The sequence below is a fragment of the Ruminococcus sp. Marseille-P6503 genome, from assembly GCF_900604945.1.
GTDB lineage: Bacteria > Bacillota > Clostridia > Oscillospirales > Ruminococcaceae > FB2012.
Map to the genome: position 1 here is coordinate 403,701 of NZ_UWPB01000001.1, position 57,671 is coordinate 461,371.

Here is a 57,671-nt window from a genome sequence, read left to right on the forward strand (position 1 = left end):
CTCTATTGTTTTTGGCTTCTGTTGCTGCAATAATAATGTCAAATTTATTGATTATTATCATTATCCCCATCCGCCCAATCTCGTAATTCGCAAATCATGTTTGGTAACTTTAATGACGGTGAGTATAACGAGATTAGTGTTGTGATATTGAATGTAATAATATGTGAAACTATTAACCCATAATAAAGTCCAAGATGGTAAACAGCAATAATAAAGATACCTACTTGGCATAAAGCATAAATTAAGTATTTTTTTAGCTTATGTTTATTCTTACTGTTGATTATTACATACATCCTAATGCACCATAAAAGTGTGTATATGGCGTATATCACTATTGCAAAAATCATAATAAATTCTACTAAATATTTTGCAATTGATGTTACAATAGAATTATTTTCATAACCCATAAGAGTAAAATCTTTTATATGAAAAGTTGACAAGATAATACTACATATGAAAATCAGAAGTATTATTACTATAATTAAAGTAATTATTTTTTTCATTTTTATTCTTTTCCTCCTTATAGTTGGAGATGTCAGTTTTAATCTTGATAAACGAATTACTATTTCAAAACTCAGAGCCTGTCACAAACGTGCCAGGCTCCGAATTTTATCTTAATATTTACTTTTCATTTTTTCTTTTGAGCGAAAGAATAAATCCACCGAGAAGCAGTATTGCCGGAATACCTACAGCCGCGGATCCGGTTGCCGGAGGTGTGTCAGGAACAGAAGGCGTCTCAGGAATCTTCTCATTATTTACTACAACATTTGTAGTTTCAGCATAGAACACCTGAACAGTCTGATCGTCTGCAACCATATAGCCGACCGGAACAGTATCGCCGTTTTCGGTGATAGTGTAGGTTCCGATTGGAATACTTGTAAATGTGGCTTTTCCGTCCTTGTCGGTCACAGCTGTGAGCATGATCTCTCTGCCAGAATCAGATGTGCCGGAAAGAATAAACTCTATACCCTCAAGATCGGTCATACCCTCAGTAGTCTTCTGAATCTGGATCGAACCTGTCTTTTCCTCGTTGTTTATCTCAACCGTCGTGGTTTCCGCATAAAAAACGCTTACCTCCTGCGGCTCGGCAGTTAAGTAAGCATACGGTACAGTTTTTTCATTTTCGGTAATTGAGTAAGTTCCGATTGGAACGCTTGTAAATGTGGCTATTCCGTTCTTATCTGTCACAGCCGTTATTTTAATATCTCTACCGGAATCAGATGTGCCGGAAAGAATAAACTCTATGCCTTGAAGATTCGTCATACCCTCGGTTGTCTTGTTGATCTCAATCGTTCCGCTTTTCTCAACGTTGTAGATCTCAGCGTTTACAGTTTCAGCTTCATAAACCGTAATCTCCAGCTGATCGGCAACCATGTATGCGATCGGAACAGTATCAGCGTCTTCAGTTACAGTGTATGTTCCTACCGGAACAGCTGTAAAAGCAGCAAATCCGTCTTTGTCGGTAACAGCGGTAAGCTTTACCTCATGTCCCGAATCAGAAGCGCCGGAAAGAACCAATGTGATACCCTCCACATTCATCATGCCTTCGGTGCGCTTCTGAATCTGCACTGTTCCCACTGCGTCTGAATTGTACATGACAACATAAGTAACGCTGCCGTCTGCATTTACAGTAAACTCTATGTCGCTTGTCAGCGCATAGCCGTTAGGCGCGATAGTTTCCTTGAGCGTATAAGTTTCTCCGGCAATCAGAACGCCCTCGATATAGTGCGCTTCCTCGGTAGATACCCATTCTTCTATTACATTGCCGTCTTTATCAATTACCTGAAGTGTTGCTCCTGGCAGCTCATCATCGCCTGTAATGTCTTTCTTTGAAATCTCAACCTTTGTTGCTTCATCGATCATAACGACAAGCGGCAGACCGTCGTTTGATACCGCCGTTACTTCGGTGTTATCGGCGAATATTTTACCGTATTCGTCGATAGTAACGGAAATATCGGTAGCTATGCAGTAGCCGTCAGGAGCATAGTATTCATGCAAAGTATAGCTTCCGGCGGCAAGTCCTGAAACGATATGCTCTGTTTCGGCAGACGTCCATTCTTCAACAACAACGCCTGTTTCGTCAATAAGCTGCATTTGAGCGCCTGAAATTTCTGCTCCGTATGCGTCCTGCTTTGAAACCGCAAACCTTATTTCCTCGTTTTCAATATTCAACACAACGTCTGAAAGTCTTGAGCTTGTAAGCTGTACAGGCATATTTGCCTTTACCTCATACATGGTATCGTCTTTAATATAACCTGCAGGAGCTTCTATCTCCTGAATGTAATAGCTGCCCCATGCGGGAAGATATGTATTAAAATATGTTGTAGAACCGTTTGAATCAACACGTTCAATTTCCTGTCCTGCCGCATATATCAGTGTGTCGTTAAAGTACACATTCTCGGAAGCGTAAAGTCCGAACACTCCGTCAGAAAGAAAAGTTTCTGTACCTGAAATATATTTATTGAATCCGGCACGGAAGTGATACGCCTGATTAACAAAGTTTACGTCATTTTTATTCTGCGATAACTTTATATTTCCGTTGTAGAAGCCAAAGCTGTCATAGCTTTGTATTTCCTCAAAATATATTCTTGATAATTCCTCAGGTACATTTCTAAGCCTTGCCGTTCCGAAAAAGCTGTAGTTGTTTGTATTGTAATAGCCGTCATAATCGGAATACAGGCTAAGAACGGCAGCATTGTCCACATTATCGGTAAGACCTGTGTAATTTGCGATAAAATATCTCTCACTTGAATGTTCTGTTCCTGTCTGTGTGTCTGGTTCGGCGGTAATGTACTTCTTTACTCCGTTGTCTATTACATACGCTCTGAACTTCGTTGCTGAATAGATCTTTTCAAGCAGCGCGGTGTCTTCAATCTCCGAGCCGTTCCAGTCCTGAGCTGATTTATATACGTCTATATGCGAGCCTGTTCCGCTGTTTTTAACGGTTAGGCTTGTTGTTTTATCCGCATTGACTGTAACATGAACGTCTCCGGCAAGCTTAAAGCCGTCTGCTGTTTTGTACTCGGAAAGATTGAAGGTTCCGGCAGGAAGTCCTTTTATCTGAAGCGTTCCGTCTGCTCCTACACGGTACAGACTTGCCGAGCTGCTGCTGTCTGTTGTAGTGTTAGCGTATGTATATACTCCGTCTGAATCTTTTGTTGAAATCAGGTAATGACGGACGTTATCAGAATCCAGGAAAGATAACTGGAATAGGATACTGTTATACTGTTCAGCAGTTCCGTTTACCTTCTGACCGCTTGAAGTAAGAAGCTGTTTGTTTATCTTCAGATTTCCCGTTGCGGAAGTAAGCTTGAAATATGCCTGAACAGGGTCTTCACCCTGCGTATATGAAATTTTTGCCTGAGATGAACTATTGGGATTCTTGACCGCAAGGAAAACAGACGTGCATTCCTCAATCTTATTTGCGTATTTTGCTTTTGTCTTAGTCAGAGAAAGGATCTGATTTTCAACGTTCTTTCTTCCGGCTTCAGTTGCGGAGATCTTCAGCTTTGAACCGCTTCTTGTAAAGGTCACTCCGCTGACAGACGGCAGCTTGAATTGTGAAAGAGCGCTGTCCATGCTGATCGTAGTTTCCCAGCGGCAGGTTGATTTGTTATATTTGAGCTGATACGTTGCGTTATCTAATGGCTTGCCGTAATCTACTGTTGACATACCAGACGGAATGCTGCCATGATCCAATACGTCGGCTTTCATTTTCTTATAACACTCTTTCATATCATTCCAAAGCGCGGTGCTTGGAGCTTTAATGCACTTAAGCAGCGTATTTTCATTAGTTGAAAGAGTTGTTGTTGAGCTGCCAAAATACTTTCCGCTGATTGACCACACTAGAGCCTGTGAAGCGGTAAGCTCGACTTCCCAGTTGTAGCCGTATTTGCAGGTGCCTTTGTATGAGTAGATGGTGGCGTGGCGTAAAAGTCTTGCTTGATTTGTATCTGGGTAATAATCTTTGGCATTGTTTTCTAAATCAAGTTCCTCCATTGTTGTACCATCGACATTTACAGTACCCAACTGAACGCAGTAGCAAAACTTACCTTCGGCGTTCTTGAAATAGTAAAACTCATTTGCCCACTGATAACGAAACTGGTTATTTGTATTTGACTGTGTGAGAGGGTCGTATGCGTTAGGCAAACCTGAATTACGAAAATCGTATCCCCAGCCGGATAAGGCGTAGGTTTTATCCGTAGTCGTTGCCGCAAGCGCTGTTATGCCCTCCGATAACATGAAAACGGTCATAACGATTGACATAAGCATGACCCATAACTTATTCGCCAATGGCGAATAAGTCGATTTTGCATTTTTTAATTTCTGCATTTTCTTTCACTTTTCCTTTCATATTTGATTTTATCTATGTCAACTCCTAGTGGAGATTATTTAAAATAAAAAAAGAACGTCTGAAAATTTCAAAACGTTCTTAATATTGACAATATTCACTTTTTATGATATATTAATTACGGAGCATACCAAAAACGGTAGGCGGTTGTCCTCTCATTAGCAGAAACCGGAGTATCACTTAGTGTGAAATGGACTGTGAAGGGAGGTTGATAGTATGGAAGTTATATACATAACTTTAACTATTGCCTTAGTAGCTGCTTTAACAGAGCTTGTAAAAGCACTTGCAAAGCTAGTAAAAAGGATAAAAAAATAACCGCCAGAGCCTGAGAAACTTAGCGGTTATTCAATCGTAAAAGTCAGGGCAACCGTCTATCGGTATGTTCCTTTTTCTACTTTAAATATATCATATTTAATTTGATTTGTCAAGTGTTATCTTAACATATACATTGTCCAATAATTGCCTAATTCGTTTGTTCCTTTCTCAGCATAAATTACTATATGAGTATTAGGATACGCTGAATATTGAGTGTCTATAATGTCTTTTAACCATTCCTTAGCCTCTTTATAGTCCAAGTACGCTGAGTGAAATCTTTCAGGCACATCCCACGAGCTGTTGGAAGGGGTTCTTCTAGATATATTGTCCCACATTTCCTGTTCTGTGTAAAAGAGATTGTCAAAGTCACATTTACCGTTAGAGTACTCCTGCATTTCCTTCACAAGCTTATCAATATCCGACTGAGTAAGCTTAGCCGCCGCAGCTGTAGTCGTGGTCTTCTTTTTAGTCGTAGTCTGTTTTGCTGTTGTAGTTTTCTTTGCAGTCGTAGTTTTCTTTGCAGTCGTAGTTTTCTTTGCAGTCGTAGTTTTCTGCGCTGTCGTGGTATTTCCATTACCGCCGTTATCGCTGTTCGGCTGAGTTTGAACTGTAGCCGGCGCCTGAGTGTAAGTATTGCCGGAATTACCTCCACCTAAATTGCTGTTACCTCCGCCATTATTCTGGGCCGTGGTAACGGCTTTTTTCGTTGTAGTGGTTTTCTCCGATTTGTCTTTATCCTTAGAGGTCGTGGTTTTCTTTTTTGTAGTTTCGGCTTTCTTTGTAGTAGTCGTAGTTGCCGCCGATGAAGCGGTAGTAGTCTGAGCCGAAGTGATTAATTCAGGCTGCCATGCGTCTTTTGAGGAAGCGGCAGCTGTGGTCGTTGTCGCAGTTGTTGTTATCTTAACGTCAGCTGTATCGTCTACAGAACCGCAAGACGTTAATGATGAAGTAATCATTACAAGCGATAGAACCGCTGCTGTAAGCTTCAATGTTGTTTTCATTGTATTTTCCTCCTATAATTTGTTTTCTTTTTCAATTTTATTATACTATCGTTTCCGAGGATTGTCAACATAAATTTTCCAGAATCAGTACGTTTTGACGGATGGAAAGGCTATTTATCATATAGTTCTTTATATGATGTTATATATTTCTGCCAAGCTTTTTTAAAACCTAGAGTTTTTGCAAGATGCTTGTTTTTGGAAGCTATTTTGTTTAGATTATCGTTAATATCTATACTGGAGTATAGGTTTAACTCAGCTTGATTCTTCAGTTTACAGCATTCGTTCTTTACATTATCATAGTTTTCTTTTTGCTTTTTTAATGACACATCTATAGAGTCCAGTTTGTCTATATATTTTTCAAGAAGCCTTTCTGTTTCTTTGTTTTCTTCAGATGTAATCTTTATATCAGATTGGCATGAGAGAAGCCTGTTTATTTTTTCATTCGCCTGAGTAGTAATTAGAATTACAAATGGTATAAATATACATATTGTTGTAACCAAAAATACAATTAAAGTAGTCTTAGTATGGGAAAATAGGAGCCAATTGCGAAATGTTTTCAGAAATTCAAGCGGCAGATTTTCTATAAATATTAGCATTGTGAAAAGCAAGTACACAATAAACCCTATCCATAAGATAGCTTTGAGCATCTGTATAAATACAGAGGTTTTTATGGCAGATTTTCTATAACCCATATCCAAGTCCTCCGTTAAGCTGCTCACGAAGCTGTTTTTGTTTTTTACAAATATCTATATCTTTAGCCATATACATAATATATTCTGCTATGTTTTTATTCTTTTCACTATCGGTAAGACTTTTGTCGCTTGAAAGATCTGCAAGAATTTCTATTTTGGCTATTATAGAATCGTAAGTATCAAAAATAACTTTTCCCTGTTCTATAATAAAATTGGATGCACGAGTTAAGTCTATGTAGTTTTCCGAAGCCTCTTTCAACTTTCGTTCTGATAGATTGCAAACTTGAATGGCTTTTTCACTAATATCTTTTACTTGTTTTTTTAAATTTTTTACTTCATGCTCAAGCGATTCAATCTCTTGATTGTATTTTTTATTGCGAAAGAAAAGATCAAGTAAAGTTCCCATAAATACAACAACTCCTAGTATAACAAAAAATTTCATTAAATTCACCTCTATTCTATCATATTGTTACTTATATTGTCAAATTATTTTAAATAACAAGGCCTGTCACGCGTGACAGAGCAGCATCCGAAATATAAAAGTCACTTTGCAGTAATTACAAAGCGCCGTAGTTTATAGCTCTAATTCATCTTCATCATCTTCTTCTCTATCGCCACTTTTCATTAGTATCTACCAAATATTAGACATAGATAAAACAAGGTCAATAAGCTTTTTTTGACGTTCATCCATTCTGATAAGCATTTCTGTTTGTGGGCTGAGCAACTGCCGAATAATATCTTCTTGTTCTTTTAAATGATTAGGAATAGCTTGATTTTTTTCATTTGCTAGATTTATTTCTTCAGAAAGCTTATGTATTTTGCCCTGAAGTGTTTTTCCGTCTTTAACGCTCAGCTGACGTGAAAGCTTGTGTATTTCGTCTGCAAGCTCGTTTATCTTTTTCTCAGTGCTGATAAAACATATGACAATGCTAAGCACAATAGCTACCGCTCCGGCAATAATGACTGCTGTAATTGTTTCCATCGTAAAATCTCCTCCAACTCAACATACAATATATGCAGCTAAAGCTGATAATATAACTTGAAGTACTTGCATAAAATTCTCCTTTATTATATTATATACAATCAAAAAGCACTTTGCAGTAATTACAAAGTGCCGTAGCTTTATAGCTCTAATTCATCTTCGTCAGTTTCTTCTCTATCGCCCCCTTCTATTTCTTCCAGAAAATTTAAATATGGATCGGGACTATGTGCAACCGAATTCATTTCTCGTAGTAATTCATTTTCTTTACAAAGAGAAGCGTTTTCTTGTTTAATATTTCCTAGACATTTTACCAGGTCAGCATTTTTCTCTTTTTCATTATTTAAGCGTTGGGTTAATTTGTTCACTTTATTTAAGAGCATTGTATGTTCACTATTTATATTTACCCAATCTTCTAAAATGAAATTAACAGCTTCAGCAGTTTTATATATCTCTTTGGAATTAGCATTTAATGTTTTTATCTTTTTGCTGAGCATTTTTTCTCGTCTAGTAAGCTCATCAATTATTTTTTCGTGTTGCTCTGAAAGAGATTTACTTGTTTCCCCTCCATAAAATCCGATAGCGCCTTTGATTAAGTCATCGTCTATAACTGATTTTAAAGATTTATCATCAAAACTACCCAATTTTTGAGATAAACTTATTTTTGATATAATTATAGTCACAATTGGACCAAGGATGGCAGCAGCTGCAAGAATTATGCTTATTATAGTATCTGACATGAAACTTTCTCCAAATCTAAAGAAATAGTAAATAATTATGCATACTTCTGAAAGTATGATAGGTATATATTTCAATTTTTTCCTCCATTGTATTATATCATATTATGACTTAATGTATCAACCTTTTTATGGTTTATTATACATTATATTATATACAATCAAAAAGCACCTTGCAGTAATGCAAAGCGCTTATTCTGACTTATCGCTCCTCTTCCTCCAGCATAGCCGCCCTCATGATTCTTTTGCGGTCAAAGGTCACAAGCTTTCTGTCGTACAGCTTGTAGTGATTTATCCGGTCGGAATTTTTCTTTATGTACGCGAGAGCCTGCATAAGATTATCTGTCCTGAGTACCGCTTCGGCAGCCGGATCAAATTTACAGCGGTAACTGCTCCGCCGTTTGCAGGAGTAGACTATGTATCTGCTGGTATTCCATGAATCGGATTCGTTAAAGGATCTGATATTTGATTTGTATTTGCTGCTGTTCAATGTAAAGCCTCCGTAATTAAAGTCCAATAAATATTTTAAAATACGGGAGCTAAATTGTCAAAAATAAGATAAGTTTTACCCGAAACAAATTATTAAAATTGAATTATAAATTTGTAGGTAATAAATAAAAGAGAAGCGAGATAATTGTATAAACTGACAATAAAATGATATTTTATCTAAAAACTGAAAGCTGCTGTTAATCTATTTACCTAAAATTTACACTTTGTGACGCGCGCGGCAGACTTTAATTATCATAGCTTTTCAATTCGTTTTCTATCAGTGCGGCAGCTCTGATTAGTGCCGACTCGGGAGCCCCGGCTATAATTAGATCCACAAGAGCATTGTAAAAGGTCGGATCCTCGTCATCAATTTCCTCCTCGGGCGTAGGAGTTCCGAAAACAGCCACACGGTCACCGGAAAGATATATAAGCGTTTTTGACAGATTTATACCGGATTTATCAATTGTTTTGAAAATGCGGTCAACAGCTTTTAAACACTGTACATCAGCCGGAACGGCTCCTGCTTCATATTCTTCTGTTATTCCTGTGATTTTATTATTCTCTGGCATAGTAATACCTCCAATTATTCGATTAACTGTTATCTGCTTCTGCCTTTTGAAATACTGCGGTAAGACTTTTTTGTCCTTGATTCCAATTCCTTTTCCGCCGCTCTTAAACTAGTGAATTGTGCAGCATAGTTCCAGGATATATGCGTGTTCTCAAGATTTATACCTTCGGCAAGAAGTATTTGCTTCATCCCGCAGGAATAACCCTCAAGAATAGCATAAGCGTCCTTTTTCTTTAATACTTTGTATATCCCATTAGGATGAGAGTAATAGGATTCGTTCTGCGCTTTAAATTGTATAGTCATTCGTATCAGCTCCTTCCCCGCTTTGCCGGAAGTATTATTCCTGAGAACTCTTTGTCATTTGAAGAAGGCTGAAAAACAATACTGCATTCATGTGCAGCTGTTCTTTCGGCTTCGCTGAAGCGGTCCGGAATTCTGAATTTTTTCAGGTATTTATTTATCTGCTCTTCAGTAAGAGAGCAGCAGTCGCCGTTTTTATCGCCGCAGATAAAAAATGTTCCGCAGACAGGCTGCTCTCCCGGAACTCTTCGGTTAGGCTCCATTTCCATGATTCTTGCTTCTTCATTACCGTATACTATAATACCGGGTTCGGATAAAGAATAAATCGGCTCGATCAGACCATCGACTATGTTCTGCATAGCACGAAGCTTGTTTTGGCTAACATCTAAAACAATGTGCTCAGCCGGAAGTCCGGGCTGAACAACAACAATATCCATGGCATAGTTAAATTCCTTTTGCAATGCTTTGAATTCCGATTTCAGAGAATCAGACAAATCGTTCATGTTCCAGGATGAATAATTACGATTCCATTGTTCAGCTTTTGTTTGTGCAAGCTTTGCCGCTTCGGAAAGAGGAAGTATTATATCTTCCGAAGAGTGCTTGGAGGAAGTCTTATATTTGTATAAATCCTTATCTAAATCAATTGTGATCCTTGATTCAATTAATCCGCATTCTGCAAAGCTTCTGATAATTGTATCGTTCAGTTCATAATTATCGATTTTATTAAACACCTTGTTTCCGTTGTTTTCTGTAGGAAGAAAACTTCCATCATAGGTTATATCCATAATAATTCCGGTAACGGGAAGATTAGTTTTTTCTGCGATTCTGCAAGCTTCCATATATCTTATCATACCTGTTGCATGGTTTGCTCCATAATGCGAATAAGCGTACTGGGTTATTCCGTTTTCGGTAAATTTATAGACAGCGTTCATCATATTACCTCCATTGTTACCTGTAAGCAGTAAAAATTAATTGTTTTAGGATTTGTCTTTCAAAAGGTTTGTGTATACTTCTGTTATAAAAGCTTCAACAAATTGTTTCTTGTGAGCCGAAGACATAGGAGCATACAGATTTTTAAGAATACTGATTGTTATTCCTGCAAGCTCTGTGGTTAATTGTTCGCAGTTGCCCTGCATGACAATTTCACCCACCGCTGCATTTCCTGAATGATCAATATTTATTTTTAACATATATACCTCCACAGGTGTGTCACGCGTGACACACTCTAATTAAAAACTTCAGCAAGTACATTAAGTACAAGCTCGCAGATCTCTGAGTCTGATAATTTCATTGCTTTTGGATATGCTGATCTGATCTTTTCAATAAGTGAACTTACGGTATGATCGTTATCAGTATCGGCTGCATGAATATCTTCTGACGTATTATCTGACTCATTGTTGTTTTGTATTTTTGTCTGACTTGCCGACAGTGGTGTCGGTGTCTTGTCATCACCTGAGTCATTTTTCTGATTCATTGCAACTTCATCAGGAAAGTTCAGCACTTTCCACACAAAGTCTGTGTCCCAGTCGTCTCTTTCCGAAACAAGAAGCAGCCTGCACAGCTCACTGGCTCTTATATGTTTTATTTCATAATAATCAATATAATCGCCTATCGCCTCCTGCTGCGCGGTGGTAAACTTAAATAGCTCTTCAAGCTTGCCGATCGGAATTATTTTATAATCTATCGCTTCCTGAAGCTTTTTAGGCAGTTCTAGGATCCTAATATACCGATAAATTGTTTTTTCACTAACACCGAATTTGGCTGCAATTTCTTTTACAGTTTTTTCTTCTCCGCCTGATGTACGCATTTCAAGATAGGCATTGTAAATCATTCCTTGCTCGGATGGAAACTGTTCATCGCCGCGAGTATTTGTTTCCGCCATTATCTTATACGCTGTAATGTCGTCTATGTTATATAACAGCTCACAAGGCAGTTTAACATTAAGGCGGATTGCGGCTTCACGTCTGTGTCTGCCGGCAAGCATCTGTTTTTTTCCGTCCGGCATTATTCTTACAACTGCCGGCTGCAGTATTCCGACGTCTTCAGCTGATGCCATAATCTTGAGTATTTTGTTTTCCTGAAGTCTATCGGGCTGAGCATTTCCTTTTGAATCTCGGAACAATTCAATTTCTTTTGGCTCTAGCAGTTCGATTCTTTTGCCTGAGTTTGCCCATAAGCTGTTATATTCGCTGGTTATCAAAGGATTGGTATTCTGTTCTTCAGCCTGAATGCTTTCCTGTCTTGCAGTTCTTCGTTCAAGTAAACTAGACATTTTTCCACCTTCTTTATTATCAGATTTTTTTGTTTCAACAGTAAGTTCTGCATTCTCTTTTGCAATTTCAATACGCTGCAAAACTATCTGCTTTTCAATTTCTTCAGTAACATTCTTTCTGGTGCCGTCAGGACAAAAAAATCTTTTCATGACTGCACGTCTAGCTTCCGTACCTTTCTTGTTGTTTTGAAAACTGAGAGGTATAATAGCAAGACCGAAGCAATTTTTGAAACAGTAGCATTTTCCAAAATCAGCAGCTCTCCATTCCTTGGGCAGCGAATTTGGTTCAACAGAAAATTCCCACTGAGGACTGCCTGTAAAAGATCCATCAAGAGATTTGATGAAATTAAGCACTCTTTTTGCAAAAACCAAATCAAGCGTATAAAGATGGCAGGAGGTATAGTCTTTATCAGATGTGCCTATTTGGCAGCGTGTAGTATATGTAATTTTAGGTGTGGCTCTGCATTCACGTTTTATAATTTCTTTTGTCCGCCAGTCACGCTCTATAACGATATACGGACATCCGAAACATTCATGTTCAGGAGAGTATTCAGAAAGCACATATCCGGTGCTATCTGCTTTGCTTGATTTCTGAAAGGTTTTTCCGCATTTGCATATATACGTTTGCATAATCAAACTCCGCTTCTTTTTATCACTTCAACGGCTAACGCTCTGTAAGTGTCTGCAAGGGTATTGCCTTTAAGATTTACACAGCCGGTACAGAACTTAACCGTTCTATTTATCTGCTCTGGTCGGCTCGGTATCCTTGTATCAAAAACAAGACTGCCATATATTTCTCTGCATGCCGAGTCAATCTCTTTGCTTGTGCTTGTCAGATCGACCTTGTTCTCAAGTATCCCAAGGATCTTAAGTCTGGGGTTTGTAGTGTTTGCCAGTGATTTGATCTTTGCCATCATGTTGTCAACAGCGTCAAAGCTGTGTATACCGGCGTCAAGCGGTATTATAACATAGTGTGTAGCGTTTAGTGCGTTCTGTGCCAACAGATCAAGGTCGGTTTTGTTATCAATTATAATATAGTCGTAGCGATTAAAAAATTCGTCCTCAAGTATGCTTCTGAGGACGAAATTACAATTTGATGAAGAAGCAATAATACTGTTGCTTGCATTGAGCATATATCCAGCAGGGATATAATCGACATTAGGATTATTTTCGGAATGACGGATCACGCTTTCATAATCATTTTGATAGCCGGTTGCGGCATTATAAATAACATCGCTTATTGTTCTTTTTCCGTCCGATAAAATATATCCGGAGCTGGAGGAGAGATTGCCTTGCTTATCCAAATCGATCAGCAGCACTTTACTGCCTGCATTTCCTAAAGCGCAGCCAAGGTTATAACTTGTAGTCGTTTTTCCGACGCCGCCTTTTTCTGTGATGACGGATATTACTTTTGTGTTCTTCATAAGATCAAGTCCTTTCAAATTCTTTGTGTTCTTCATCAGTTTTTGCATAGAAAAAGCAGCAGGGAAGAACACTTAACCTGCTGCTCAAGGAGCGACCTTGTCTATGCTGATGATAATATATCATCAAGTATGCCGGCGATCAGGATCACCGGCACAGTTCATGATATTTCAAATTTCATATTCAACTTTAAGCTTTATCAAATCAACGCATTCTTCAGCTCAGTTGATGATTTAAAGCCTATTTCGTCGCACATCAGTTCATAGCTGCCACTTTGCTTATTAGGCTCAAAATTTTCAGAGTAAAAAGCGCTGCCTCGGAAGATTACCTTTTCAACTTTTTCAAAATCAATTTCTCTGACACGTTTTTCTTGCAGCTCAACCCGACGATTGCCCTGTTTTAAATTCACATCGCTAAAAATTTGGAACTCATATGTAGTATCGTTAAAGCAAATTGTTACTTCAAGCCATTCGCTACCTTTATGGCGTTTGTAATAAAGAAAGTCAAATCCATGCTCTTTTTTGCTATTCTTAATTTCATACTGAAGTTTGTGCAGCTTGTCTTCATCCGTGAGTTTGAGATAATTCATCAATATTTTTTTCAATCTGTTCTTGCCCATGTAATTTGTCATATAATCAACTCTCCTCCGTAGTTTATGGTTTTACCTTTATATTAAGAGAATATTTATACATAAAATCTAGATATTTTAAATAACACTTGATTTTGGCTGTATCTACCTTGGGGTGGTAGAGGCCGTGGGTTCAAGTCCCGTCACTCCGACCATTGAGGGGCTGATACAAGTCAAGATTCTCCTGTGTTCACAAGGAATACAGGAGACGGTATTGGCTTTCAAAAAGCATAAAATAAAATGCCCCTATAGTTAAATGGATATAACAAGCCCCTCCTAAGGGCTAGTTGTAGGTTCGATTCCTACTAGGGGTGCCATTTGTATACTGAGGAAAGACTGAAAAGTATTGCGGCTTTTCCTCAATACGCAAAGCGCTTATTGATATTTGTAATTTAAAAAGCTTTTCAGATGTATCGTCACAATGATCTGAAAAGCTTTTAATTTTACCGGCTCTAGCTACACTTATTCATAAAATATACGTTATGTATATTAATACACTATAAACAATAAAACACCTGCAAATAAAAGCAGATAAGTTTTAATACAATTAACGTTAAGGACTGGTTATTGTAAAATCAGTCCTTGCTTTAACCTGTTTATTTACATTATAATGCATTAATGTTAAAATAATATTACAAGTTTATATGTCCAGCTAATTATATTGCTTTGAGCAGGATCGGATTATTTGTGCTGTTTAGAATATTTTTTATATAATGTATTAAACAAGAATCTTTTCTAATATTCAAAATTCAAGCTATATTAATGGCAAAATAACATTTTTCAAATAATATTGACAAACAAATGCAATTGTGTTATTATAATATGGTAAAACGTTTTACAACATAAAAAATTATACAAGGAGAATCAAGAATGAAAAAAATAATCAAGAGAACATTTTGCGCGGCTTTGGCGGCAATAATGATGACGGGAACTTTTATGACAGCGGACGCGGTGAGAAAATGCACTAAGAATAATACCGGCAATTCCTGCAAGTACAAAGGGTCTATCGACATTAGTCTGGGATGGTACAAATCCCCGGATAAAGGACTGGGTGACGTATACAGCGACCATTATGTTGGATATTCAAAGCCAAGCGCAACTTTCAGCCCTTACAATAACAAAACCTCGCAAAATACAGTTGTATGGTATGCGGAATGGAAAGAAAACGGAACAATTAAAGATAAAAAAACTCATGTTTATACTATGGCAAATAACAAATGGGAAGAAAGAGATTTAAGCAAGGGTATGAAATTGTCTACATGGGACAGCGATGTTACATATTTCAGAACGGATATATATCCGCAAAACGGGATTTCAAGCGAAAACAAGATATATTCGGATAGCTATAAAAGACGTGCAAGCACGGATATTACACACTAACGGGAGATATTCATGAATACATTATCAATTGTTGCAAAGAATCTTAAAAATTTTATTTCCAAGCATACTCTTGTTTTTATTATAATGCTTGCAGCGCTTACCGTATCAACTATAACTATTCTTTACGTTACCGTCAAGCTTGACACCTTATCGGACGGATTAAGCGCAGGCGATCTGGAGCTTGATCAGATACGTCTGAAAAACACGGAAAGTCTGCTGGCAATTGATGATATTTCAGACAGACTGCAGAGCTATTATGAAAATAATAGCTCTGTGCTCTGTGTGCAGGGGTGTATAGATACTTCAGACGCCTATGTGACCTGCTTTATTACGGACGAAAAAAAGAATCTGGCTGACTTTTCCGAAAAATACAAGCCTATAAGCGGAAGCTTTTTTTCGGATGAAGATATTGAAAACGGCAATAACGTTATGGTGTCGGTGGGAATAGGCACGGAGTTAAAATCGGTAAGCTTGGGCGATGAGGAAATAAAGATAACAGGCAGCTATGCCCCCGACGGTATTTCAAACGGATACATTCCGAAAAACACTGTTGTAAATAACGGTATTATTCCTGATGAATATAAAATAATTTACAGCGACGAGCTGAGCGTACGGCAGGCGAAGGAATATAAAGGTCAGTTGGAGGAGCTGTTCCCTGAATTTGAAATAGAAACCAGAATGGATTATGTTTTAAAGGAAGCGCCTTTAATGCTTGACTTTGAAAATGTCTGCTTGATTCTGATGGCGGTTGTGGCGGTGATTTCATGCGCGTATTTATATGCATATGTAATTCAGATGAGAATAAATGAAATTTATATTTTTAAGCTATGCGGCGCGTCGGCAGCAAGGCTTGCGCGCATTTTTCTCTGCGAATTGCTGCTGCTTTTAATGCTTCAGTTTTTCACCGCGTTTATTATATTCAGGCTGTGTCTTATAAATATTCTGAAAAAATATGATTTTGCATTTACTTACGGCTATTCGTGGATCCATACAGTAATAACCTTTGGGATAATTATTGCATTGTCGCTGATGGTTTTTGCGCCGGTGCTTATATATTACTGCAGAAAAAACGCGGTTGAGATCAGACAGCAGCAGAAAGGATGAGTAGAATGACATTAAAATACGCGGCAAAGCAGCTTAAAAGACGTCCTTTAGCAACTATTCTGGTAATATTCCAGTTTGCGGTGACAACTCTTTTAATAGGAATGATCCTTGAGAAAGCAAGCGGTTATTTTGTGACCAGCAGTCTTATAAAAGATGTTTGCCTTGGCGACAGCTATTATCTGCAGTATGATATTTCCTATCAAGTAGAACTTGACGACCGGTTATTTGAGCTTAGCTGCGAATTTGACGAAGAATTACAGCCATATGCCGATAAGCTGGACAACGGCGAGATAACGCGGGAGGAGTATGACAGCGTACTTGCGGAGTTAAATGAGAAATATGATAAAATAAGAGAAGAAGAAAATCTTAATGAATGTTTTGATCCTATAGATGTATCGGATTTACCGTATGTGGAGAAAAACTATGCATTTTATTATACTAATTTGATTTGCGGCAATGATTATATTAAATGCTTAAGCAGCGATTATTGCAGCGGCCTTAATTTCAAGATGAAAGAGGGACGCTGGCTTTCTGAAGCAAAGAAGTCGGACGATTATATTAATCTGGTTATGTTTTCGGGAAATGAGTATGGCTATAAGGTAGGGGACGTTGTAGATATTAAACTGGAAACATATATATCAAAAGGGAATATGGGCATTGCTAACTTAGACTTAAAAGGTAAGATCGTAGGATTGATAGATTATTCACATTATAAGGAGGTAGTGGAGCATGGTTCCTTTGAAAGCAGTGATTATTTATCATTGGATGATCTGCTTCCAATAAAATCTTATGATGTTTTTGCTGAATATTCTCCGGATTTATTTAAATCAATAAGTGAAAAGTATGTTTTTGAGCCTGATCGCTTTGCCCAGTCTGTCAAGCTTAAAGAAAATATAACGGAAGAAGAAAAAAATGAATTTTTTTCGGCGGCGACCTCGAAGAAATATCAGTATACCGATTTGAATCAGGCGTATCAGAATACATATATACGGGATAAAAAGAATATGAGAAACGATATGGTGTTCCTTACCATAGCGTCGCTGATAGCAATAGTTTCCCTTATAGGTATCTCGGCTCTGAGCGTTTCAAAGGAGATAAAAACATACAGTATCTACTGCCTTAACGGTATGACAAGAAAACAGTGTATAGGAATAAATGCAGCATACATAAGTCTGCTGGCTTTGATTTCCGTATGTATAGCCTTTGCAGTAAAATTTATATACGGATATCTGAACTATTTTAAAATGTACACTGATATCAGCGCTTTTCGATCGGAGGCTGTCGCAAAGGAAACCGTCCGGCTAAGCTATTATTTTTCGGTAGGTTCGACGGAAGCTGCGGCTGTTATAATTTTATTGTGCGTCGCGTTTGCGTCGGCAATGATAATTCCGTATATCACATTAAAGAAGCTTGATATTATTCAGAACATAAAGGAGAATGGGTGATAATTATGATTAAGCTTGAGAATATAGTAAAGATATATAACCCTAAGAAAGCCAACGAATTTGAAGCGCTTCACGGCGTTTCCGCAGAAATACAGGACGGCGAGCTTGTTGCGGTTGTCGGCAAGTCAGGAGCCGGAAAGTCAACGCTTCTGCATATACTTGCCTGTATCGACAACTATCAGGAGGGGGAATATTCCATAGACGGAACGCTGGTGAAAAATCTGTCCGAGAGGCAGTATGCAAATATCCGCAACGAAAAAATCGGCATGATAATGCAGGATTTCGCTTTGGTGGAGGATTTCACCGCGCTGGAAAACGTGCTTATCCCTCTGAATTTTTCAAAGAAAAGGATAAAAAACAAAAAGGAAAAAGCGCTTACGGCACTGAAAGCGGTTGGAATCGAAGAACTGGCGAAAAAGCCCTGCAACAAGCTATCCGGCGGACAAAAGCAGCGTGTGGCAATCGCCCGTGCAATAGTGAACGAACCAAGCATGATATTGGCGGACGAGCCGACGGGAGCGCTTGACAGCAGGACCTCGGCGGAAATTATGGAGCTGTTCAAGTCGCTGAACCAACAGGGCAGGACGGTCATTATCGTTACTCACGATCCGAAGATCGCCGAGCAGTGCGGCAGGATCATTGAAATCTCCGACGGTGAAATTGTCAGTTGAGGATATATCATGTTTGCTTGATTTCAGGCAGGTTAGCTGTCATCATCAATAAGCTCATACATTTGATACATGGCAAGCATATTCTTGAGCTGCATTTTATTGCCCATCATCTGCCTGTATGTAGCGGATTTTTCCCGTCCGGCTTTTTTCAGCTCCGACATCTTGCTTATAGTATCAGTATATTGCGATCGTACCGATGACAGCATTTTTTCAAATGCTTCAAGACGTGATTCTTTATCGTAAAGCGTCATTGTAATTCTCCTTTTTCCGCAATGAAATTCATATGTTCGTAAATCAGTTCAATCATTCCGCCGTATTTTACAGTTGAAATTAATTTCAACCGTAAAATTCGGTTTTCATTATTGAATAATCGAAGCCCGTTTCCTAAAATACATGGAGCTATTGTAATTCGATATATATCTATCATGTTTTTACAAATGAATTGATTAACTGTATCCGCCCCGCCGCAAATCCAGATATCACCGCCATTTTGCTTTTTAAGCTTTTGCAAAAGTTTTTGTATATTTTCTTTTGTGAAATTGATTTCTGCTTTATCGGAAATGCTCTTATGAGTCAGAACATAAGTCTGCATTCCTTTATATGGCCATTCATTCGGCGACAGTTCCGTGATGATCTGCTTATAGGTCGCATATCCCATAATTACTGTATCAACCGTTTTCTGAAACTCTGAAAAACTGTTTTCGCCAGCATTGCCGGCGCTTTGCGCGTCAAGCCACGAAACTCCTCCTTGTTTGTCGGCAATAAATCCGTCAAGGCTCATTGCAATGTATAAAACGGTTTTTCGCATAAACAAACCTCCGCTTTTTTAATTGATTATAACACATCTGCCTATAAATTTCAATCAGAAAGGATCGATTTCTGCCGGAAACAGATTGACCGGCGGATATATAGGCAGGAAGCACAGTATTTCACATAATATATTTATACTGAAAGCAGATTAGAAAAAAAGTCCTGTCCGCTGTTAAATTATAAACAGCAGGCAAGACCTGTTTTTACAGAAAGCAAAAAACTCGCAAACGGCTTAAATCAACCATCTGCGAGAATGTATCCTGGTGACCCGTACGGGAATTGAACCCATGATTCCGCCGTGAAAGGGCGGTGTCTTAACCTCTTGACCAACGGGCCGTTATCTGGTAGCGGTAACTGGATTTGAACCAGTGACACCCTGGGTATGAACCAAGTGCTCTAGCCAACTGAGCTATACCGCCTAATCATTGTCCCTATAGCGACTTAATTATTATACACTACAAAAAACGCTTTGTCAACACTTTTTTATAAAAAAACTTCTTTTTAAGCGTTTTTGTTTACTTGGCACAATTTTGCGGTTTGCTTTTTAATATTTATTGTCTGCTGCTACAATATATAAATGCCCGTTTTCAGAAATTATATACTTTTTTAGCACTCAATGCGAGAGAGTGCTAATTTTCATCTGATCGTCACAAAGCCATAAACTAATTATCATTTACAGGAACTATCATATAGTTGTTGAAAGACCAGCTATAAAAAGTCAATACCCAAAATGAAAAAATCAAGATAAATTTTTAGGATTTTTCGTAGGGGTTGGCAAATAAGGTCTGTTCTCTTTGAGAATAACAAAAATAATATTACAAAGCTTGCGAGCAACACCTCCGACAGCAGTGAGATGGTGCTTGCCTCTGGCTCTGAGAGATTGATAATATTCAGATAAAACGGGGTCGCAGAAAGCGGCACGCTGTGCGGCAAGCCAGATAGCTCTGCGCAGATAAGGTGAACCACGCTTGGAGATTTTGTTTTTAGTTCCTGAAAACTCTCCCGATTGTTTAACGGTAACGTCAAGTCCTGCAAAGGCAACAAGCTGATTAGGACGTTCAAAGCGGTTGATATCGCCGATCTCACTGACGATGATTGCACCAAGAACATCACCGATACCGGTGATAGTGGTTATGTATTGATTGGTTTCGTGAAGAAGATTTGAAATCTGTTCTTCAAGCTCAGAAAGCTGATTTTCAAGGAAAACAACCTGCTGCATAAGCTGCTTGATCTGAAAAGAAAAAGCGTCTTTTGCAAAGGCGATACCAAAGGTGTTTTTAGCAGCAGCTTTGAGTTCTTCAGCCTTCTCTTTGCCAAATTTACCGTGACTTGCTTTGTTCAAAATGTTGGTAAGCTTTCTTGTGGAAATTGCAAGCATATCTTCAGGTGTTGGGCAGTTCAGAAGCAACTCGGTTGATGAGCTTCCGAATGTATCTGAAAACAGCTTGTCATACTCGGGGAATACTTGGTCAAGCAATGCAATTACACGTCTTTTGCAGTCGCCGCAGGCGTCCACAACAGCAAGACGATAGCGTGAAAGCTGTCTTAATGCAATGATATTTTCCTCAGAAAGCGAGGTTGCGGAATATTCTCCGAAACGCATAATCTGAGCGATGATATATGAATCCTTAGAGTCGTTCTTGGTCTGACGAATATACATTTTTCTGAAAGCTTCGGACTGAATAGGGTTGATAACCTTGACAGTATATCCAAGCTCAAGGAAAAAAGCATATACGGAAAGCCAGTAGTGACCAGTTGCTTCCATTCCGATGATAACATCGTCAGGAGCAATTTCAAATTTTTCAAAAACAGCAAGGATTTTCCCACAGCCTTGCTTGTCGTTGGCGAAGGGGATGCTGTCAAGCAGAGTTTTGCCGTTTATGTCGATGACGGAAGCCTCGTGCTTGTATTTAGCGATGTCAATTCCGCAATAAAACATTGTGATACACCTCGTAAAATTTTGTTACAGCAAAGGTTATCCTCTGTATTTTACGGAAATACAACCTCGTTAGATATTCAGCACTTAAATGCTATCCAGCTCATTCGCATCTGTCCGTAAAGCAGAGGCGCTACTCTTTCAAAGGAAGCCTTGCTTCAAGGAAGCGAACAGCGCCCTCTGACTGTACAGATTTATTATCTCACATTTCTGTGTGATAAACAAGAGGTTTCATAGGGGTTCTCTTTAAATTACCCTTAAATTTATTATACGAGGAAGAGTGATACCAATGTATAAAGTATAGCGCAGCAGGCAAAATAAAAACAAAAAACTATGAACCGTATTATAATTTAATAAGGAGGAATTTATATGTTTGGACTTACGCCGTTTGAAAGAAAGAGCTTTGATCTGTTTGACGCGTTTCATGATTTTGAAAAGGATTTCTTCACCGGTAACCTGCCGATGAATTCCTGCAAAACCGATATTCGTGACGAAGGGGATAAATTTGTAATGGAAGCCGAGCTTCCGGGCTTCGACAAGAGCGATATCAAGCTTGACATCAACGGAAATTATCTGATTCTGTCAGCGGAGCATAACACCGACTCCGAGGACAAATCAAAGGACGGCAATTATATCTGCCGTGAACGCAGCTTCGGCTCCTATCAGAGAAGCTTCGATGTTTCTGCTGTAAAAACAGACGAGATTTCAGCAGAGTATAAAAACGGTATTCTTACCGTTGTTCTTCCCAAGAAAACGGAAACCGCTTCAAGCACTAAACGTCTTGAGATCAAATAAATCGCATTAGCCTCCGCGCCTTCAAACGCGGAGGCTTTTTATATTTCAGGAAAGCCGCGGATAACCGTTTGACGGCTCTTTATATGATTATTGCACGGTATTGCCTAAAGTAAAACGTTTACCGCCAAGCGTTTTTTGTCTAAAAGAGAAAACTTTCCGAAAAACAGTTTAAAATCTTTGCCTTTATTAATATTTTATGATACAATAAATTCAGCAAACTGATAGACACCGCCGCAGTATCGGGCTTGATAAAGCGGCGGTAAGAATGTAAAACGGAGGACTATTATAATGAATATTGCTGTCGCTCAGTCAGGAGGACCTACCTGCGCTATAAACGCGTCTTTGGTAGGAGTTTTCAAGCAGGCTCTGAAAACGCCGGAGATAGACGCCGTTTTCGGTTCAATTAACGGAATTGAGGGGATCATAAACGATGAGCTAATAGATCTGAAGCTTGTAATCAAATCCAATGAGGATATGGAGCTGTTAAGACAGACTCCGTCTACGGTTTTAGGCTCATGCCGCTGCAAGCTTCCGGAAGCTGACAGCGATTATTCTGTTTATGAAAAAATACTGACCTGCTTTGAAAAGCACCGTATTGAAGCGTTTTTCTATATAGGCGGCAACGATTCTATGGATACGGTCATGAAGTTATCCGCCTATCTGAAAGAGGCAGGATCTTCGGTTAGAGTAATCGGTATACCTAAGACCATTGACAACGACCTGCCTGTGACCGACCATACCCCGGGTTTTGGTTCTGCGGCAAAATACGTCGCGGCAACTATTCAGGAGATTATCCGCGACAGCTCGGTTTATTCCATTGAATCCATAACCATAGTGGAGATAATGGGACGCCATGCCGGGTGGCTTACCGCTTCTACCTGTGTTTTAAGGGCTAACGGAGAAATAGCCCCTCACCTTATATATCTTCCCGAGCGTGAATTTTCCGTTGAACGCTTTGTGGAGGACGTAAGAGCAATGCAGGCAAAGCACAAAGCGGTGGTTATCGCCGTTTCGGAGGGCGTCGAGATTTCTGAAAAGGACGAGGATTTCCGTTCAGGAGCCGTTGACAGCTTCGGTCATAAATATCTTTCAGGAATAGGCAAGGCTCTGGAGCAGATACTGAGGGAAAGAATCGGCTGCAAGGTGCGCTCCGTTGAGCTTAACGTAATGCAGAGATGTTCCTCGCACATATGCTCAAAGACGGATATAGACGAGGCTGAAGAAATAGGAGCGAGGGGAGTGCTTGCCGCACTCAGCGGAGAAACCGGCAGAACTATGGTGTTTAAGAGGCTTTCAGACGTTCCTTATGTTGTTACTGTAGAATCCACCGAAGCGTCAAACGTAGCCAATAAAGAAAAATTCTTTCCTGAAAAATGGATCAACAAGCAGGGCAATAATGTAACGGATTCAGCAATTTCATATTTTCTGCCGCTTATACAGGGTGATGTAAAAATTGCTATGAGAAACGGCATACCGCTGCATTTTAAATTATAGTTTTGTAGAACGGAATTATTCAGGCGGGGTGAAAAATGGGGTCAAATAAGAAATGGGATGGATTGCGGTTTGAAGTAATTCAGTATTGCGCAGAAAAAGGTATCTGCGAAAGCGATTTTAGGTTTTTAGGCATTTATGAATGGCAGAATGTTTATGACAGATTGTTGAAAACATTTGTGGAAGAGGAATACGCAGCAAAGCATGGCTTATACTGGTCCAATATTGAGGCAGGATTTCGTAAGGATATCCATAAAATTTATTCCTTTATGGAAGGTAGTGAAAATTGCGCTTCCTATGAATGGATTGAAAAACTTCCGGAGATAGTGAAATGTGAAAAAATATATCTTTTTCTGGAAGAGGATAAACAGACGGCAAAATACTGGATAGCGGAATGCAACCCAGCCGTTGTCCATCTTATTATTAATGATGCAATCTATCCGACAGACTATTACATGACAAAAGACTATTACATGACAAAAGACTATTACATGACAAACAAAAAATTTGACTGGCTTATCACAGAGAACCACCATGATATTGTCCAGTTTATTGGAAAAGGATTAGATATAAACGTCATAAAAGCTGTGTGTACAAAGTAGACGGATTGGTTAATTTTATAATCTGGCAAATTATGATTTTACGCTGCCGGAGCCGCCATAGCGAAACACGACACGTCATATTTTATTTTACTAAAAAAATTACGGATTTTACCATAAGCTTTATATTCAGTAAATTAAGAAAAATCAGATTGATTTGCCAATTAACTTAATTTATAACTGAAAATCGGGAACATTATGGGATTAAAATCGGCATTTGATTGTGCAAAATGTACGAAAAAATATGAGAAACATTGTGAAAAAATTTCTGTCAAAAATATATAAAAACTATAGTAATTTTTGAAATAATCTGCTATAATAAATTTGTTACCGTATGATAGGCTTGTCATGCCATGACGGCTTTATGGGATTGTCAAGGTACTATAAAAATACGGAATTCAAATTTTTTTGGAGGTAGATACCAATGAGCAAAAAGTGGGTATATCTGTTCTCAGAGGGCGACGCTAGTATGAGAGAGCTTCTCGGCGGTAAGGGCGCGAACCTTGCTGAGATGACAAAGCTCGGTCTTCCGGTTCCGCAGGGATTTACAATTACAACAGAGGCTTGTACTCAGTATTATGAGGACGGCAGACAGATCAGCGATGAAATCCAGGCTCAGATCAACGAGTATATCGGCAAGATGGAGGAGATCACCGGAAAGAAGTTCGGAGATAAGGAGAATCCGCTGCTCGTATCCGTTCGTTCGGGTGCAAGAGCTTCTATGCCCGGAATGATGGATACAATTCTCAACCTTGGTCTTAATGAAGAGGTTGTTGAGGTAATTGCTGAGAAATCCAACAATCCCCGCTGGGCATGGGACTGCTACAGAAGATTTATTCAGATGTATTCCGACGTAGTTATGGAAGTCGGCAAAAAGTATTTTGAAGAGCTTATCGACGATATGAAGGCCAAGAAGGGCGTTACGCAGGACGTTGAGCTTACTGCTGAGGACCTTAAGGAGCTTGCTTCACAGTTCAAGGCTGAATACAAGGAAAAAATCGGTGAGGATTTCCCGGCTGATCCTAAGGAGCAGCTTATGGGTGCGGTCAAGGCCGTATTCCGTTCATGGGACAACCCCAGAGCCAACGTTTACAGACGTGACAACGATATCCCTTATTCTTGGGGTACTGCCGTTAACGTTCAGTCGATGGCTTTCGGAAACATGGGCGACGACTGCGGTACGGGCGTTGCGTTTACCCGCGACCCTGCTACCGGCGCTAAGGGTCTGTTCGGAGAGTTTCTGACAAACGCTCAGGGCGAGGACGTAGTTGCCGGAGTTCGTACTCCTATGCACATTTCCGAAATGGAGCAGAAGTTCCCCGAGGCTTTCGCTCAGTTTAACGAGGTATGCAAGACTCTTGAAAATCACTACAGAGATATGCAGGATATGGAGTTTACAGTTGAACACGGTAAGCTTTATATGCTTCAGACAAGAAACGGAAAGAGAACCGCTCAGGCTGCTCTCAAGATCGCCTGCGATCTGGTTGACGAGGGTATGAGAACTGAGGAAGAAGCGGTTGCTATGATCGACCCGAGAAACCTCGATACTCTTCTCCATCCGCAGTTTGACGCCAAGGCACTCAAGGCTGCTGTTCCTATGGGCAAGGGACTCGGCGCTTCTCCCGGAGCTGCCTGCGGTAAGGTAGTATTTACAGCAGAGGACGCTGAGGCTTGGAACGCCAAGGGTGAAAAGGTCGTTCTCGTAAGACTTGAAACTTCTCCTGAGGATATTACAGGTATGAAGGCTTCGCAGGGTATTCTTACAGTCCGCGGCGGTATGACTTCTCACGCGGCCGTTGTTGCCCGCGGTATGGGTACCTGCTGCGTATCAGGCTGCTCTGATATCGTTATGGACGAGGCTAACAAGAAGTTTACTCTCGGCGGTAAGGAGTTCCACGAGGGAGATTATATTTCCATCGACGGTTCTACCGGTAACATCTACGACGGAATCATTCCTACTGTAGACGCGACTATCGCCGGCGAGTTCGGAAGAATCATGTCATGGGCTGACAAGTACAGAAGACTCAAGGTAAGAACCAACGCTGATACTCCTGCCGACGCTAAGAAGGCAAGAGAGCTGGGCGCTGAAGGTATCGGTCTTTGCCGTACTGAGCATATGTTCTTTGAGGCTGACAGAATCGCGGCGTTCAGAGAGATGATCTGCTCCGATACAGTTGAAGAGAGAGAGGCTGCTCTCGCTAAGATCGAGCCTATGCAGCAGGGCGATTTCGAGGCTCTTTACGAGGCTCTCGAAGGAAATCCTGTAACTATCAGATTCCTTGATCCTCCGCTTCACGAGTTCGTTCCTACTGAAGAGGCTGACATTAAGGCTCTTGCTGACGCTCAGGGCAAGTCTGTTGAAACTATCAAGGCTATAATTGCTTCGCTTCACGAGTTCAATCCGATGATGGGTCACAGAGGCTGCCGTCTTGCGGTAACATATCCTGAGATTGCAAAGATGCAGACAAAGGCTGTCATCAAGGCTGCTATCAACGTTAAGAAGGCTCATCCTGACTGGAACGTAGAGCCTGAGATCATGATTCCTCTGGTTGGCGACGTTAAGGAGCTTAAGTACGTTAAGAAGGTCGTAGTTGAAACTGCCGACGCTGTTATAGCTGAGGCTGGCTCTGACCTCAAGTATGAGGTTGGTACAATGATCGAGATCCCGAGAGCTGCTCTTACAGCCGACGAGATCGCTTCAGAGGCTGATTTCTTCTGCTTCGGTACAAACGACCTGACTCAGATGACTTTCGGCTTCTCAAGAGATGACGCAGGAAAATTCCTCGACGCTTACTATGACGCTAAGATCTTTGAGAACGATCCGTTTGCTAAGCTCGACCAGAACGGCGTAGGCAAGCTTATGGAAATGGCGATCAAGCTTGGCAAGCCGGTTAATCCGAACCTTCACATCGGTATCTGCGGAGAGCACGGCGGAGATCCTTCGTCAGTTGAATTCTGCCACAAGATCGGTCTTGATTATGTATCCTGCTCGCCTTTCAGAGTGCCGATCGCCAGACTTGCCGCTGCACAGGCTGCGATTGCAAGCAAGGGTTAATTTGACAATCCTGATTTTGGGCAAACCTAATTTGTAAAACCATAATAGAAATTGACCTTGTGTACCTTCGGGTATGCAAGGTCTTTTTTACGCCGAAAGCCTTGCGAATCCCGCATTTTTGAAAATAAAATCACAGTTTTATTAGCATTACCAGAAATGCAAAACTCAAATTTCAATGCACCGAAAAACGGTATTGAGAGTTGCCCAGAATAAAGTTGACCTTGTTTATAAATAGCTACTATACAGCCGAGGTCAATCACGATTTTTACGGGGCGGAGCAGCTCTCCGTCCTTTACTTTTTCGGAGATAAGTGGTACAATAAGCTTGTTTGGCAGAGGTTATCTGCTCGATAAATCGGAATTTGTAAGGATGTGAGTGAGCAATGAATAAGGAAGTTAAGAAATTAGTGCTTGATGTTTTTGATGAAATAGACGAGATAATGAGTGAATATGGATTTAAGCGGAGAAGAAACGGACTTATTTATTCCAGAACTTTCGGGAACACCAAACAGAAAGTTGAACTTGTATTTCAAACACATCCTTTAGGACAACCAGATGCATTAGCTCGTATATACCCGTGGTTATCTGTGCATTATCCAGAAGTAAATCAATTTGCAACTGCTGTTTTAGGAGAAAACATTATAATTGACAGCCTCAAAGATTTGACGCTAAGACAACCAATTCATATAGGTGAAAAAAATGAGCGGTGGTTCATATATAATGAGTCAGATATTAAAACACTTTCATTGAAAATAAAAGAATATTTTGTAAAGAATACAATACCGTTTTTTAATTCTCTTAAAAGTATAGAGCAATATATAAGAATGTATGAAATGCAAGATAAACGACTTTTGATGGATGATAGGCAACATATTTATTTTGCTTGTGCATATGCCTTGAAAAAAGAGTACCAAAAGGGATATGATTTATTAGAGAAGAGATTTGGAAAAGCTGGTTCTTGTAGAACATATCAAAAATTGTTTGAATATTTTGAACAACGATTGTGATACAAATTACAGTTTAGCGAACAGTTAAAACAGAATATTTTACACAGCAGTCAAGCGAAAAACCTTGGCTGCTTTTTTGCTGATATAGGAGTTTATATGATTTTTCTCGGCGGCGTTATAAAAATACACAGACCTTGTGAGCCAATACGGTTCACAGGGTCTTATTTTTTGCATACAAATAGCTGCAAAACACTTTAACCGTAAGCTTTAACGCATATAAGAAAATATCAGCGGATTTTCACATTATTATAACAATTTTATGATATACTAACAAAAATATTATTAAGACAAAAAGCAGGTGAAGCTGTGAATTCAAATAATGCAGTCAAAGACAAAAGTATGAAATTAATTAAGTATATTCCGCTGATTTTAAGCGTTGTTATAATAGTTTTCTGCGTTGCGTTTGTTGTAAATAATGATTTTGACGACATACTGAGCTATACTCCTGAAAACCTGTGGCTTGCCGCGGTAGTTATCTGGGGCTTTTACGGTCTTAAATCAATGTCGGTAGTGTTTCCGCTTACCGCTTTGTTTATCGCCGCGGGACATATTTATCCGTTCTGGGCAGCCGTATTGGTAAATATCGTCGGGCTGTGCGTAAGCTTTACGATACCTTATCTTGTCGGAAGGATTTCCGGCGCGGGTCTGGTTGAAACGATTTCTGAAAAATATCCCAAAGCCCGGAAAATTATCAGCTACGGGCATGAAAACAATTTGTTTGCGTCCTATATTTCCAGAGCGGTAGTGGTAGTTCCCGGAGATATCGTAAGCGTGCTTCACGGAACCTTGAAAATGCCGTACAGACCGTATCTTCTCGGCTCGCTGTTCGGGGTTTTTCCGGAAATGGCAGTGCAGACCTATATCGGTGGACAGCTGAGTCAGCTTTCCTTAAAGTCTGTTCTGGTAATGATAGGGCTTATTCTGCTAACTCTTGCGATAAGCTTCGCGTTGAACAAAAAGGTAAGCAAAATGGGGAGAAAAACCGATAAAGAAGATTTTTATGAATGAGATCATGCATATCCGGCTTGTGCGGATATGCATTTTTTATAGAAAATAACAGCGAATACTTTTGTTAGATTTGGTATATCATGATTTTGCAGGACGTATTTTCAGCTTTTTTGACGCGGGCTGGTATAAACGGCTTTTTCGGCGGAAAAATAATTCCATAGATTTACCGAAATTACGGAGGAATAGTCATGAAAAATACTGAAATCACAAAAGTTCACGGAAGAGAGATACTTGATTCAAGAGGAAACCCGACAGTAGAAGCGGAGGTGACGCTTGCCGACGGAACAACAGGAAGAGGTCAGGCTCCCAGCGGCGCGTCAACGGGAATTTACGAGGCCTGCGAGCTGAGGGACAACGATAAATCAAGATATATGGGAAAAGGCGTAAAAAGCGCTGTCGAAAACATCAACGGAAAAATTTCGCCTATACTTGCGGGGACTGACGCGTCCGATATTTATGCGGTTGACAAAACCATGATCGCACTGGACGGAACAAATGACAAATCAAAGCTTGGAGCCAACGCGATCCTGTCAGTGTCCCTTGCGTGCGCGGACGCGGCGGCTAAATCGCTGAAAATGCCTCTGTACAGATTTGTCGGAGGCGTCTCCGCGACAAGAATGCCTGTTCCGATGATGAATATTTTAAACGGCGGAGCTCATTCCTCAAACGGTCTGGACGTTCAGGAATTCATGATAATGCCGGTCGGAGCCAAAAGCTTTTCTCAGGGGCTTCAATGGTGCTGCGAGGTTTTTCATACCTTGGCTAAGATACTGAAAAATAAAGGGCTTTCCACGGCGGTTGGCGACGAGGGAGGCTTTGCTCCTGAGATAAGCTCGGATATTGAAGCTCTGGACCTTATAACAGACGCTGTGAAGTCAGCAGGCTTTACTCCGTCTGAGGATTTCGCGCTTGCGCTGGACGCGGCGTCCAGCGAGTGGAAAACAGGCGATAAGGGTCATTACCGTCTGCCTAAAAGCGGAGAGCGGTTTGATTCAAAGCAGCTTATAGACCACTGGGAAATGCTTTGCGAAAAATATCCCGTCAGATCGATCGAGGACGCTCTGGACGAAGAGGATTGGCAGGGCTGGCGGCTTCTTACCTCAAGACTGGGCAGAAGAATACAGCTTGTAGGCGACGATCTGTTTGTTACCAATACAAAGCGTCTTTCAAAGGGAATCTCCGAGGGCGCGGGAAACGCTATTCTTATCAAGCTGAATCAGATTGGAACCCTTTCGGAAACGATCGAAGCGGTGAAAATGGCGAAAAATCACGGATATAACGCGGTAATGTCCCACCGCTCAGGGGAAACTGAAAGTACCGTTATCGCTGATCTCGCAGTCGCTCTCAATGTAGGTCAGATAAAAACCGGCGCTCCCAGCAGAAGCGAAAGAACCGCGAAATATAATCAGCTGCTCAGAATAGAGGAAAATATCAGCTATAATTCAGATGATTTCTATGGAAAGTGCTTTTAGTATTCCGAAAAGGCAGTACACAAAATGTTGTACAGGGATTACTTTTAAAGCGCTACGGATAGTTTCTTTGAACCCATTTTATGTATTTGATTGATATATAATACAGATTCAGCAGAATATTTATGCTGAAAGTGTCAAAGTATTGCGAAAGTGTATAGTTATTTGTTGACCTGTGTTAATTTTTCGGGCTTTTTCTTGACTTGAAGTGTGAATTGTGTTAATATGAATGTAGAGACTGATATATTTTAAATTATATTAGTCATATGAAATTATATATGTTTGATATGTATAGTTTCAAACATATGATTTGTTTAAATTGTTTAAATTTCGGTCTGTTTTCGGGCGGACACTGAAAGGAATGGTTTATTTAATGGCAAAGGAATTTTTAGAGGAATGGGAGGGCTTTAAGCCCGGAAGATGGAGCAGCACCTCTGTAAATGTCCGTGACTTTATACAGAAGAATTTTACTCCCTATGAAGGCGACGACAGCTTTCTGTCAGAGCCTACGGAGGCTACCAAAAAGCTCTGGCAGCAGGTAATGGAGCTGACTGAAAAGGAGCGGGAGGCAGGCGGAGTTCTTGATATGGATACTAAAATCGTATCCACTATAACCTCGCATAAAGCCGGATATCTGGATAAGGAGCTTGAACAGATCGTAGGCTTTCAGACTGATAAGCCTTTCAAGCGTTCGCTTCAGCCCTTCGGGGGAATCAGAATGGCTCAGAAGGCTTGTCAGGATAACGGCTATGAGGTCGATCCCGAGGTAGTCGAGATCTTTACCAAATACAGAAAAACTCATAATCAGGGAGTTTTTGACGCGTATACTCCGGAAATGAAGCTTGCCAGACACGCCGCGATCATTACCGGCCTTCCCGACGCGTACGGCAGAGGAAGAATAATCGGCGATTACCGAAGGGTCGCGCTTTACGGCGTCGATCTGCTTATCGAGGACAAGAAAAATCAGCTTGCTACCTCGCTGGTAAGAATGACGTCCAAGAATATCAGGCTCAGAGAGGAGCTTGCGGAGCAGCTGAGAGCCTTAGAGGATCTTAAAAAGCTCGGCGAGATATACGGCTTCGACATATCCCGTCCTGCAAAGAATGCGAAGGAAGCAATTCAGTGGCTCTATTTTGGCTATCTTGCAGCAGTTAAGGAGCAGAACGGAGCCGCTATGTCCCTGGGAAGGACCTCTACCTTTATAGACATTTATATCCAGCGGGATATTGACAGAGGTCTTATTACAGAGGAGCAGGCTCAGGAATATATTGACCACTTTATTATGAAGCTCCGTCTGGTGAAGTTTGCGAGAACTCCTGAATATAATCAGCTTTTCTCCGGCGATCCGACATGGGTTACCGAATCCATAGGAGGAGTTTCAATCGACGGCGTTCCTATGGTAACAAAAACATCGTTCAGATATCTCCATACTCTTGACAATCTCGGACCTGCTCCCGAGCCTAATATGACGGTTCTTTGGTCCAGGAAGCTTCCGCGGAATTTTAAGAAGTTCTGCGCTAAAATGTCTATAAGAACGTCGTCTATCCAGTATGAAAATGACGACATGATGAGGGTCACCCACGGCGACGACTACGCGATCGCCTGCTGCGTATCGTCTATGAGGATAGGCAAGGAAATGCAGTTCTTCGGAGCCAGGGCGAATCTTGCAAAATGTCTGCTGTATGCAATAAACGGAGGCGTTGACGAAAGGCTGAAGATTCAGGTCGGACCCAAATATCGTCCGGTAGAGGGAGATTATCTCGACTATGACGACGTAATGGAAAAGTATGAAGATATGATGGAGTGGCTCGCCGGACTTTATGTGAACACGCTGAACGTTATTCATTATATGCATGATAAATACTGCTATGAAAAGATTCAGATGGCGCTTCATGACAGGGACGTGAAGAGATATTTCGCTACCGGTATTGCCGGACTTTCAGTGGTCGCTGACTCGCTTTCGGCGATTAAATACGCAAAGGTCAAGTGCGTGAGAGATGAAAACGGAATCGTTACCGATTACGAGGTAGAGGGCGATTTCCCGAAATACGGAAACAATGACGACAGAGTTGACAGCATTGCGGTGGATATAGTTACAAAATTCATGAATATGATCAGAAAGCATCACACCTACCGCGACGGAGTTCCTACGATGTCTATTCTTACCATTACCTCCAACGTTGTTTACGGCAAAAAGACCGGAAATACGCCCGACGGAAGAAAAATGGGAGTTCCCCTTGCTCCGGGAGCCAATCCTATGCACGGAAGAGATACTCACGGCGCCGCGGCTTCATTGTCGTCCGTTGCGAAGCTTCCGTTCAGACACGCGCAGGACGGTATTTCGAATACGTTTTCAATCGTTCCCGACGCTTTGGGCAAGGATTCTCAGGTGTTTGTCGGAGATTTGGACATTGAAAGCATTGCAAAGGAGCTGAACTCTGATGGGGTATAACGTAACAAAGGACGAGGATAACGGACAGCTTGACGAGCTGGTTGAAATGATAGATCTGCTCATGGAAAGCGGCGACGGACATATTACTATAAACGCCGACGAAACCAAGGACGGAATCAAGGTCAAAACTTTCAGGTCGAACGACTGCGGCGCAAAGGGAGCCTGCTGTCAGCCCAATGAAAAAATAGAGGAAGAATGATCTTGAGGTTTCCGGGATCGAAGAATAATACCGCGAAAGGAAGATTTATATGGCAAATGTAGAATCAAACGAGAAGCAGGTTGACAATCTGGTTGAGCTGCTTGACGGATATGTGGAAAAAGGCGGACATCATCTTAACGTAAATGTATTTACAAGAGAAACGCTGCTGGACGCTCAGAAGCACCCTGAGAAGTATCCGCAGCTTACGGTAAGGGTATCGGGATATGCCGTTAATTTCGTAAAGCTGACAAAAGAGCAGCAGGACGATATTATATCAAGAACATTCCACAATCAGATCTGATATTGTAACAGGACGTATTAAGCGTCCTGTTTTTTTGCTGTATACGATATATTATGACAGCAGGTTGTGTTTTTGATAAAAATATGGTATACTAAAATAAAAGCATATGAAACGAGGTGCGTGTTAATGGAGGGATATATTCATTCTACCGAAAGCTTCGGAACGGTTGACGGTCCGGGAATACGGTTCGTTATTTTTATGCAGGGCTGTCCTATGCGCTGCAAATACTGTCATAATCCCGATACATGGGCGATCGGGAAAGGCGAAAAGCGAACGGCGGAAAGTCTGCTGGACGAGTATGAAACATACAAGGAGTTTATGAAAAACGGCGGGATAACCTGCACCGGAGGAGAGCCGCTTTTACAGCTTGATTTTGTTACCGAGCTGTTTGAAAAGGCAAAGCGCCGCAATATCCATACCTGCCTTGATACGTCGGGAATCACCTTTATGCCTGAAAACGAGCAGGTCGTTGAAAAATTCAAGAGGCTGATGAGGTATACAGACCTGGTTATGCTGGATATAAAGCATATAGACGACGCGGAGCATAAAAAGCTTACCGGTCATGGAAATAAAAATATTCTGGCGTTTGCCGAATTTCTGAGCGGTGAGGGCGTTGAGCTTTGGGTGCGCCATGTGGTAGTTCCGGGAATAACTGATAATGATAAATATCTTCACGATCTGGGGTATTTTCTCGGAGGGCTTAAAAACCTGAAAGCGCTTGACGTTCTGCCTTATCATACAATGGGAAAGGCAAAATATGAACAGCTTGGATTGGAATATCCTCTCGGCGATACTCCGGCGGCGGATAAATCTCTCGCGCTTCATGCCAAGGAGATTATTATGGAGGGACTGAAGGACAGGCTGAGAAAAAAGGACGGCGAATAAAATTTAGGTAATACTGCACAAAGCCGTAAGGCGCGCTTTATGCTGTATTGCCATTGACATTGTAAAAAAAGTGTAGTATACTAAACTTACGGCAAGGGGGAAGAGCTTCTGACCCCGAGCCTTGGATTTTATCTTACCGAAAGATATGTTCTGACGGAAAAGGCTTGAAAAAATGACGTTTGGCGCGGCTGTCTGACTAGGCGGTCTGCATTGTTATGCCCCTGCCTTTTTCGGCGGGGATTTTTGTTTTAAGAAGGGCTGATATGAATAGGATCGCGTTGATCGGAATAATGGTCGAGGACCAGTCTGCTGCCGGCAGAATAAACGAGGTGCTGCACCAGTACGGGAAATATATTATCGGGAGAATGGGTATTCCTCACGCTAAGGAAAATTTAAGCGTCATAAGCGTTGTGCTGGACGCTCCCGAGGACATAATCAGCGCCGTTTCGGGAAAGCTCGGAATGATAAGGGGAGTATCCACTAAAACGATCTATTCCAGAGCCGGGGAAATAAGGGGGAATAGTTATCAGTAAAAGCTTTTCTTTGATTGACAGGCTCTACGGCGGAGGAGAGCTCAGCCGTGAGGAATATGCCTATCTTATCAGAAACCGCGGCGACGATTCCGCGCGGTATCTTTTTTCGCTTGCCGCAAAAGCAAGAGAGCGGTATTACGGAAATAAGATATATATCAGAGGTCTTATTGAATTTACAAATTACTGCAAAAACGATTGCTTTTACTGCGGGATACGCCGTTCCAATAAAAACGCCGACCGCTACCGCCTGGAAGTGTCCGAAATTCTGGACTGCTGTAAGGAGGGCTTTGAGCTTGGCTTCAGAACCTTTGTGCTTCAAGGGGGGGAGGACGGTTATTTTAACGATGAAAGGCTCTGCCGTATCGTTCGGGAGATAAAAAGGCTTTGTCCCGGCTGCGCGGTTACCCTGTCTGTCGGTGAGAAAAGCCGCGGCAGCTATCAGGCGTATTTTGACGCCGGGGCGGACAGGTATCTTCTGCGTCATGAAACCGCCGATGTCCGGCATTACGAAAAGCTTCACCCAAAGGAGCTTTCGGCTGAAAACCGTCTGAGGTGTCTGCATGACCTAAAAGAAATAGGTTATCAGGTGGGGACGGGATTTATGGTCGGTTCCCCTTATCAGACTGCTGATGAGCTTGCAATGGATATGATGTTCATAAAAGCCTTTCAGCCTCATATGGTTGGAATAGGTCCCTTTGTTCCGCACCATGATACTCCGTTCGGGAATGAAAAAGCGGGAACGCTTGAACTTACGCTGTTTATGCTGGGGCTTGTAAGGCTTACGCTGCCGGCGGCGCTGCTGCCCGCCACTACCGCTCTGGGGACGATAGACCCTGAGGGAAGGGAAAAGGGAGTGCTTGCCGGAGCTAATGTTGTAATGCCTAATCTTTCTCCTCCAAGCGTAAGAAAGAAGTATCAGCTGTATGATAACAAGATATGCACCGGCTGTGAGTCGGCGCAGAGCGTTGACGATCTGAGAAAAAGAATGTCGCGGATCGGTTACGACGTCGTCGTTGACAGAGGCGACGCGGTATCAATATCAAAAAATTAATATAAGAAAGAAGAATGGATATGTACGACCCTAAATCTTTGAAAGCGGAAGAATTCATCAATCATGAGGAAATACTTGAAACGCTTGATTATGCGGAGAAAAACAAGCATAACCGCGAGCTGATCGAGGAGATACTTGACAAGGCAAGACCGAGAAGAACGTCGAAAGGTATTGAATGCGCGGGGCTTTCACACAGGGAGGCCAGCGTACTGCTTGCCTGCGATATTCCCGAGATGACAGAGAAAATGTATAGTCTGGCAAGGGAAATCAAGCAGGCTTTCTACGGAAACAGAATAGTTATGTTCGCTCCGCTGTATCTTTCAAACTACTGTGTGAACAAGTGCGTGTACTGTCCCTATCATTATCAGAACAAAAGCATTCCTCGAAAGAAGCTTACTCAGGAGGAGGTAGCGAGGGAGGTCGTCGCTTTGCAGGATATGGGTCACAAGCGTCTTGCCATCGAGGCTGGAGAGGATCCCGTCAACAATCCCATTGAGTATATTCTGGAATGTATAAATACCATTTATTCTATCAAGCATAAGAACGGAGCAATACGCAGAGTAAACGTAAACATTGCAGCGACTACCGTTGAAAATTACAGAAAGCTGAAAGAAGCGGGCATAGGAACCTACATATTGTTTCAGGAAACGTATCATAAGAAAAGCTATGAAACGCTTCATCCCGCAGGCCCCAAGCACAACTATGCTTATCATACGGAGGCGATGGACAGAGCTATGGACGGCGGTATCGACGACGTAGGCTTAGGCGTTCTTTTCGGTCTGGAGCTTTATAAGTATGAATTTGCCGGATTGCTTATGCACGCCGAGCACCTTGAGGCAGTTCACGGAGTAGGCCCTCATACTATCAGCGTTCCCAGAGTTAAGCACGCGGACGATATTGATCCGGATGTTTTCGACAACAGCATTGACGACGAAACTTTCGCCAAGATAATCGCCTGCATCAGGATAGCTGTTCCTTATACTGGAATGATCATTTCCACAAGAGAAAATGAAACCTGCCGCGACAAGGTACTGAGTCTTGGTATTTCTCAGATTTCCGGCGGCTCGAGAACTTCCGTAGGCGGCTATGCGGGCTACGCTCCCGATGAAAGACCTCATGATACGGAGCAGTTTGACGTTTCCGACCAGCGTTCTCTCGACGAGGTCGTAAAGTGGCTGATGGATCTTGGTTATATTCCGTCCTTCTGCACTGCCTGCTACAGAGAGGGAAGAACCGGCGATAGGTTTATGAGCCTGTGTAAAACGGGTCAGATACAGAACTGCTGTCACCCCAACGCTCTGATGACCCTGAAGGAGTATCTGGAGGATTACGCCTCGCCGGAAACAAAGGCGGTAGGAGAGAAGCTTATCGCTGAGGAGCTTAAAAAGATACCTAACGAGAAGGCAAGAAAGCTTGCAGCTGAGTATATAGAAAGTATTCATCTTGGCAGAAGAGATTTCAGATTCTGATCTGTTATCGGCGCATTGAAATTCAAGGAGGAAACATACTATGAGTCTGAATACAACTCCGTCGGCGGACAGAGTGCATATAGGTATTTTCGGAAGAAGAAACGCCGGTAAATCCAGCGTTATAAATGCCGTGACCGGACAAAAGCTGTCTATTGTTTCCGACGTTCCGGGAACTACGACCGATCCGGTATCAAAGACAATGGAGCTGCTTCCGCTTGGCCCTGTGGTAATTATCGACACGCCCGGGCTTGACGATGAAGGAGAGCTGGGAAAGCTCAGGGTTCAGAAGGCGTTGCAGGCTGTCAACAAGACGGACATTGCGGTTGTTGTCATAGACGGCAGTCAGGGCAGGACTCAGGCCGATGAAACGATAATAAAACGGATTCGTGATAAAGGAATACCTTATATCGTCGTTTACAATAAATCGGATCTGAGGGTTCCCGATATGCTTTGCGAAGACGAGATCGCGGTCAGCGCGGTAACGGGCGCAAATATATATGAGCTTAAGGAGCGTATAGCTAAGCTTGTTCCGCGGAAGACCCATGAGTTTCCTGTAATTGCCGACAAGGTTGAAAAAGGCGATTTTGTTGTGCTTGTAGTCCCGATAGACTCGGCGGCGCCTAAAGGCAGGCTTATTCTTCCTCAGCAGCAGGTGATAAGAGAGCTGCTGGAATGCGGCTGCACCTCTGTAGTATGCCGTGAGCATGAGTTATCCGGCGTCCTGCGTGATTTAGGCAAAAAGCCCAGGTATGTCGTTACGGACTCACAAGCCTTTGCCAAGGTTTCAGAGGACACTCCGAAGGACATATGCCTTACCTCGTTTTCAATATTATTCTCGCGCCATAAAGGCAATCTTGAGGTTCAGGCAAAGGGAGCGGTTAAGATAGACGGTCTTAAAGACGGAGATACAGTGCTTATCTCTGAGGGCTGTACTCATCACCGTCAGTGTGAGGATATTGGTACGGTAAAGCTGCCTGGCTGGATCAGAAAGCATACGGGTAAAAATATCAGCTTTGAGTTCACCAGCGGAACCGAATTTCCTCTTGAGCTTTCAAAATACAGTCTGATAATTCACTGCGGAGGCTGTATGCTTAACGAACGGGAGATGAAATACCGGATAAAATGCGCGTGCGACGCCGGAGTACCTATTACAAATTACGGTACGGCTATAGCGCATATGAACGGAATTCTGAAACGGAGCCTTGAGATATTCCCCGAAATTTCAAACAAGGTGTTTGATTAAACGTCCGCCGTTTGTATCGCTCAGAGAAAAATAAGGAATGATGTACGGTAATAATAAATATCAGAGCGTGCTTACATGATTCTGAAAACGCAGAATTATGTAGGCACGCTCTTTTGCAGCGCCCCGCCTCGGCGGGCTTTTTTGTTTTTCCGTGCAAAATATCTTTTTCTTTGTATTTGCTGAAAGCAGACCGTCCGACGTATCTGCAAGCAATCGCTGCCTCAGCCGCCTCGGTGTGAAATTTCATGGAATTCAAAATACTTCGGACTGTGACGTGACTGCGTAAACTCAAACATTACGCCGTCGCTGTTATATGTGGAATTGTTTACCGCGGCAACGCAGTTGCATCCGTCAAGCTGCAGATATTTTTCATCATGCTCTGTGATTGGATCTACCCTTATGATACGTTTTGTCGTGGTAATGACAACTCCCAGCGTTTTTTCCAGATAAGCATAGATCGAGCCCTGCGCCAGTTCTTCAGTAAGACCGACGGCAACGTCCTTGCGAAAATAATTGTGATCGACAATCAGGGGAACGCCCTCAATATATCGCAATCTTTGGATATAATATATATCGCAGCCGATCGGAAATCCGGTCCGCCGGTTTATATGGTCGTCTGTTCTCAGCTCGGAAAACAAAAGAATTTTTGTCTGATAATTCAGCTTGTTTCTGGCGGAAGCCTCGGTAAAGGACTCGATCTTATTCAATGAAAATATAGAATGTTTTTCGGCCTCGTATATAACTACGACTCCCTTTCCGTGCACAGACTGCACCAATCCTTCTGATGAAAGCAGTTCTATCGCTCTGCGCACAGTGTTTCTGGAGCATTGAAATTCAGCTGTCAGCGCCGCTTCTGAAGGCATCAGCTGCCGGCAGGCATATGTTCCGTCTTGGATTCTGTCCTGAAGAATCCGGTAAATTGTGTCATATTTGCTCTTCGGCATAAATATCTTTTCCTCGTATAATATATATTTATGGGTAATTTAAAGAGAACCCATATGAAAACTCTGACCATTTGGATAATAAATCTTTACTGTGTTCAAACTTGTCTATACAAGTTCAATAAAATTATAGCAGATACTTTGTGCTTTGTCAACAAATTTTTCCGGGTCATAAAAAAAGGCTTGACAAACTTGTTTAAACAAGTTATAATATAGTCAATGAAGAAGGAGCCGGACGGATCAGATACTGAAATTGACTGACGGTATGTCAGCGCCAAAAAGGGCTTTCAGCGTTTCTGATACAAAATTAGGTTAGATTGAAAGGACGGTTGATTCATATGGGAAAATACCAGAAGGACGCGGCTATGCTGCTGGACCTTGTCGGCGGGACCCGAAATATCAAAGCGGTGACGCATTGTATGACTCGTATGCGGTTTGTGCTGGCAGACGCTAAGCTTGCGGATACAAAAGCAATAGAAGAGCTGTCTGCTGTAAAAGGAACCTTTACGCAGGCGGGACAGTTTCAGGTGATCATCGGAAACGATGTGTCGGAATTCTACAAGGAATTCACCGCGGGCGCAGGTATTGAAGGCGTAAATAAGGAAGCCGCGAAAGAAGCGGCAAAGAGCAACCAGAGCTTGCTGCAGCGGATAATGAGCAATCTCGGCGAAATTTTTGCGCCTATTATTCCGGCGCTTATCTGCGGCGGTTTGATTCTGGGCTTCAGGAATATTATCGGCGAGATCAATTTTTTTGAAAACGGGACAAAAAGCCTTGCTGATATTTCACAGTTCTGGGCGGGGCTGTACAGCTTTTTGTGGCTGATCGGAGAAGCGGTATTCCATCTGCTTCCTGTAGGGATCGTCTGGTCAATTACCAAGAAAATGGGGACCACTCAGATTCTGGGTATAATTCTTGGACTGACCTTGATATCTCCGCAGCTGCTTAACGGATTTTCCGTAGCGCAGACGAACGCGTCTGATATTCCGGTATGGGATTTCGGATTTGCGCAGGTGCAGATGATCGGATATCAGGGACAGGTTATTTCCGCTATTCTGGCAGGCTTTGTACTGGTTTATCTTGAGAAGCTTTTCAGAAAAATATGTCCCGATGTAATAAGCATGATCGTCGTGCCGTTCTGTTCTCTTGTGCCGGCGGTTATAATAGCCCATACGGTAGTTGGACCCATCGGCTGGAAGATCGGCGACGGAATCGCAAATGTGGTTTACAACGGCCTGACATCGAATTACGGCGTGATTTTCGCGGGAGTATTCGGACTTTTGTATGCACCTGTCGTAATGACCGGGCTTCATCACATGACGAACGCGATTGACACTACGCTGTCAACAATGTACGGCGGAACGATCTTATGGCCTATGATCGCGCTGAGCAATATCGCGCAGGGCTCCGCAGTGCTGGCAATGGCGGTGCTTCAGCGAAAGAATAATCAGGCAAAGCAGATCAATATACCGGCGCTCATCTCCTGCTATCTTGGAGTTACAGAGCCGGCGCTGTTCGGTGTCAACTTAAAATACGGATTTCCGCTTTTCTGCGGTATGATCGGCTCTGCGGCGGCGGCAATGGTATCTGTCGGCTTCGGCGTTCAGGCTTTCAGTATCGGCGTAGGCGGAATACCCGGGATCCTTTCGATAAAGACAGAATTCTGGAGCATTTTCCTTCTTTGTATGGCTATTTCCATTATCGTTCCTTTTGTGCTTACGTTTATCGTCGGAAAAAAGAAGCTTGCCGCGGAAGCCATAGGATCACAGCAGTCTGAAACGGAATCAGCCGCGGCGCCGGAAAGTCAGAAAGAGCCGGAGGAAGCGACGAATTCGGTTTACGCTCCGGTTTCAGGAAAGGTGATCCCGATTTCTGAGGTACCTGACGATGTGTTTTCGCAGAAAATACTAGGCGACGGTATAGCGGTAGAGCCGCAGGGCAATGTTATCACAGCCCCCTGCGACGCGGAGGTGAGCGTGGTGATGGAAGACAGCAATCATGCCTGCGGTCTGAAATTGTCAAACGATATGGAGATCCTGATCCATGTCGGGATAAATACCGTGGATATGAACGGCGACGGCTTTACGATGTTTGTTTCAGTCGGCGACCATGTGAAAAAGGGCGACAAGCTGATTGAATTTTCACCTGAAAAAATCAGGGCTGCCGGACATCCTACTACAACGGTGATCTGCGTGACCGAGGAAGGCTCCGCGCAGCAGATACAGTTCTCCTCCGGAATGGATTGCATTGCGGGAGAAACCAAACTGATAGCCTGGGAATAAGCGGAGGTATTGCATGAATTTCAAAAATGTTACGGTTTATCAGATATATCCGAAATCCTTTTATGACGGTAACAACGACGGTATCGGCGACCTGCCCGGTATTACGCGGAAGCTGGACTATATTCGCGGCCTTGGAGCCGACTATATCTGGATAACGCCGTTTTTCCGCTCGCCGCAGCGGGATAACGGATACGATATATCAGATTATCGGCAGATCGAGCCGATGTACGGCACAATGGCGGATTTTGACGCTCTTATAAAAAAAGCGGAATCGCTTGGTATCGGCGTTATGCTGGATATGGTGTTCAATCACACGTCCACGGAGCATGAGTGGTTTCAAAAGGCGCTGAAAGGCGATCCGCGCTATCTGGACTATTATATTTTCCGCGACGGAAGTCCGGATGAGCCGCCTACAAACTGGCAGTCAAAATTCGGCGGCAGCGCATGGGAATATGTTCCGCACCTGAAAAAATGGTATCTTCACCTTTTTGATAAAACGCAGGCGGATCTGAACTGGGAGAATCCTGAGGTGCGCGGTCAGCTGAAAGATGTTATACGGTTCTGGAAAAGCAGGGGCGTAAAAGGATTTCGATTCGATGTAATAAATCTTATCTCAAAGCCCGCTGTTCTGGAAAACGACCTGACGGGCGACGGCAGACGTTTTTATACGGACGGGCCAAAGGTGCATGAATATCTTAAAGAGCTGCACCGTGAAGCCGGACTGGACGATGTTCTGACGGTAGGCGAAATGTCCTCTACTTCTCTGGAAAACTGCATTGGCTATACAAGCCCGCGGGAGAAGGAGCTTAATATGTCCTTTAGCTTTCATCATCTTAAGGTTGATTACCGAAACGGAGATAAATGGGAGCTTCAGCCGGTAGATTACCGTAAGCTGAAGGATATTCTGGAGACATGGCAGCTTGGAATGCAGACGCACGGCGGTTGGAACGCTTTGTTCTGGTGCAATCACGATCAGCCGAGAACGGTATCGCGTTTCGGCGATGACGGCGCTTACTGGAAGGAGTCGGCTAAAATGCTGGCGACGCTGATGTATCTCATGCGGGGAACGCCGTATATATATCAGGGCGAGGAGCTGGGAATGAAAAACGCCGGATTTGACAGCGTGGGTCAGTACCGCGATGTGGAAAGCCGCAACTATTATAACATTCTGACGCAGAAGGGACTGTCTGATAAAGACGCGCTGGAGATACTTTCCCAGCGGTCCAGAGATAACGGCAGAACGCCGATGCAGTGGACGGACAGCCGATACGCTGGATTCTCTGAAAACGAACCGTGGATCGGACTTTCAGAGGATTCCAAGGGTATATGCGCGGAGCGGCAGCAGAACGAAAAGGATTCGGTATTTGCTTATTTTAAGTCGCTGATTGAGCTGCGGAAAAACGAACCTCTGATTGGAGAAGGAAACATTGAGTTTTTATATTCTGAGAGGGAGGATATTTTCTGCTATCGCCGCAGTCTCGGAAATCGGGAGATGATCGTTCTTTGCAATCTGACGCCGGAAACTGTTTACGGAGATTTTGCAAAGCTGCTGACAGGAATGTCGGGACGTCTTGGAAATTATCCCGACATCAGCGTGCAGACAGACGGCAGACTCCGCCCGTATGAGGCGGTCGTATATCAATACAAAGCCGCTTTTTGATTAAAGCGGCGGAATAAAATTTCAGGAGGTATTTTTTTATGAAAACATTCAATTACACGATTAAGGACGAAATAGGAATCCACGCAAGGCCGGCAGGACAGCTTGCAAAGCTTGCCAAGGAATTTTCAAGCGTAGTTACCGTTGAAAAAGACGGCAAGTCGGTTAATGCTACAAAGCTTATGATGCTTATGGGAATGAACATCAAGTGCGGCGATACGGTTACTGTAAATGTTGAGGGCGAGGACGAGGATACGGCGGCTGAAAAGATAAAGGCTTTCTTTGAAGAAACGCTGTGATTCGGAGGGATATGAAGCCTTCAAAAGAGCATATGCTGTTTCGACGAGAAAACGGCAGATGTTTTGAACATATGGCATATGGGCGGAAATTTTAGTGCAGGCGGTCTGCGGCTGCATAATTTAAGTAAAATAAAAAAACGGTCTGTTTACAGGCAATGCCTGAAAATGACCGCACTGCGTTTTTGTACGAGAGCGTGTTCGCATAAAGCTGAACACGCTCTGATTGCTGTATAAAGCTATGCGCGCTGACTGCCGGGGGAATGTATTTCCAAGGCGGAGGAAATAAAGCCTTTGAGAACGGGATTTCCATGAGCGGTTTTATAGAATAATCCGAAAGAAGCCGGTTTCGTATCGGTGACAGGAATAAAACTAAGTTCGGGATCGCGCATATTCGGCAGCTTGGGAAAAAGCATAAATCCGGTTCCGGATTTTACCATAGCAATACCTGTTTCATAGCTGTCGCAGTAATAAATACTGTCAGCGGAATTGTTAGTAACGATCCGGCTTTGATTTTTAAAAACAATGTTGGAGCATTTATGTCTTTCTATAAGAATCGCTTTCCCGGAAATCTTATTTACGTCGACCGATGAAAGAGATGCCAAGGGATAATCTTTTGAGCATATGCACATTATAGGACATCGGCAGAGCTCGGTGTAAACGCTGCTGTTTTCATCTTCCGGCTTTTCGGTAAAAGCCATCATGACCTGAATTTTTTCGTCAGACAGCATATTGTCAAGAGATCTGAAGGGTACGACATGGATCGACGGCAGCAGGCGCGGGTATATCTCCGACAGCTTTTTCAGTATCGGCGGAAGCATATCAAGCTCTGCCTGATTATGACAGCCGATCCCGATCCTGACCGGTTTTTCGGCTCTTGAGCGTGTCAGGCGTTCTCTGCTTGTCATAGCTATTTTCATTATCGCTTCCGCGTCGGAAATAAACTGTATTCCCTCGCGCGTAAGACTTACGCTTTTGCTTGTGCGCGTAAAAAGCTTCACTCCTAGCTCGTCCTCCAATGAATTTATCTGGTGGCTTACCGCCGGCTGGGTTATATTTATTGATTCAGCTGCCTTGGAAAAATTAAGATGCTCTACAACTGCAAGAAAACATTCAAGCTGCACAGTATTCACAAAAATACATCCTTTCCCTTTTGTTGAATATGAACAAATAAAATTAAATAATTATTAACTATAAAACTTTCTTATTGATTATAACATATTTGAATTTCACTTTCAAGTAAAAATGTTGTATTATTTATAAAGATAAATGTTAGCTTTGAATCAGTAAGGAGGTTAATAGTTTGTGTGATAACAAAAAAGAATCTATTCTGAAGAATTCAAAATTCATTCACCTAAAGATCGAAAGCACGATAAACAGCCTGATGGCAGATAAGGGGATTACCGCCGCTCAGAGCCATGTTCTGATGTATATTCTGGATCATCAGAGTAATGATGTATGTTCAACGGACATACACAAGTATCTGAATATATCCAGAGCTACGGTTTCCGGGCTTATAAAAAAGCTGAGAGTCAACGGGTATCTTACTTATGAAAGCTGCGGCTGTGACGAAAGACAGAAAAATATAGCCGTGACTGCCAAGGCGCTTGCTCTGCGCGAGGATATAGAAAGCTGTATGAAGTGGATTGAAAACTGCGTATTTTTCGATTTTTCCGAAAGCGAGCTTGAAATTATGGATAGGCTTCAGAGAAAAATGATTGACAGCACAGCAAAAATAACCGGAGGAGGAAATATTAATGAGAGAAATTATCGCTCAGATAAAACAGTATAAGAAAGCCTCTTTTTTAACTCCGCTGTTTTCGGCGCTGGAGGTATTCATGGAGGTCCTTCTGCCTTTTATAATGGCGAAGATAATTGACGAGGGAATCGAAAAGAGCAATATGTCAAACGTTTACCTTTACGGAGGATTGATGATAGTTGCCGCAATGATAAGCCTTATGGCGGGAATACTTGCCGGAAAATATGCTGCCGAGGCGTCGACAGGAGTTGCCTGCAACCTGAGAGAAGCAATTTACAGGAGAATACAGAAATATTCCTTTTCAAACATTGATAAATACAGTACTGCCGGACTGGTAACAAGAATGACTACAGACGTTACCAACGTTCAGAACGCCTATCAGATGGTTATAAGGATCGCTGTGCGCGCTCCGCTTATGCTTATATGCAGCATGGCGATGTGCTTTTTCATCAGTCTGAAAATGAGCCTTATTTTCCTGGCGGCTATCGTATTTCTCGCGGTTATACTGCTGCTCATTATGCTGAGAGCTATGAAGATATTCAACGTCGCTTTCAGAAAATACGACGACTTAAACGCAAGCGTTCAGGAAAATGTTTCGGCTGTCAGAGTGGTAAAGGCATATGTAAGAGAGGATTACGAGAAGCAGAAATTCGGCAAAGCTTCCGGAAATCTTTATAAGCTGTTTTCAAAAGCTGAAAGTATCCTGGCGTTTAACAACCCGGCGATGATGACGGCGGTTTACGGCTGTATCATGCTTATCAGCTGGTTCGGAGCAAAGCTTGTGGTTTCGGGAGATATGGGAACAGGAGAGCTGACCTCGCTTTTTACTTATGTAACCAGCGCGATGATGTCGCTGATGATGCTGTCCATGATCTTCGTTATGATAACCATGAGCAGCGCCAGCATAAAGCGTATTGCGGAGGTTTTAAGAGAAAAGCCGGAGCTTCACAACTGCGAGGAGCCTAAAACCGATATGAAAGACGGCTCGGTGGACTTCAATCACGTTTTCTTTTCCTATAAGCACAGTGAGGGCAAGGAGGTTCTTTCCGATATAGATTTACATATAAGCTCGGGAGAAACTATAGGAATAATCGGTTCAACCGGCTGCGGAAAAACCAGCCTTGTAAATCTTATCAGCAGACTGTACGATGTTGATACGGGCTCGGTATGCGTCGGAGGCAGGGACGTAAGGGAGTACGATATGGAGTATCTGAGAAATCAGGTTTCGGTCGTTCTTCAGAAAAACGTGCTGTTTTCCGGAACAATATTTGAGAATCTGAGATGGGGAAATGAAAACGCTTCCGACGAGGAATGTATTGAGGCGTGCAGAGCAGCCTGCGCGGACGATTTTATTGAAAGCTTTCCCGATAAATACAATACCTATATAGAGCAGGGAGGAACAAACGTATCCGGAGGACAGAAGCAAAGACTTTGTATCGCCAGAGCTTTGCTGAAAAAACCTAAGGTATTGATTCTTGACGATTCTACCAGCGCGGTGGATACCGCGACCGACGCCAAGATCAGGGCGGCGTTTGCCAGACATATTCCGGGAACTACAAAGTTTATTATTGCTCAGCGAATATCCAGCGTTCAGGACGCGGACAGGATCATAGTGCTTGACGGCGGAAAGGTAAACGGCTTCGGAAGCCATGAGGAGCTGCTTGAAACCAATGAAATTTACCGTGAAATCTACGAGTCCCAGATAAAGGGCGGCGGAGATTTTGACCAGCCGTAGGAAAGGAGGAAGCGTATAATGGATATGAAAAAGGCAAGGGCAATGGGCAGACAGCCGATGCAGAAGGGTCAGCTCAAGGTTCTGGGACGGGTATTGAAATATATGCTTAAGCATTACGCTTTTCTGTTTACGGTAGTTGTTGTCTGCATACTTGTTCAGGCGGTCACTACCATAAGGGGAATGCTGTTCACCCAGTCTCTGGTTGACGACTATATAGTTCCTATGCTTAAAACTCACGAGCCTGATTTCGGACCGCTTGCAAAGGCGCTCGGACAGCTCGGACTGATTTATCTCATAGGAATCGTCGCGGCTTATTCCTATAACAGAATTATGGTCAATATAGGACAGGGAACGCTCAGAAATTTCAGGGACGATCTGTTTTCAAACATGGAATCTCTTCCTATAAAATATTTTGACACTCACCCTCACGGAGATATAATGTCGGTGTACACAAACGATGTTGATACGCTGAGACAGTTTATATGCCAGAGTATTCCGCAGATAATAAATTCGACCGTTACGCTGATTTTGACCTTTGTTTCGATGATAACGCTGAATATTCCGATGACCGTCCTTACTGTGGCGATGGCTTTTGTCATGGTTCGCGTAACCAATAAGCTGTCGCAGAGATCGGGCGTGCATTTCTCGGCGCAGCAGAAGGATCTGGGCGCTGTTGACGGCTTTATCGAGGAAATGCTGGAGGGTCAGAAGGTAGTAAAGGTGTTTTGTCACGAGGATAAAGCCGTTGAGGATTTCGTAAAGCTTAACGACAGATTGAGAAACAGCGCCAATGAGGCTAACAAATATGCGAATATTATGATGCCGGTAAACGCCAACATCGGAAACATAAGCTATGTAATATGCTCGATACTCGGCGCGGTGCTTGCAATAAACGGCTATGCCGGACTTACGCTCGGAATAATTGTAGCGTTTGTAGGACTTAACAAAAACTTCTCGCAGCCTATAACCCAGATAAGCCAGCAGATGTCTTTCGTTGTAATGGCGTCGGCAGGAGCTCAGCGGCTGTTCGCTCTTATGGATGAAACGCCGGAGCAGGACGACGGCTATGTTGAGTTTGTAAACGCTAAGTATAATATGGACGGCGAGCTTGAGGAGTGCGAGGAAAGGACCGGAACGTGGGCTTGGAAGCATCCGCATAAGGCGGACGGCACCGTGACATATACCAGAATGGTGGGCGAAGTCGTATTTGACGGAGTGGATTTCGGCTACAATGACGAAAAAATAGTTCTGCACGATGTAAAGCTTTATGCAAAGCCGGGACAGAAAATCGCTTTCGTAGGCTCTACCGGAGCAGGAAAGACTACAATAACGAACCTTATCAACCGTTTTTATGATATTCAGGACGGAAAGATACGCTACGACGGAATAAACATCACAAAGATCAAAAAGCCTGCCCTCAGAAAAACTCTGGGTATCGTTCTTCAGGATACTCACCTGTTTACCGGAACGGTAATGGAGAATATCCGCTACGGAAATCTTGACGCGACAGACGAGGAGTGTATGGCGGCGGCCAGATTGGCTAACGCGGACGGGTTTATTCAGCGGCTTCCCGACGGATATAATACCGTTCTCACCAGCGACGGCGGAAATCTCAGTCAGGGACAGCGCCAGCTTATCGCTATCGCAAGAGCGGCAGTAGGAGATCCTCCGGTTCTGATACTTGACGAGGCGACCTCTTCAATAGACACCAGAACCGAACAGCTTGTTCAGGCGGGAATGGACGCTCTTATGACAGGCAGAACTACCTTTGTAATAGCTCACCGTCTTTCGACAGTGCGAAATTCCGACTGTATTATGGTTCTTGAGCAGGGACGGATTATCGAGAGAGGAACGCATGACGAGCTTATAGCAAAGAAGGGCAAATACTATCAGCTGTATACCGGAAACTTTTCAGAAGAAACAGCATAAGCCGGAGTCTCCGCATAACCTTATCGGGTTTGCGGAGGCTTTTTTGTTTTTTTGTGAATATACGGAGTAAGAAAGACGTATACTTACGGTATCGGATAATATCCGCCGATTCAGGAAAAACAGTCTAAATAAAGCCGGTGATAAAATGATAATGAAGCTTAAAAACGGAGAAAAAGTAGACATTTTGAACAGAGAGGATTTTATGCTTCATATATTTAATAGTATTTATCCCGCCGCAGACGCGGTAAACGCCTTGTCTGAAAATATAATAACCCGGCAGGATTATTACCGCGTAATGAGAAAATTAAAAGACAGCGGAAAATAAATCAATATACAGCTTCGTTCAGCGTATCCGCGGCTGTCGTTAATAAAAAATTATTGAATACCGCACCGTCCTGTGCTATACTGTAACAAAGCGTCAGGACGGTGCTTTTGTATTGTCCTGACGAGGGAAAATCAAGGCGCTTACCGCACTGCGTTTCGGAGAAAGCGTTAATAATGAAAGTATATTAAGGAGGATTTTTATGCCTAATCCTATTTTGCCGCTGTGGGAATATATTCCCGACGGAGAGCCGAGAGTTTTCGGCGACAGAGTTTATCTCTATGGTTCTCATGACAGAACAGGCTCGGATTCTTTCTGTGATTATAAGCTGAAGGTATGGTCTGCTTCGGTTCAGGATCTGAACAGCTGGCAGTGCCACGGCGACAGCTTTCACAGCAGAAGCGATGCCGATCATGAATCGGATACCGCGGAGTGGACGGATCGCGAGCTTTACGCTCCCGACGTTGTCTGTAAGGACGGAAAATACTATCTGTATGCCTATATCGTCGGTTCCAGAGGCTGCGTCGGAGTAAGCGACAGACCGGAGGGACCGTTCAAACTTCTTTCAAAATATAAATATGACGAAAGCGACGCGGGCGACGAGGGTATATTCAACGACGCCGGAGTCCTGGTGGACGACGACGGAAGAGTATATATTTATTACGGCTTTGAAAGATCGCATATGAATGAGATTAATGCCGGCAATATGTTTGAGATAGTAAAAGGCTCGTACAAGCCTGACGTTATACCTGCCGGAAATAACGACGATGACTTTTTCGAGGCAAGCTCGCCCAGAAAGATAGACGGAAGATACTATCTTATTTATTCACCGAAAAAGGGAAGCAGGCTTTTTTACGCAATTGCCGACAATCCCTATGGACCGTTTAAAAGAATGGGGTACATAATTGACAACGGTAAGGATTATCCCGGGGGGAATAACCACGGTTCGCTCTGCTGTATCAACGGTCAGTGGTATATTTTCTATCACAGAATGACAAACGGAACGATAATGTCCCGCAGAGCCTGCGCGGAAAGAATAGAAATATCACCCGACGGAACGATAGAGCCGGTTGAAATGACCTCTCTTGGCTTTGAAGCTTCGCTTGATCCGTATAAGGTAACTCCGGCGGAAATAGCCTGCGTTCTGAAGGGCGGCTGTTTTATTACGGAAAAAAACAGCTTTTCAAGACCTGTTACCAATATAAAGACCGGCTCGGTTATCGGGTACAGGTATTTTGATTTCGGAGATGACTTTTCGGGAACAACTATGGAGCTATGCCTTAACGTAAGCGGCTGCGGCTGCAGCAGTACGGTTCATGTTCTTATAGACGACTATGAAAACGGCGAGGAAATAGGCGTTTGCCGTGTAGGTATGCACGACGGTGAATACAAGGGACGTATCAAATGCGTTACCGGAAGACACGCGGTATTTTTCAAAGTTGAACACGATTATTCAGGTTGGTTTGTCGACGCCTTTAAGGAAAGGAATCTGTTTGATCTTAACGAGTTTGTTTTCAGAAAGTAGCTGCTGTAAAACTTTACTTTCCGCTGCTTATTAATAATAAAAACACTACTTTATATCCTTATGACGCTGTACGGCGGAATAAGGATATTTTTTTACGATCAGACTAAATTTTACAGCTGATATGATTAATTATTGGAATGTTTATATAAATTCATTATAAATAGGTCGTATATATTAACTGAAAGTGTTAAAAAAGTGCTTTACAATAAGCTTATTTTATGATATTATAGTCGTAAGACAGTTACAATTTCTACATATTTGTTACTTACCCGGCTAAAATGGACAAAAATTATAGCGATACAAATTTATGTATCCGACTGTCCGGCGGAATGAACTTCGATGCAGGATTTGTAAAAGCCGCAGAATTTATGCAGAATAGTGCATGGTGAAAAATGCGCCTGATCAAAAGGAGGAAGAGCTAATGGTTAAGACGGTACTGATAATAGACGATGATAAAAGTATTCAGAAATTTTTAAGCATGGCGCTGATTAAAGACGGTTACAGGGTTTTAACGTCAGAAAACGGTATAGACGGTATTTCAACTTTTTATAATAATATGGCCGATATGGTTCTTCTTGACCTGGAGCTTCCGGATTTTGACGGTATCAAGGTACTTGACGCTCTGAGAGAGTCAACCGATATCCCTATTATTATAATCTCAGAACGTGATACTGAGGATGAAAAGATCCTGGCTCTGGACAGCGGTGCGGACGATTACATAGTGAAGCCCTTCGGCGCAGGCGAGGTTATGGCAAGGATAAGGGCGGCATTCAGGCGGTATACTCCTAAGGAAAGTCCTGAAAAGGAGTTCAGTCTTGATTACCTGACAGTAGATTTCAGCCGGCGTCAGGTGTTTGTTCATGGAAAAGAGGTTCATTTTACTCCTTTGGAATATAAAATTCTGTGTATTATGATCGAATACAGAGGAAAGGTCATGACCCATAAGAACATACAGGATAAGGTGTGGAACACTCCTACGACCGACGGCTATCAGACCATCAGGGTTTTGGTTGCCAATATCAGACGTAAAATAGAAAAGCGCGGCGGCAAGCCGAGATTTATTACAACTGAAATAGGAGTAGGCTACAGGTTTGCGGACAGCTGATATTAAAAAAACAAATATTCTTTTTAATTTGTCCGGCTGAAAACGGTAATATGATATAAATAAAAACACAATCAAAAATTTATATATTGTTAATATTAAAATAATAATACTTCTACTTGAACATTTAGCTGTTTTGTGTTATTATAGTATAAGGAATCGCCTTTTGTAAGGCTGATTCTAATTAATTTATAAATATCAGGAGGAATTAGTTTGAATAATGCTGTTTCTAAAAGAGGAACCAAGATAACGGTTCTCGGCACAGGCAGCGTGGGGGCTACTATCGCTTATACTCTGGCACTTGAGGGTCTCTGCTCGGAGATACTGCTTGTTGATATTGACGAGAAAAAGGCAGAGGGCGAGGCAATGGATATAAGGCAGGGCAAGGCCTTTTGTCCTGAAACGGATATACGCAGCGGAAAGGCTGAGGATGCCGAGGGCTCCGATATAGTAATCATTACTGTCGGAATTGCAAGAAGACCCGGACAGACCAGAATAGATCTTGCTAAAACCAACGTAGGAATAATAAACAGCGTAATGCCGGATCTTGCTAAGGCTGCGCCGGACGCGGTTTATATTATTGTAAGCAACCCTGTGGACATTCTTACGTATGCCGCGGTAAAATCATCCGGTATCGACCCGCACAGAATAATCGGCTCAGGAACAATGCTTGACTCGTCAAGACTCAGAACCTGTCTTGCTTCTTATATAAACGTAAGCGCGCAGAACGTTCACGGCTACGTTTTGGGCGAGCATGGCGATACGTCGGTTATCCCGTGGTCGCTTGTTTCGGTTGCGGGAATGCCTATCGATGATTTCTGCAGCATTTCACAGCAGGGCGTGCAGATCAAAAGAGAGGAGATCGAGGAGGAGGTTCGTACCGCGGGCGCAAAGGTTATCTCAATGAAGGGCGCTACCTACTATGCTGTTGCAATGTCTGTAAAGCAGCTTTGCGAGGGCATTATACGCGATTCGGGAGCGATCGCCACGGTTTCCTGTCTTACCGAGGGCAGGTACGGAACAAAGGACGTATGCCTGAGTCTGCCGTACGTTATAGGAGCCGGCGGAATAAAAAGAGCGTTCTGTCCGATACTGCTTCCTGAAGAGCAGGAAAAGCTTGTAAAGAGCTCGGAGGCTCTGAGATCTGTAATTGATCAGCTGTCAATTTGATATAAAGGCAGTACAGCACAATGACCGCTTGACGGATCTGCATACGCTTTGCCGGCTCTTACCGCTGCAGTTCGTGCGCAGTCATTGCGCGGTGACGCCTGAATTTATAGAAAGGACTTGAATTGAAATGGATTATGCAAAGGAATCGCTGAAGCTTCACTATGACTGGAAAGGAAAGATAGAGGTGATCTGCCGCGCTCCTCTGGAAACGAGAGACGATCTGTCGCTGGCGTATACTCCGGGAGTAGCTCAGCCGTGTCTGGAAATTCAGAAGGACGTAAATAAAAGCTATGAGCTTACAAGACGTTCTAACCTTGTAGCCGTAGTAACGGACGGAACGGCGGTTTTGGGTCTGGGGGATATCGGACCTGAGGCCGGTATGCCTGTAATGGAGGGCAAATGCGCGCTCTTTAAGGCTTTCGGCGACGTTGACGCAGTGCCGCTCTGCGTTCGCTCAAAGGAGGTTGACGATATTGTAAATACCGTAAAGCTTATTGCGGGCAGCTTCGGCGGAATCAACCTTGAGGATATTTCTGCTCCGAGGTGCTTTGAGATCGAAAGAAAGCTGAAGGAGTGCTGCGATATTCCTATCTTCCACGACGACCAGCACGGAACCGCGGTTGTAACTCTTGCCGCGATGCTTAACGCTCTTAAGCTTACAGGAAAGAAGCTTGACGAGATAAGAGTCGTTACAAGCGGAGCAGGCGCGGCGGGTATCGCAATCATCAAGCTGCTTATCTCAATGGGTCTTAAGGACGTTGTTCTGTGCGACCGTTCCGGCGCTATCTACAAGGGCAGAGAGGGTCTTAACGCCGAGAAGCAGGAAATGGCTGAGATAACGAATAAGGAAATGAGAAAGGGTACTCTTGCAGACGTTCTTAAAGGCGCCGACGTATTTATCGGAGTATCCGCGCCGGGCTGCGTAACTGAGGAAATGGTAAAGAGCATGGCTCCTGATCCGATTCTTTTCCCGATGGCAAATCCTACTCCGGAGATCATGCCGGACCTTGCAAAGAAAGCCGGAGCCGCGGTTGTCGGAACAGGAAGAAGCGATTTCCCCAACCAGATAAACAACGTTCTTGCTTTCCCGGGAATTTTCAGAGGCGCTCTTGACGTAAGAGCCAGCGACATCAACGACGAGATGAAGATCGCGGCGGCAAAGGCTATCGCTTCCTTCGTTACCGACGATAAGCTTTCTGCTGATTACATCATACCTTCGGCTCTTGACAGAAGCGTTGCGGCTGCCGTTGCAGAGGCTGTTGCTCAGGCAGCTAGGGATTCCGGAGTTGCAAGGATTTAAATATTTCTCCTTGTTATCGCCGGACAAATCCGCCGGCTACGCGGTCGGTATAAAAACGCTTGGGTGAAAATATTCCGGGCGTTTACGGAATCAGAGCATTGAATATTGATATTTTGCACAGCTTTCTCCGCCGCGCGGCAGGGAAAGCTGTGTTTTTTATTTTGGCAAGGCTTTTATCACACGTGAAACCGCCGGATTTTTGCTGCCGTCAGAGTAAAGAGCTTTTTAGTCTTGCAATTACGGCGGTTTTGCAGTATAATAATAAGGTAATGTCAGGAACGGAGGATTTTTATAATGCTGAAAGCGGTAATTTTCGATATGGACGGTCTGATGCTGGATACCGAAAGGCTGCTGCAAAGATTCTGGTGCGAGGCGGCAGAATTTTACGGATATAACATGACTCCGGATACAGTGCTGGGAATGCGTTCTCTGTCCTCGCGTTATTCGGAAAAATATCTGAAAAGACGTCTGGGAGAGGATTTTGATTACCGTAAAGTCAGGGCGAAGCGTATCGAGCTGATGAATACATATATAATGCGCAGCGGCGTCGTAAAGAAAAAGGGTCTTGACGAGCTGCTGGATTTTCTCCGGTCTTCGCCTCTGAAAGCCGCGGTATGCACCGCTACAGATTTTGAGCGTACGAAGATGTATCTGGAGAACGCGGGAGTATATGATAAATTTGACGAGTTTATCTGCGGGAATATGGTGGAGAGAGGAAAGCCGGCGCCGGATATTTACGAATATGCCTGCCGCCGCCTTGAGCTTGCTCCTCACGAATGTGCGGCGCTGGAGGATTCGCCCAACGGCGTTATCTCCGCTGCGGTTGCAGGACTAAATACGATAATGATTCCTGATCTTACCGAGCCGTCGGAGGATATAAAGCCGCTTTTGTTTGACTGCTGCGAAAGTCTTGACAAGGTAATAGATGTTTTGAAAAAAGAGCTGAATGAGGGTAGGATATAATGGAGCTTTCTGAAATAAGAAAAGAGATAAACGATGTAGACAGGCAGATAGAGGAGCTTTTTATAAAGCGTATGCGGCTGTGCTTTGACGTGGCTGAATATAAGATAAAAAACGATCTTCCGGTTTTTCAGAGCGGAAGGGAGCAAGAAATACTTGAGCGGGTAAGAAGCGATATGCCCGACGAGCTGAAAAGCTCGGCGGAGGTTCTGTTTACTTCGATCATGGACATTTCAAAATGCAAGCAGTATCAGAAGTTTTTTGCCGACAAAAATAAGATAGAAAGCGAAACGCTGGAGCTTTCGGGGAATCATACGGTTGCCGTTCCCGGAACAAACGGGTCCTATTCGCATATATCGTGCGGCAGGTTTTTTGAGAAATATTCACCGCTTTTTTATGAAAGCTTTGAAGACGTGTTCAAAGCGGTAGAAAACGGAGCCGCGGAGTTCGGAGTTCTGCCTATTGCAAATTCCACCGCCGGATCGGTAGGGCAGACCTACGAGCTGCTGAAAGAATACGATCTTAAAATATGCGCTTCCGCAAAGGTTAGGATAAACCACTGTCTGGCAGTTAAAAAAGGCACTGATATAAACGAAGTGAAAACGGTATATTCTCATGAGCAGGGGCTTTTTCAGTGTTCGGGATTTATACGCAGCATGGGCTTCAAAACAAGCGCGTATTCAAATACCGCTCTTGCCGCCGCTTTCATTAAATCGTCGGAGGAGCCTTACGGGGCTATATGCTCCGAGCAGTGCGCTGAGGAAATGGGACTTGAAATAATCAGGAGGGATATAGCCGACGCCTGTGAAAACTATACAAAATTTATTCTGGTTTCAAAAAAGACGCTTGTCGCGGCAAACGCGAATATCATTTCAGTTTCGCTTGCGCTGCCTCATATATCGTCGGCTTTGTACAGGCTTCTGACCAAGTTTTCGGTAGCCGGGCTCAATCTGCTGATGATAGAGAGCCGTCCGATTGCGAATACCGATTTCGATGCGGTATTTTATCTTGATTTTGAAGGCTCGGTAAATTCTCCCGACGTTGCAAAGCTTCTGAACGAGCTGGAATCAGAGCTGTCGTATTTTAAGTTCCTGGGCAATTATATTGCAATAGACTGATGTTGAAAGGCTGTGAGTTTGTATGTTCAGAATAGGACACGGGTATGACGTACACAGGCTGGCGCAAGGCAGAAGGCTTATTCTCGGCGGAGTGGATATACCGTATGAAAAGGGACTGCTTGGTCATTCGGACGCCGATGTTCTGGTTCACGCGGTAATGGATTCTCTGCTGGGCGCAGCGGCTTTAGGGGACATAGGCAAGCTTTTTCCCGATAACGATCCCGCGTATAAGGACGCCGACAGCTTAAAGCTTCTTGAAAAGGTATGCGATGAAGTTATGGCTCGGGGATACATAATATCGAATATAGATTCAACGATTGCCGCGCAGGCTCCCAGGCTTGCTCCGTTTATTATGAAAATGCGGGAGAATATAGCGTCCTCCTGCGGTATGGATATTTCTCAGGTATCGGTCAAGGCGACGACTGAGGAGCGTCTGGGCTTTACGGGCGAGGGTCTTGGCATATCCGCGACGGCGGTGTGTCTGCTGGAGAAAAAGCGCTGATGTTAAAGCGAACAGGCTGAAATAAATGTAAAACCGCGCAGAGGGCCGCTGTACCGTTTTATTAGGTACAGCAGCCCTCTGCTGATTAATGTATGAAAGTATGTTGTTGGCTTATTTATTCTTATACATAACCTTTGTTTTCAGATCGACCTGATCGTAGCCCCATTTAAAGGACAGCCACGACGACAGAGGATAAAACAGCGGAAGAACTGCAAACAGTATAAACGCCGAAGGGTTCATCTGATTTATGTCGGCGGTGTGAGCCGCAAGGTCGATAACAGGAAAGAAGCAGGCGTTAAGCAGCTTGAACGCAGGCAGGAAATTTCCGATTATTCCGGCTTTTGAAAGCGCAAGCAGAGCCAGGGTTATATAACTTGGTATCATGGCAAACAAACCGATAGTAAGACCAAAGTGACG

54 protein-coding genes and 3 tRNA genes (2 of these 57 cut by a window edge) are annotated in these 57,671 nt (G+C 42.9%); 35 read left to right on the top strand and 22 right to left on the bottom strand.

What is annotated here, in order from left to right; all coding sequences use genetic code 11:
- Positions 1-86, top strand: the end of a protein-coding gene (locus EIH25_RS01830; protein WP_124098219.1) for a hypothetical protein. It extends 721 nt beyond the left edge of the window; the window shows 86 of its 807 coding nt (coding positions 722-807); its start codon lies off the left edge, out of view; the stop codon is at positions 84-86.
- Positions 87-621: 535 nt separating this feature from the next.
- Here EIH25_RS01830 and EIH25_RS01835 read toward each other — a convergent pair.
- The 14 genes from EIH25_RS01835 to EIH25_RS01900 all read right to left on the bottom strand — a co-directional run bounded on the left by EIH25_RS01835 (position 622) and on the right by EIH25_RS01900 (position 13,757).
- Positions 622-4,332 carry a SpaA isopeptide-forming pilin-related protein gene (locus tag EIH25_RS01835; protein WP_124098220.1) on the bottom strand — a complete coding sequence of 1,237 codons (3,711 nt, stop codon included), beginning with the start codon at positions 4,330-4,332 and terminating at the stop codon, positions 622-624.
- 450 nt (positions 4,333-4,782) lie between these two features.
- Complete coding sequence (locus EIH25_RS01840; RefSeq protein WP_124098221.1) at positions 4,783-5,667, bottom strand: hypothetical protein; 885 nt, start codon at positions 5,665-5,667, stop codon at positions 4,783-4,785.
- Positions 5,668-5,777: 110 nt separating this feature from the next.
- On the bottom strand, positions 5,778-6,359 hold the full coding sequence (locus EIH25_RS01845) for a hypothetical protein (protein WP_124098222.1): 582 nt from the start codon (positions 6,357-6,359) through the stop codon (positions 5,778-5,780).
- Positions 6,349-6,765 (bottom strand): hypothetical protein, encoded by a 417-nt coding sequence (locus EIH25_RS01850; RefSeq protein WP_124098223.1) that lies wholly within the window; start codon positions 6,763-6,765, stop codon positions 6,349-6,351. Before EIH25_RS01850 ends, EIH25_RS01845 begins: the two co-directional genes overlap by 11 nt.
- 225 nt (positions 6,766-6,990) lie before the next feature.
- Entirely contained in the window at positions 6,991-7,341 is a 351-nt protein-coding gene (locus EIH25_RS01855) for a hypothetical protein (RefSeq protein WP_124098224.1), read from the bottom strand.
- A 140-nt stretch (positions 7,342-7,481) separates the two neighbouring features.
- The gene (locus tag EIH25_RS01860; RefSeq protein ID WP_124098225.1) at positions 7,482-8,078 is read right to left on the bottom strand and encodes a hypothetical protein; all 597 of its coding nucleotides are present in this window, start codon (positions 8,076-8,078) and stop codon (positions 7,482-7,484) included.
- A gap of 199 nt (positions 8,079-8,277) precedes the next feature.
- On the bottom strand, positions 8,278-8,565 hold the full coding sequence (locus tag EIH25_RS01865; protein ID WP_124098226.1) for a hypothetical protein: 288 nt from the start codon (positions 8,563-8,565) through the stop codon (positions 8,278-8,280).
- A gap of 244 nt (positions 8,566-8,809) precedes the next feature.
- A complete protein-coding gene (locus tag EIH25_RS01870; protein WP_124098227.1) occupies positions 8,810-9,133 on the bottom strand; it encodes a hypothetical protein in 324 nt (107 codons plus the stop codon).
- A 29-nt stretch (positions 9,134-9,162) separates the two neighbouring features.
- Positions 9,163-9,435 (bottom strand): hypothetical protein, encoded by a 273-nt coding sequence (locus EIH25_RS01875; protein WP_124098228.1) that lies wholly within the window; start codon positions 9,433-9,435, stop codon positions 9,163-9,165.
- A gap of 5 nt (positions 9,436-9,440) precedes the next feature.
- Positions 9,441-10,367 carry a DUF3846 domain-containing protein gene (locus EIH25_RS01880; RefSeq protein WP_124098229.1) on the bottom strand — a complete coding sequence of 309 codons (927 nt, stop codon included), beginning with the start codon at positions 10,365-10,367 and terminating at the stop codon, positions 9,441-9,443.
- 42 nt (positions 10,368-10,409) lie between these two features.
- Positions 10,410-10,622, bottom strand: a complete 213-nt coding sequence (locus tag EIH25_RS01885; RefSeq protein WP_124098230.1) for a hypothetical protein — start codon at positions 10,620-10,622, stop codon at positions 10,410-10,412.
- 35 nt (positions 10,623-10,657) lie between these two features.
- Complete coding sequence (locus tag EIH25_RS01890) at positions 10,658-12,334, bottom strand: ParB N-terminal domain-containing protein (protein ID WP_124098231.1); 1,677 nt, start codon at positions 12,332-12,334, stop codon at positions 10,658-10,660.
- 2 nt (positions 12,335-12,336) lie between these two features.
- Positions 12,337-13,128 carry an AAA family ATPase gene (locus tag EIH25_RS01895; protein ID WP_164489130.1) on the bottom strand — a complete coding sequence of 264 codons (792 nt, stop codon included), beginning with the start codon at positions 13,126-13,128 and terminating at the stop codon, positions 12,337-12,339.
- A gap of 197 nt (positions 13,129-13,325) precedes the next feature.
- A complete protein-coding gene (locus tag EIH25_RS01900) occupies positions 13,326-13,757 on the bottom strand; it encodes a hypothetical protein (RefSeq protein WP_124098233.1) in 432 nt (143 codons plus the stop codon).
- A gap of 239 nt (positions 13,758-13,996) precedes the next feature.
- On the opposite strand from EIH25_RS01900, the gene EIH25_RS01905 reads away from it, so the two are divergent.
- The 5 genes from EIH25_RS01905 to EIH25_RS01925 all read left to right on the top strand — a co-directional run bounded on the left by EIH25_RS01905 (position 13,997) and on the right by EIH25_RS01925 (position 18,354).
- Positions 13,997-14,071: transfer RNA gene (locus EIH25_RS01905), tRNA-Arg, on the top strand.
- A gap of 553 nt (positions 14,072-14,624) precedes the next feature.
- The gene (locus tag EIH25_RS01910) at positions 14,625-15,134 is read left to right on the top strand and encodes a hypothetical protein (protein WP_124098234.1); all 510 of its coding nucleotides are present in this window, start codon (positions 14,625-14,627) and stop codon (positions 15,132-15,134) included.
- 12 nt (positions 15,135-15,146) lie between these two features.
- Positions 15,147-16,238, top strand: a complete 1,092-nt coding sequence (locus EIH25_RS01915; RefSeq protein ID WP_124098235.1) for an FtsX-like permease family protein — start codon at positions 15,147-15,149, stop codon at positions 16,236-16,238.
- Between the two features lie 5 nt (positions 16,239-16,243).
- A complete protein-coding gene (locus tag EIH25_RS01920) occupies positions 16,244-17,683 on the top strand; it encodes an ABC transporter permease (RefSeq protein ID WP_164489131.1) in 1,440 nt (479 codons plus the stop codon).
- A 5-nt stretch (positions 17,684-17,688) separates the two neighbouring features.
- Positions 17,689-18,354 carry an ABC transporter ATP-binding protein gene (locus EIH25_RS01925; RefSeq protein ID WP_124098237.1) on the top strand — a complete coding sequence of 222 codons (666 nt, stop codon included), beginning with the start codon at positions 17,689-17,691 and terminating at the stop codon, positions 18,352-18,354.
- A 32-nt stretch (positions 18,355-18,386) separates the two neighbouring features.
- On the opposite strand, the gene EIH25_RS01930 is transcribed toward EIH25_RS01925, so the two are convergent.
- The 5 genes from EIH25_RS01930 to EIH25_RS01950 all read right to left on the bottom strand — a co-directional run bounded on the left by EIH25_RS01930 (position 18,387) and on the right by EIH25_RS01950 (position 21,103).
- On the bottom strand, positions 18,387-18,605 hold the full coding sequence (locus EIH25_RS01930) for a hypothetical protein (RefSeq protein WP_124098238.1): 219 nt from the start codon (positions 18,603-18,605) through the stop codon (positions 18,387-18,389).
- Positions 18,602-19,162: a dihydrofolate reductase family protein gene (locus tag EIH25_RS01935; protein WP_124098239.1), complete on the bottom strand. Its 561-nt coding sequence runs from the start codon at positions 19,160-19,162 to the stop codon at positions 18,602-18,604. The genes EIH25_RS01930 and EIH25_RS01935 overlap by 4 nt, the downstream gene beginning before the upstream one ends.
- A 263-nt stretch (positions 19,163-19,425) precedes the next feature.
- Positions 19,426-19,500 (bottom strand) — tRNA-Glu (locus EIH25_RS01940).
- Positions 19,501-19,506: 6 nt separating this feature from the next.
- Positions 19,507-19,583, bottom strand: a tRNA-Met gene (locus EIH25_RS01945).
- A gap of 320 nt (positions 19,584-19,903) precedes the next feature.
- A complete protein-coding gene (locus tag EIH25_RS01950; protein ID WP_124098240.1) occupies positions 19,904-21,103 on the bottom strand; it encodes an IS110 family transposase in 1,200 nt (399 codons plus the stop codon).
- Positions 21,104-21,469: 366 nt separating this feature from the next.
- Between EIH25_RS01950 and EIH25_RS01955 the strand changes: the two genes are divergently transcribed.
- The 15 genes from EIH25_RS01955 (at position 21,470) to hydF (ending at position 38,656) form a co-directional block, all read left to right on the top strand.
- A complete protein-coding gene (locus EIH25_RS01955) occupies positions 21,470-21,895 on the top strand; it encodes an Hsp20/alpha crystallin family protein (protein ID WP_124098241.1) in 426 nt (141 codons plus the stop codon).
- Positions 21,896-22,183: 288 nt separating this feature from the next.
- Positions 22,184-23,389 (top strand): 6-phosphofructokinase, encoded by a 1,206-nt coding sequence (locus EIH25_RS01960; RefSeq protein WP_124098242.1) that lies wholly within the window; start codon positions 22,184-22,186, stop codon positions 23,387-23,389.
- Positions 23,390-23,424: 35 nt separating this feature from the next.
- Positions 23,425-23,988 (top strand): DUF6756 family protein, encoded by a 564-nt coding sequence (locus EIH25_RS01965; RefSeq protein ID WP_124098243.1) that lies wholly within the window; start codon positions 23,425-23,427, stop codon positions 23,986-23,988.
- Between the two features lie 421 nt (positions 23,989-24,409).
- Positions 24,410-27,040 carry a pyruvate, phosphate dikinase gene (ppdK, locus tag EIH25_RS01970; RefSeq protein ID WP_124098244.1) on the top strand — a complete coding sequence of 877 codons (2,631 nt, stop codon included), beginning with the start codon at positions 24,410-24,412 and terminating at the stop codon, positions 27,038-27,040.
- A gap of 382 nt (positions 27,041-27,422) precedes the next feature.
- Entirely contained in the window at positions 27,423-28,046 is a 624-nt protein-coding gene (locus EIH25_RS01975) for a hypothetical protein (RefSeq protein ID WP_124098245.1), read from the top strand.
- A 339-nt stretch (positions 28,047-28,385) separates the two neighbouring features.
- Positions 28,386-29,054, top strand: coding sequence for a VTT domain-containing protein (locus EIH25_RS01980; RefSeq protein WP_124098246.1), 669 nt, complete (start codon positions 28,386-28,388; stop codon positions 29,052-29,054).
- Between the two features lie 188 nt (positions 29,055-29,242).
- A complete protein-coding gene (eno, locus tag EIH25_RS01985; RefSeq protein ID WP_124098247.1) occupies positions 29,243-30,526 on the top strand; it encodes a phosphopyruvate hydratase in 1,284 nt (427 codons plus the stop codon).
- A gap of 370 nt (positions 30,527-30,896) precedes the next feature.
- Positions 30,897-32,975 (top strand): formate C-acetyltransferase, encoded by a 2,079-nt coding sequence (pflB, locus tag EIH25_RS01990; protein WP_124098248.1) that lies wholly within the window; start codon positions 30,897-30,899, stop codon positions 32,973-32,975.
- Complete coding sequence (locus tag EIH25_RS01995) at positions 32,965-33,174, top strand: hypothetical protein (protein ID WP_124098249.1); 210 nt, start codon at positions 32,965-32,967, stop codon at positions 33,172-33,174. Before pflB ends, EIH25_RS01995 begins: the two co-directional genes overlap by 11 nt.
- Before the next feature lie 49 nt (positions 33,175-33,223).
- On the top strand, positions 33,224-33,475 hold the full coding sequence (grcA3, locus tag EIH25_RS02000) for an autonomous glycyl radical cofactor GrcA3 (RefSeq protein WP_124098250.1): 252 nt from the start codon (positions 33,224-33,226) through the stop codon (positions 33,473-33,475).
- A 126-nt stretch (positions 33,476-33,601) separates the two neighbouring features.
- Positions 33,602-34,360 carry a pyruvate formate-lyase-activating protein gene (pflA, locus tag EIH25_RS02005; protein ID WP_124098251.1) on the top strand — a complete coding sequence of 253 codons (759 nt, stop codon included), beginning with the start codon at positions 33,602-33,604 and terminating at the stop codon, positions 34,358-34,360.
- 263 nt (positions 34,361-34,623) lie between these two features.
- Positions 34,624-34,893, top strand: coding sequence for a TM1266 family iron-only hydrogenase system putative regulator (locus tag EIH25_RS02010; protein WP_124098252.1), 270 nt, complete (start codon positions 34,624-34,626; stop codon positions 34,891-34,893).
- 10 nt (positions 34,894-34,903) lie between these two features.
- On the top strand, positions 34,904-35,944 hold the full coding sequence (gene hydE / locus EIH25_RS02015; RefSeq protein ID WP_243113066.1) for a [FeFe] hydrogenase H-cluster radical SAM maturase HydE: 1,041 nt from the start codon (positions 34,904-34,906) through the stop codon (positions 35,942-35,944).
- Between the two features lie 20 nt (positions 35,945-35,964).
- Entirely contained in the window at positions 35,965-37,413 is a 1,449-nt protein-coding gene (gene hydG, locus EIH25_RS02020; protein ID WP_124098254.1) for a [FeFe] hydrogenase H-cluster radical SAM maturase HydG, read from the top strand.
- A gap of 40 nt (positions 37,414-37,453) precedes the next feature.
- Positions 37,454-38,656 carry a [FeFe] hydrogenase H-cluster maturation GTPase HydF gene (hydF, locus tag EIH25_RS02025; RefSeq protein ID WP_124098255.1) on the top strand — a complete coding sequence of 401 codons (1,203 nt, stop codon included), beginning with the start codon at positions 37,454-37,456 and terminating at the stop codon, positions 38,654-38,656.
- 221 nt (positions 38,657-38,877) lie between these two features.
- Here hydF and EIH25_RS02030 read toward each other — a convergent pair whose 3' ends face one another.
- Positions 38,878-39,600 carry a GntR family transcriptional regulator gene (locus EIH25_RS02030; protein WP_124098256.1) on the bottom strand — a complete coding sequence of 241 codons (723 nt, stop codon included), beginning with the start codon at positions 39,598-39,600 and terminating at the stop codon, positions 38,878-38,880.
- 335 nt (positions 39,601-39,935) lie between these two features.
- Between EIH25_RS02030 and treP the strand changes: the two genes are divergently transcribed.
- From treP to EIH25_RS02045, 3 genes are read left to right on the top strand one after another with little or no spacing between them, the layout of a single operon-like run.
- Complete coding sequence (gene treP, locus EIH25_RS02035; RefSeq protein WP_124098257.1) at positions 39,936-41,879, top strand: PTS system trehalose-specific EIIBC component; 1,944 nt, start codon at positions 39,936-39,938, stop codon at positions 41,877-41,879.
- A 13-nt stretch (positions 41,880-41,892) separates the two neighbouring features.
- Complete coding sequence (gene treC, locus EIH25_RS02040) at positions 41,893-43,539, top strand: alpha,alpha-phosphotrehalase (RefSeq protein WP_124098258.1); 1,647 nt, start codon at positions 41,893-41,895, stop codon at positions 43,537-43,539.
- Between the two features lie 38 nt (positions 43,540-43,577).
- Complete coding sequence (locus EIH25_RS02045) at positions 43,578-43,835, top strand: HPr family phosphocarrier protein (RefSeq protein WP_124098259.1); 258 nt, start codon at positions 43,578-43,580, stop codon at positions 43,833-43,835.
- 236 nt (positions 43,836-44,071) lie between these two features.
- On the opposite strand, the gene EIH25_RS02050 is transcribed toward EIH25_RS02045, so the two are convergent.
- Positions 44,072-44,965, bottom strand: a complete 894-nt coding sequence (locus EIH25_RS02050) for a LysR family transcriptional regulator (protein ID WP_124098260.1) — start codon at positions 44,963-44,965, stop codon at positions 44,072-44,074.
- A 170-nt stretch (positions 44,966-45,135) separates the two neighbouring features.
- On the opposite strand from EIH25_RS02050, the gene EIH25_RS02055 reads away from it, so the two are divergent.
- The 11 genes from EIH25_RS02055 (at position 45,136) to ispF (ending at position 57,254) form a co-directional block, all read left to right on the top strand.
- The gene (locus EIH25_RS02055) at positions 45,136-45,624 is read left to right on the top strand and encodes a MarR family winged helix-turn-helix transcriptional regulator (RefSeq protein ID WP_124098261.1); all 489 of its coding nucleotides are present in this window, start codon (positions 45,136-45,138) and stop codon (positions 45,622-45,624) included.
- The gene (locus tag EIH25_RS02060) at positions 45,590-47,326 is read left to right on the top strand and encodes an ABC transporter ATP-binding protein (RefSeq protein WP_124098262.1); all 1,737 of its coding nucleotides are present in this window, start codon (positions 45,590-45,592) and stop codon (positions 47,324-47,326) included. Before EIH25_RS02055 ends, EIH25_RS02060 begins: the two co-directional genes overlap by 35 nt.
- A gap of 18 nt (positions 47,327-47,344) precedes the next feature.
- Positions 47,345-49,255: an ABC transporter ATP-binding protein gene (locus EIH25_RS02065; protein WP_124098263.1), complete on the top strand. Its 1,911-nt coding sequence runs from the start codon at positions 47,345-47,347 to the stop codon at positions 49,253-49,255.
- A gap of 145 nt (positions 49,256-49,400) precedes the next feature.
- The gene (locus tag EIH25_RS02070) at positions 49,401-49,580 is read left to right on the top strand and encodes a hypothetical protein (RefSeq protein WP_124098264.1); all 180 of its coding nucleotides are present in this window, start codon (positions 49,401-49,403) and stop codon (positions 49,578-49,580) included.
- 199 nt (positions 49,581-49,779) lie between these two features.
- On the top strand, positions 49,780-51,102 hold the full coding sequence (locus EIH25_RS02075; RefSeq protein ID WP_124098265.1) for a family 43 glycosylhydrolase: 1,323 nt from the start codon (positions 49,780-49,782) through the stop codon (positions 51,100-51,102).
- 421 nt (positions 51,103-51,523) lie between these two features.
- Positions 51,524-52,207 (top strand): response regulator transcription factor, encoded by a 684-nt coding sequence (locus EIH25_RS02080; protein WP_124098266.1) that lies wholly within the window; start codon positions 51,524-51,526, stop codon positions 52,205-52,207.
- 210 nt (positions 52,208-52,417) lie between these two features.
- On the top strand, positions 52,418-53,374 hold the full coding sequence (locus tag EIH25_RS02085; protein ID WP_124098267.1) for an L-lactate dehydrogenase: 957 nt from the start codon (positions 52,418-52,420) through the stop codon (positions 53,372-53,374).
- Between the two features lie 127 nt (positions 53,375-53,501).
- Positions 53,502-54,674: an NADP-dependent malic enzyme gene (locus EIH25_RS02090; protein WP_124098268.1), complete on the top strand. Its 1,173-nt coding sequence runs from the start codon at positions 53,502-53,504 to the stop codon at positions 54,672-54,674.
- Between the two features lie 294 nt (positions 54,675-54,968).
- On the top strand, positions 54,969-55,637 hold the full coding sequence (locus EIH25_RS02095; protein ID WP_347561930.1) for an HAD family phosphatase: 669 nt from the start codon (positions 54,969-54,971) through the stop codon (positions 55,635-55,637).
- On the top strand, positions 55,637-56,752 hold the full coding sequence (locus EIH25_RS02100; RefSeq protein ID WP_124098270.1) for a bifunctional chorismate mutase/prephenate dehydratase: 1,116 nt from the start codon (positions 55,637-55,639) through the stop codon (positions 56,750-56,752). The genes EIH25_RS02095 and EIH25_RS02100 overlap by 1 nt, the downstream gene beginning before the upstream one ends.
- Before the next feature lie 22 nt (positions 56,753-56,774).
- On the top strand, positions 56,775-57,254 hold the full coding sequence (gene ispF, locus EIH25_RS02105) for a 2-C-methyl-D-erythritol 2,4-cyclodiphosphate synthase (RefSeq protein ID WP_124098271.1): 480 nt from the start codon (positions 56,775-56,777) through the stop codon (positions 57,252-57,254).
- Between the two features lie 111 nt (positions 57,255-57,365).
- On the opposite strand, the gene EIH25_RS02110 is transcribed toward ispF, so the two are convergent.
- Positions 57,366-57,671, bottom strand: partial view of a hypothetical protein gene (locus EIH25_RS02110; protein WP_124098272.1) — the 3' portion only. It continues 246 nt past the right edge of the window; only the last 306 of its 552 coding nucleotides appear in the window; its start codon lies beyond the right edge, outside the window; it ends in the stop codon at positions 57,366-57,368.

What these genes read in the sequence shown, in the direction of transcription:
- EIH25_RS02065 (WP_124098263.1), top strand. Translation starts at nt 47,345, where the DNA reads ATGGATATGAAAAAGGCAAGGGCAATGGGCAGACAGCCGATGCAGAAG.
- EIH25_RS02045 (WP_124098259.1), top strand. Translation starts at nt 43,578, where the DNA reads ATGAAAACATTCAATTACACGATTAAGGACGAAATAGGAATCCACGCA.
- EIH25_RS02010 (WP_124098252.1), top strand. Translation starts at nt 34,624, where the DNA reads ATGAATAGGATCGCGTTGATCGGAATAATGGTCGAGGACCAGTCTGCT.
- treP (WP_124098257.1), top strand. Translation starts at nt 39,936, where the DNA reads ATGGGAAAATACCAGAAGGACGCGGCTATGCTGCTGGACCTTGTCGGC.
- EIH25_RS01875 (WP_124098228.1), bottom strand. Translation starts at nt 9,435, where the DNA reads ATGACTATACAATTTAAAGCGCAGAACGAATCCTATTACTCTCATCCT.
- ispF (WP_124098271.1), top strand. Translation starts at nt 56,775, where the DNA reads ATGTTCAGAATAGGACACGGGTATGACGTACACAGGCTGGCGCAAGGC.
- EIH25_RS01930 (WP_124098238.1), bottom strand. Translation starts at nt 18,605, where the DNA reads ATGACGCTTTACGATAAAGAATCACGTCTTGAAGCATTTGAAAAAATG.
- EIH25_RS02075 (WP_124098265.1), top strand. Translation starts at nt 49,780, where the DNA reads ATGCCTAATCCTATTTTGCCGCTGTGGGAATATATTCCCGACGGAGAG.
- EIH25_RS01840 (WP_124098221.1), bottom strand. Translation starts at nt 5,667, where the DNA reads ATGAAAACAACATTGAAGCTTACAGCAGCGGTTCTATCGCTTGTAATG.
- ppdK (WP_124098244.1), top strand. Translation starts at nt 24,410, where the DNA reads ATGAGCAAAAAGTGGGTATATCTGTTCTCAGAGGGCGACGCTAGTATG.
- EIH25_RS02060 (WP_124098262.1), top strand. Translation starts at nt 45,590, where the DNA reads ATGAGAGAAATTATCGCTCAGATAAAACAGTATAAGAAAGCCTCTTTT.
- EIH25_RS02080 (WP_124098266.1), top strand. Translation starts at nt 51,524, where the DNA reads ATGGTTAAGACGGTACTGATAATAGACGATGATAAAAGTATTCAGAAA.
- EIH25_RS01880 (WP_124098229.1), bottom strand. Translation starts at nt 10,367, where the DNA reads ATGATGAACGCTGTCTATAAATTTACCGAAAACGGAATAACCCAGTAC.
- hydG (WP_124098254.1), top strand. Translation starts at nt 35,965, where the DNA reads ATGTACGACCCTAAATCTTTGAAAGCGGAAGAATTCATCAATCATGAG.
- EIH25_RS02095 (WP_347561930.1), top strand. Translation starts at nt 54,969, where the DNA reads ATGCTGAAAGCGGTAATTTTCGATATGGACGGTCTGATGCTGGATACC.
- EIH25_RS01965 (WP_124098243.1), top strand. Translation starts at nt 23,425, where the DNA reads ATGGGGTCAAATAAGAAATGGGATGGATTGCGGTTTGAAGTAATTCAG.
- EIH25_RS01975 (WP_124098245.1), top strand. Translation starts at nt 27,423, where the DNA reads ATGAATAAGGAAGTTAAGAAATTAGTGCTTGATGTTTTTGATGAAATA.
- EIH25_RS01895 (WP_164489130.1), bottom strand. Translation starts at nt 13,128, where the DNA reads ATGAAGAACACAAAAGTAATATCCGTCATCACAGAAAAAGGCGGCGTC.
- treC (WP_124098258.1), top strand. Translation starts at nt 41,893, where the DNA reads ATGAATTTCAAAAATGTTACGGTTTATCAGATATATCCGAAATCCTTT.
- EIH25_RS01955 (WP_124098241.1), top strand. Translation starts at nt 21,470, where the DNA reads ATGTTTGGACTTACGCCGTTTGAAAGAAAGAGCTTTGATCTGTTTGAC.
- EIH25_RS01870 (WP_124098227.1), bottom strand. Translation starts at nt 9,133, where the DNA reads ATGCCAGAGAATAATAAAATCACAGGAATAACAGAAGAATATGAAGCA.
- EIH25_RS01885 (WP_124098230.1), bottom strand. Translation starts at nt 10,622, where the DNA reads ATGTTAAAAATAAATATTGATCATTCAGGAAATGCAGCGGTGGGTGAA.
- EIH25_RS01920 (WP_164489131.1), top strand. Translation starts at nt 16,244, where the DNA reads ATGACATTAAAATACGCGGCAAAGCAGCTTAAAAGACGTCCTTTAGCA.
- EIH25_RS01890 (WP_124098231.1), bottom strand. Translation starts at nt 12,334, where the DNA reads ATGCAAACGTATATATGCAAATGCGGAAAAACCTTTCAGAAATCAAGC.
- EIH25_RS01855 (WP_124098224.1), bottom strand. Translation starts at nt 7,341, where the DNA reads ATGGAAACAATTACAGCAGTCATTATTGCCGGAGCGGTAGCTATTGTG.
- EIH25_RS01860 (WP_124098225.1), bottom strand. Translation starts at nt 8,078, where the DNA reads ATGTCAGATACTATAATAAGCATAATTCTTGCAGCTGCTGCCATCCTT.
- EIH25_RS01925 (WP_124098237.1), top strand. Translation starts at nt 17,689, where the DNA reads ATGATTAAGCTTGAGAATATAGTAAAGATATATAACCCTAAGAAAGCC.
- EIH25_RS01950 (WP_124098240.1), bottom strand. Translation starts at nt 21,103, where the DNA reads ATGTTTTATTGCGGAATTGACATCGCTAAATACAAGCACGAGGCTTCC.
- EIH25_RS02070 (WP_124098264.1), top strand. Translation starts at nt 49,401, where the DNA reads ATGATAATGAAGCTTAAAAACGGAGAAAAAGTAGACATTTTGAACAGA.
- EIH25_RS01980 (WP_124098246.1), top strand. Translation starts at nt 28,386, where the DNA reads ATGAAATTAATTAAGTATATTCCGCTGATTTTAAGCGTTGTTATAATA.
- pflB (WP_124098248.1), top strand. Translation starts at nt 30,897, where the DNA reads ATGGCAAAGGAATTTTTAGAGGAATGGGAGGGCTTTAAGCCCGGAAGA.
- EIH25_RS01995 (WP_124098249.1), top strand. Translation starts at nt 32,965, where the DNA reads ATGGGGTATAACGTAACAAAGGACGAGGATAACGGACAGCTTGACGAG.
- EIH25_RS01900 (WP_124098233.1), bottom strand. Translation starts at nt 13,757, where the DNA reads ATGACAAATTACATGGGCAAGAACAGATTGAAAAAAATATTGATGAAT.
- EIH25_RS01835 (WP_124098220.1), bottom strand. Translation starts at nt 4,332, where the DNA reads ATGCAGAAATTAAAAAATGCAAAATCGACTTATTCGCCATTGGCGAAT.
- pflA (WP_124098251.1), top strand. Translation starts at nt 33,602, where the DNA reads ATGGAGGGATATATTCATTCTACCGAAAGCTTCGGAACGGTTGACGGT.
- EIH25_RS01910 (WP_124098234.1), top strand. Translation starts at nt 14,625, where the DNA reads ATGAAAAAAATAATCAAGAGAACATTTTGCGCGGCTTTGGCGGCAATA.
- EIH25_RS01845 (WP_124098222.1), bottom strand. Translation starts at nt 6,359, where the DNA reads ATGGGTTATAGAAAATCTGCCATAAAAACCTCTGTATTTATACAGATG.
- EIH25_RS02030 (WP_124098256.1), bottom strand. Translation starts at nt 39,600, where the DNA reads ATGCCGAAGAGCAAATATGACACAATTTACCGGATTCTTCAGGACAGA.
- EIH25_RS01850 (WP_124098223.1), bottom strand. Translation starts at nt 6,765, where the DNA reads ATGGGAACTTTACTTGATCTTTTCTTTCGCAATAAAAAATACAATCAA.
- EIH25_RS02090 (WP_124098268.1), top strand. Translation starts at nt 53,502, where the DNA reads ATGGATTATGCAAAGGAATCGCTGAAGCTTCACTATGACTGGAAAGGA.
- hydF (WP_124098255.1), top strand. Translation starts at nt 37,454, where the DNA reads ATGAGTCTGAATACAACTCCGTCGGCGGACAGAGTGCATATAGGTATT.
- EIH25_RS01935 (WP_124098239.1), bottom strand. Translation starts at nt 19,162, where the DNA reads ATGCGAAAAACCGTTTTATACATTGCAATGAGCCTTGACGGATTTATT.
- eno (WP_124098247.1), top strand. Translation starts at nt 29,243, where the DNA reads ATGAAAAATACTGAAATCACAAAAGTTCACGGAAGAGAGATACTTGAT.
- EIH25_RS01915 (WP_124098235.1), top strand. Translation starts at nt 15,147, where the DNA reads ATGAATACATTATCAATTGTTGCAAAGAATCTTAAAAATTTTATTTCC.
- EIH25_RS01960 (WP_124098242.1), top strand. Translation starts at nt 22,184, where the DNA reads ATGAATATTGCTGTCGCTCAGTCAGGAGGACCTACCTGCGCTATAAAC.
- grcA3 (WP_124098250.1), top strand. Translation starts at nt 33,224, where the DNA reads ATGGCAAATGTAGAATCAAACGAGAAGCAGGTTGACAATCTGGTTGAG.
- EIH25_RS02100 (WP_124098270.1), top strand. Translation starts at nt 55,637, where the DNA reads ATGGAGCTTTCTGAAATAAGAAAAGAGATAAACGATGTAGACAGGCAG.